This window comes from Plantactinospora sp. B6F1 (assembly GCF_040120695.1).
Classification (GTDB): Bacteria; Actinomycetota; Actinomycetes; order Mycobacteriales; family Micromonosporaceae; genus Plantactinospora.
The window spans coordinates 1-56,889 of sequence record NZ_JBEEAC010000014.1; the positions used below are offsets into that span (position 1 = coordinate 1).

Here is a 56,889-nt window from a genome sequence, read left to right on the forward strand (position 1 = left end):
CCCGGGGGGGGGCCCCCACGCCGCGAAGAACGTGGTCAGGAACGAGCCAACCACCCGGGCACGGTCAGCCCCGACTCGTAGGCGAGGATCACCAACTGGGCCCGGTCCCGGACCCCGGTCTTCGTCAGAATCCGGCTGACATGCGTCTTGGCGGTGGCCGGGCTCAACACCAGCCGCGCCGCGATCTCGTCATTGGACAACCCGGCGGCGACCAGCGCCAACACCTCCCGCTCCCGCTCGGTGAGCGCCCGCAACCGCGGCCCCGGATCCGGATGCCGCACCCGAGCCGCGAACTCGGCGATCAGCCGGCGAGTGATCGACGGCGCGATCAGCGCGTCACCACGCGCCACCACCCGCACCCCGTGGATCAACTCCGCCGGCTCGGTGTCCTTGACCAGGAACCCGCTCGCGCCCGCCCGCAACGCACCGTAGACATAATCGTCCAGATCGAACGTGGTCAAGATGATCACCCGGACATCGGAACTCGCGACGATCTCCCCGGTCGCCGCCAGGCCGTCCAACCCGGGCATCCGGATGTCCATGAGTACGACATCCGGCCGCAACCGCCGGGCCAGCCGCACCGCCTCGGCACCCTCGGCGGCCTCACCGACCACCTCGAAGCCGTCCTCGCCCTCCAAAATGGACCTGAACCCGGCCCGGACCAGCGTCTGGTCGTCGGCGAGCAGCAACCGGATCACTCCGCGCCCCCCGACTCGCCCCGCCCGACCGACCCCGACCCGGGAACAGCCGGCACGCCCGACCGCAACCCCGCCGACACCGGACCCGACCGCGACGGCAGCCGGGCACAGACCCGGAACCCACCCCCCGGCCCGGGACCCGCGGTCAGCGAACCACCCAACGCCCGGGCCCGCTCACCCATCCCGAGAATCCCGTTACCCGGCACCCCCGGCACACCGCAACCGTCGTCCTCGACCTCCACCACCACACACCCACCATCGGACCGCACCCGCACCACCGCCACCCTCGCCCCCGCATGCCGGGTCACATTGGTGAGCGCCTCCTGAACGATCCGGTACGCCGCCAGATCGACCTCCGCAGGCAACACCCCGATCCCCGCCACCTCCGTACGGACCTCCACCCCGGACCGCCCGGCCGTCAACACCAGATCACCGAGGCGACCCAGCCCCGGCCCACCCTCCTGCCGCAGCACCCCCAACGCCGTACGCAACTCACCCAACATCTCCTTGCTCGCCTGCTTGACCGCGACCAGCGCCTCCGCGGACCGGACCGGATCCGGACGATGCAACGCCGCACTCGCCTGCACATTGATCAGCGAAAGATGGTGACCGAGCACGTCATGCAACTCCCGAGCGATCCGCAATCGCTCCTCGGTCGCCCGCCGCCGCGCCTCCTCCTCCCTACCCTGCTCCGCGGCCAGCACCCGGGCCCGCGCCTCCGCCAGATAGGCCCGACGATTCCGGGTGACACCGACGATCACCGCAACGAGCCAACCGGCGTGCAACAGCGTCGCCCCGTTCCCGCCACCGGCCGCCCGGCCGGAACCGTCCGCGACCGCGAAGGCGACCACCGAGGCCAGACCGAGGCCGATCGCCACCGCGAGATAACCCTCGTCGACAACGGTGTAGAGGGCCACGACGAACACCAGCATGATCGGACCGGGCCGGTGCAGCAACAACCCGTACCCGCCGACCGCGCACAACGCCAGCACACCCACCGGCACCGGATGCCGGCGACGGACGTACAGCGCAGCGGAGGAGACCAGCACCGCCAGCAGCGCCACCCACTCGGCGGGAGTGTCGACACCGGCGGACTGCACCACCAGACCGACCAACCCGACCACGGCGACGACCAACACCAGAACCGCATCCGCCGCCCGGCCGCGCCATCGCCACCTCGGCATACGCCACCTCGGCATGCGAGAAGCCTAGCCCTCGGCCCGGTTACCTCGCGTCTCGCACCTGGTACGCCCCGCCTCCAGCCCTCAGCGCCGCACCCCGCTAACCGGACCTACCCGACAACAGCCGGCCCAGCGACCGGTTCGTCCGGTTCGCCCGCACCGCCGCCCGCTCCTGATCGGCGGTGACCTCGATGTAGCCCTGACTCGTCGCCAGACTCGCGTGCCCCAGCAGCCGCATGATCTCCGGAGCGCTCGCCCCGTCCTCGGCCAACCGGGTCGCGAAGGTGTGCCGCAGCGCGTGCAGCCGCGCCCCCGCCGGCACCCGGTCGGTGATCCCGGCCCGCCGATAGCAGGACTCCACCAGATACTGCAGACCACCCCGACGCAGCGGCGCACCCTCCCGGTCGACCAGCAGTGCCGAGTCCGGCCCGACGGTCCGGGAGCCGAACCGGCGACGCCGGCTCTCCAGATAGTCCGCGATCACCCGGTCGAGCTCCGGCTCCACCGGAATCAACCGGGAGCGGCTGCCCTTCCCGGTCACCTCGACCCGGCGCTCACCGTCGCGACCGACCAGCGACCCCGTGCGCAACGCCAGCAACTCGGCCAGGCGCAGCCCCGCGCAGAGCGCCAGGGCCAGCACCGCGAGGTCCCGCTCCGGCCACGGATCACGCTGACGCCGGTCCGATTCGACGACCCCGGTGAGCAGTTGCTCCGGCGTGCGGTCGCCGCGCAGCGGCTTCGGCGGGGAAGGGGGCACCCTGGGCTTGTCCACGGCGGGCATCGGGTTGCCGGTCACCACCTGCTCGGCGACGAGGAAGTCGAAGAATCCGTTCCAGGTGGACCAGGCTCGGTAGATCGAGGCGGCGGCCCGAGGAGCGGCGAACCGGGCGAAGGCCGCTCGCAGTGATCGGGTGGTCAGGGCACGAATCGGCAGCGCCGACAGGGGGAGGGGAGTGGTCGGGTCGTCGGCGACCAACCGGGCGACCGCCAGCAGATCTCGCCGGTACGCCGCCAGCGTGTGCGGGGAGGGCTTGCGGGTGGCACGAGAGGTCAGGAACTGCTCGATCAGGGGGAGTAGCAGAAAGTCCTCTTTGTCCTGCATAACGAATATTATGCATGATTGGAGTGATTTGGTCAACGAAGAGATCTTGGAGTCGGCGGTCGGGCGGCGGGTCTCGGCCACGAACGGGGAGAGGGGTCGACCGGGGCCGGGCCGGATCGGCCCCTGGGGACGTCATCGGGAGGTCTTCGTCGCCGCTGTGGAACCGCGACCGGGGCGCCGGGTGCGTGCCGGCGGCCGTCCGCCTGTTCGTCGCGGCCGGCGGTGTCAGGTCGGGTTGGGTGCCGGGTCGACGGTGGAAGTCTCCGCGCCCCGGAGGGCGTCGGTCCTGCCGACCGATGAGGGGCCGAAGGTCGACTACTTGACATAATGTACATTATCGACCTGCGCTGAGGCGGGCCGAAAGCCGAGCCCGATCCTGTTGGCCGCGAGAAATACCCGCATGCGCCCCGGCGGGCCGTGCCGGCCAGCATCCTCGCTGCCAAGCGGCGACAGCACACTGCGCCCCCCCCGGCCGGGCCCGACCGGCACCGCGCCCAGCCCGATGCGTGGTCCCGGCTCACCGCCGAAGCATCCCGGCTCCTCCCCCTGCGAGATCGATACGGTGGCCGAGTCCACCCGGATACGGCCGAAGCCATCGACGATGAACTTTTTAGAAGGATTGTGCTGGTCAGCGGCCGACGTAGGCGGCGAGGTGCTGGCCGGTGAGGGTGGAGCGGCCGGCCACGAGATCGGCAGGGGTGCCCTGGTAGACGACCCGTCCGCCGTCGTGCCCGGCGCCGGGCCCGAGATCGATGATCCAGTCGGCGTGCGCCATCACCGCCTGGTGGTGCTCGACGACGATGACCGACTTGCCGGAGTCGACGAGCCGGTCGAGCAGGCCGAGCAGTTGCTCGACGTCGGCGAGGTGCAGGCCGGCGGTTGGCTCGTCGAGGACGTATATGCCGCCCTTCTCCGCCATGTGGGTGGCCAGCTTGAGCCGCTGCCGCTCGCCGCCGGAGAGCGTGGTGAGCGGCTGGCCGAGGCTGAGGTAGCCGAGTCCGACGTCGGCGAGCCGGCGCAGGATGGCGTGCGCGGCCGGGGTGCGGGCCTCGCCGGTGTCGAAGAACTCCTCGGCCTCGGTCACCGGCATCGCGAGTACCTCGCTGATGTCGCGGCCACCGAGGTGGTACTCCAGTACGGAGGCCTCGAACCGCTTGCCTTCGCACTCCTCGCAGGTGGTGGCGACGCTGGCCATCAGCGCCAGGTCGGTGTAGATGACGCCGGCGCCGTTGCAGTTGGGGCAGGCGCCTTCGGAGTTGGCGCTGAACAGGGCGGGCTTCACCCCGTTGGCCTTCGCGAACGCCTTGCGGATCGGGTCGAGCAGTCCGGTGTAGGTCGCCGGGTTGCTTCGTCGGGAGCCGCGGATCGCGGCCTGGTCGATGGAGACGACGCCGGCTTTGGCGGGGATGGATCCGTGTACGAGGCTGCTCTTGCCGGAGCCGGCGACGCCGGTGACGACGACCAGTACCCCGAGTGGGATGTCGACGTCGACCTCGCGCAGGTTGTTCGCGGCCGCACCGCGGATCGGAAGTTTTCCGGTGGGCTTGCGTACCGTCTTCTTGAGGTCGGCCCGGTCGTCGAGATGGCGGCCGGTGACGGTGCCGCTGGTCCGCAGTCCTTCGACGGTGCCCTCGAAGCAGACGGTGCCGCCGGCGGTGCCGGCGCCGGGGCCGAGGTCGACGACGTGGTCGGCGATGGCGATCGTCTCGGGTTTGTGTTCCACGACGAGTACGGTGTTGCCCTTGTCGCGCAGCCGTAGCAGCAGTTCGTTCATCCGCTGGATGTCGTGTGGGTGCAGGCCGATGGTGGGCTCGTCGAAGACGTAGGTGACGTCGGTGAGTGAGGAGCCGAGGTGGCGGATCATCTTGGTGCGCTGGGCCTCGCCGCCGGACAGGGTGCCGGACGGACGGTCGAGCGAGAGGTAGCCGAGGCCGATCTCCACGAACGATTCGAGGGTCTGCTGGAGTGCGGTGAGCAGCGGTGCGACCGACGGTTCGTCGAGGTCGCGTACCCATTCGGCCAGGTCGCTGATCTGCATCGCGCATGCCTCGGCGATGTTGACGCCCTTGACCCGGGACGAGCGGGCGGCTTCGCTCAGCCGGCTGCCGCCGCATTCGGGGCAGGTGGTGAAGGTGACGGCCCGGTCGACGAAGGCGCGGATGTGCGGCTGCATCGCCTCCCGGTCCTTGGAGAGGAACGATTTCTGGATTTTGGGGATCAGTCCCTCGTAGGTGAGGTTGGCGCCCTCGACCTTGACCTTGGTCGGCTCCCGGTAGAGGAAGTCGCGCATCTCCTGCTTGGTGAAGTCGCGGATCGGCTTGTTGGGGTCGAGGAAGCCGGACTCGGCGTAGGTGCGCACGGTCCACCAGCTGTCCGACTTCCAGCCGGGGATGGTGAAGGCGCCCTCGGCGATCGACTTCGAGTCGTCGTAGAGCTGGGTGAGGTCGATGTCGGAGACCTTGCCGCGGCCCTCGCAGCGCGGGCACATGCCGCCGGTGCGGGTGAAGGTCTGTTTGGTGGTTTTGCCGGCGACCGTGATCGCGCCGCTGGCGCGGACCGAGGCGACGTTGAAGGCGAACGCGCTGGGTGGGCCGATGTGTGGTTCGCCGAGCCGGCTGAAGAGGATCCGGAGCATGGCGTTGGCGTCGGTGGCGGTGCCGACCGTGGAGCGGGGGTCGGCGCCCATCCGTTCCTGGTCGACGATGATCGCGGTCGTGAGCCCTTCGAGTACGTCGACCTCGGGCCGTGCCTGTGTCGGCATGAAGCCCTGGACGAAGGCGCTGTACGTCTCGTTGATCATGCGCTGCGACTCGGCGGCGATGGTGCTGAAGACCAGGGAACTCTTGCCGGAGCCGGAGACGCCGGTAAATACTGTCAACCGGCGCTTCGGGATCTCGACGCTGACGTCCTTGAGGTTGTTCTCCCGGGCGCCGTGCACGCGGATCAGGTCGTGGCTGTCGGCCGCGTGTGGCGTTGGCGTTTGGGTGTCCGTCCTCTTGGCCATGCTGCGGTGTCTCTCCTTGTCAGGCGGTCCGCGTCCGCGGGCGCCGTGGGCGTTGCTGGCGTGATCACGATGCCGGGGCCGGTGACGGTCTCGCCGATGGTCGGCGGGTCGGTGGCGTCGGTGCCGGTTGTGGTCTGGTGTGGCGCTTGTGGTCTGGTGTGCCGGTTGGGCGTCAGCGGCGCTGGTTGATGCGGATCAGGTTCCCGGTGGGGTCGCGGAAGGCGCAGTCGCGGACGCCGTAGGGCTGGTCGGTCGGCTCCTGGACGACGTCGGCGCCGCTGGCCTGCAGCCGGTCGAAGAGGCCGTCGAGGTCGTCGGTGGCGAGGGTGATGGCGGTGTAGGTGCCCTTGGCGATCAGTTCGAGGATGGTGCGGCGCTCGTCGTCGGTGATGCCGGGGTCGACGGCGGGCGGGTGCAGGACGATGGAGGTTTCCGGCTGTTTGGCGGGGCCGACGGTGATCCACCGCATTCCGGCGTATCCGACGTCGTTGCGGACCTCGAAGCCCAGGGTGTCGCGGTAGAAGGCCAGGGCGGCGTCCGGGTCGGTGTGCGGGAGGAAGGCCGCGTGAATGTTGATGTCCATGGCCGTCACGCTAGTTGCGGCTCTCGGGGCCGTGCTTCTCGATTCCTGATCGGTCTGGTGACCTGTTTTGCCAGGCACGGGGGCATCTCCCCGGTCGCGTCGGCGGTCTGGGCCCGGTAGGTGCTCGGTGGTACGCCGACGAGTTCGGTGAAGCGGGTGCTGAAGGTGCCCAGTGACGAGCAGCCGACCGCGAAACAGACTTCGGTGACGGTGAGGTCGCCACGGCGTAGTAGCGCCATGGCGCGTTCGATGCGCCGGGTCATCAGGTAGGCGTACGGTGACTCTCCGTAGGCAAGCCGGAACTGTCGGCTGAGGTGTCCGGCGGACATGCTCACACCGCGGGCGAGCGCCTCGACGTCCAGCGGCTGGGCGTACTCCCGGTCGATCCGGTCCCGGACGCGACGCAGCCGAACGAGGTCGCGCAGGTGCTGCGTCTCGGCTGGTGTGCTGTTCACCAGCCGAATCGTGCCATAGCGTGCCGAAGTTTGCCCAGTCGAGGGCTGCCTGCGGCGTCGCTGCGGCGGCGTTGCCGGGTCGGGTCACAGGCCGCCGGCGACCCGGAGTACCGCACCGGTGGTGTAGGAGGCGCCGTCGCCGAGGAGCCAGACGATCGCGGCGGCGATCTCGTCGGCTCGGCCGGCGCGGCCGAGCGGGATCCGGCTGGCGACCCGCTGTGCCCGGTCGGGTACCCCGGAGATGGTGTGGATGTCGGTGTCGATGGTGCCGGGTGCGACGGTGTTGACCCGGATCCCCCGGGGGGCGAGTTCTTTGGCCAGGCCGACGGTGAGGGCGTCGGTGGCGGCCTTGGCGGCGGCGTAGTGCACGTATTCGCCGGGGCTGCCGAGGGTGGCCGCTGCCGAGGAGACGTTGACGATGGCTCCGCCGGAGGGGAACCGGCGGGCGGCCTGTTGGGCGCAGAGGATGTAGCCGATGAGGTTGACGTCGACGACGCGGCGCAGGTCGGTGAGGGTTAGGTCTTGCAATGGGCCGACCGGGCTGGTGACTCCGGCGTTGTTGACCAGGCCGGTGGGCTCGCCGAGTTGCCGGGCCGCGTCGAAGAGTCGTACCACCTGGTCGGGATCGGTGGTGTCGGCGCGGACGGCGAGGCCCCGGCGTCCGGCGGCGGTGACGTCGCGGAGTACGGCGTCGGCGGCTTCGGCGTCGCGGCGGTAGCAGAAGACGACGTCGTGTCCGGCGGTGGCGAGGTGTCGTACGGTCGCGGCGCCGATTCCGCGGCTGCCGCCGGTCACCACCGTCAGTGGAGTCATCGGTTGTCCCCCGTTGTCACTGTCCGCTCGGCTCTCGGCGTCCGCTCGGTAGTCGGTTTGCCGGCCGCCGGATCCGGTACCTGGCGATCCTGCCAGGTGTCGGCGCGGCGGGGCCGGTAGGGATCGGGCCGCTGCGTCGTTGATCTCGGACCGGTGTGTCCGTCTCGACGTTGTCGGGCCGGCCTGGTAGTAAGTCATGAATCAAACAGGTGTACGGAAGAGGGATCCGATGGCTGCCGCGCGTACCGCCGAACAGGGGTTGTCCACCGAGGAGTTACAGCAGATCAGGGACGCGTTGGCGGGTGGCCGCAAGCCGAGGGTGCTGTTCACCGAGGCGGCGGGGCAGGTTGCCGGTCAGCTGGGCCAGGTGGTGGAGTTGACCGATCCGGAGGTGTCCGAGGAGTGGGTGGTGGTCCGGTTCGGCCGGGACGAGTTGCCCTTCTCCCCCAGCGATCTGGCCATCGCCCCGAAGGGTGCGACGCGACGGGCGGCGGCCAGGGCGGAGCCGGAGCCCGAGCCGGTCGCCGAACCAGAGTTCAAGATTGTCAGGGAGCCGGTTCCGGTGGCCCGCGAGGAGGCAGCAGTGACCGCAGTGGACACTCCCCCGTCCCGTCCGGCGGACGGGGAGGGCGAGGCGAAGCCGGCCCGTCGGGCGACGAAGGCGGCTAAGCCGAAGGGTCCGGCCGGATTGACGGTCACCCTGACGTACGCGGAGGGCGAGTGGACACTGGCGGCGACGCAGGGAGCGAAGTCGTTGGCGAAGCCGTACGTGATCAAGCCGGCCGAGGCGTTGAAGATGGTGGCGTTGATCGATGTGCCAGGTGTGCACGAGGCGGTGGAGCAGATCATGGCGGTGGAACGGCGGGAGGCCGAGCAGCAGGCGGAGAAGTTGCGGGCCGAGCTGGCGGAGATCGAGGCGCGGTTGGCGGAGCTGCGCGACGCGAGCTGAGCGGCGCACCGGGGTACGGGTTGGGCATCGTTGGTCGCGGCGGGCCGGGCGGGTTGGTACGCTCGGCCCGGACCGTGACTGGCGTGCTGGGATGGGGTCAACCATCGGGAAGCGGTCCCGTCGAGTGACGTGTGCCGTGCGCCTGGGCCGATTTTCGCTGCCCAGGAGGTTTCGATGGCCCACCAGGTGTATCCGCTCGGCACGAGGTCCACAGAGTCCGTCGCGTTCGGCGCGGCATTGGACGTGGTGCGTGCGGTCGAGCCCCGGATTGCCGACGCGATCGGCGCGGAGCTGGCCGACCAGCGCGAGTCGTTGAAGTTGATCGCGGCGGAGAACTACGCGTCCACGGCGGTGCTGCTGGCGATGGGCAACTGGCTCAGCGACAAGTACGCGGAGGGCACGGTCGGCCGCCGGTTCTACGCCGGTTGTCGCAACGTCGACACGGTGGAGTCGATCGCGGCGGAGCATGCCCGGGAGTTGTTCGGTGCGGCCCACGCGTATGTGCAGCCGCATTCGGGGATCGACGCGAACCTGGTGGCGTTCTGGGCGGTGCTGGCGGACCGGGTGGAGTCGCCGGTGTTGCGGCGGGCCGGGGTGCGGCACGTGAACGATCTGACCGACCAGGACTGGGCGGTGTTGCGGCGGGAGCTGGGTGACCAGCGGATGCTGGGCATGTCGTTGGACGCGGGTGGGCATCTGACGCACGGTTTCCGGCCGAACATCTCCGGCAAGATGTTCGACCAGCGTAGTTACGGCACCGATCCGGAGACGGGGCTGCTCGACTACGACGAGGTGCGGCGGATCGCCCGGGAGTTCCGGCCGCTGATTCTGATGGCCGGCTATTCGGCGTACCCGCGCCGGGTGAACTTCAGGCTGATGCGGGAGATCGCCGACGAGGTCGGTGCGACGCTGCTGGTCGACATGGCGCACTTCGCCGGGCTGGTGGCCGGGAAGGTGTTCGCCGGTGACTTCGACCCGGTGCCGTACGCGCACCTGGTGACCACGACGACGCACAAGTCGTTGCGGGGGCCGCGCGGCGGGATGGTGTTGTGTGCGCCGGAGTTGGCCGACCAGGTGGATCGGGGTTGTCCGATGGTGCTCGGTGGCCCGTTGCCGCACGTGATGGCCGGGAAGGCGGTCGCGTTGGCGGAGGCGCGGCGGCCGGAGTTCGCGGCGTACGCGGGCCGGGTGGTGGAGAACGCGGTCGCGTTGGCGGAGGGACTACTGCGGCGGGGCGCCCGACTGGTGACCGGGGGTACGGACAACCATCTGCTGCTGGTGGACGTGTCGGGGTACGGGCTGACGGGGCGGCAGGCCGAGGCGGCGCTGTTGGATGCCGGCATCGTGACGAACCGGAACTCGGTGCCCCGGGACCCGAACGGCGCCTGGTACACCTCCGGGGTCCGGCTCGGCACGCCGGCGTTGACCACCCGGGGGCTCGGGGTGGCGGAGATGGACGAGATCGCCGGGCTGCTGCACACGGTGTTGTCGGCGACCCGGTCGGGGGTCGGGCCGGACGGTGTCCCGAGCAGGGCGCGGTACGTGCTGGACGGGGCGGTGGCGGAGCGGGTGGCCGGGCAGGCGGCCGACCTGCTGGCGGACTATCCGCTGTATCCGCTGGTCGATCTGGGCTGACTCGTCACGAGCGGTCCCGGAAAGCCGCCGTTCGCGTTCCCTGGGATCGGGGTGCGTGCCTGGGATCGTCCGCGGGTCTGGGATCGGGGTGCGGTCTGGGATCGAGGGCCTCCGGCTTTCCCGGGGCCGGGGATCTTCCGGGCCGGATGCGGTTCGGGGTGGATCGCATCCGGCCCGGTCGGCGGCTACTCCGCGTAGGGCTGGTCCTCGCCCTCCGCGCTGTACCCGAGGCTCCAGATGTAGCCGTCCGGGTCGGCGAAGGTGCCGCCGTATCCGCCCCAGGGCAGCCGGCCGGCCGGCTTGAGGACGGTGGCGCCCGCCTTCTCGGCCTCCGCCATGACTTCGTCGATCCGGGTCTCGGTGCGGACCACGTAGGTGAGGACGACTCCGCTGAAGCCGCTGCCTTCCGGGCTCGTACCCACATGCTGGGCCAGGCCGTCGCGGCTGTAGAAGCCGACGGGCGAGCCGCCGTCGGGTGCGAAGAAGATCACGTCGCCGTAGTCCTGCGCGATCTTCCAGCCGAGACCCTCGGTGTAGAACCGCTTGGACCGCTCCATGTCCCGGACGGCGAGCAGGATCGTGCTCACGTGCGCTTTCATGTCTTGTCCCCTTTCTTGTGTTTCGGTTGACCATCCGGGAGCCACGCTACGAGCGGGTTCGGGGACCGCGCTTCTTGAATCCTGATCAGCCGGCGGTGGTGGTCCCGGCGTAGGCGAGGCGTTCGCGTGCCTCGGCGAGGTCCTCGTCGGTCGGGTCGTCGTCCTGGGTGAGGTTCCGCCGCCAGTAGCCGGTGAAATCGATCGCCTGTTTCGGCAGGCCCCGGTCGTCGACGAGGTGCCGGCGCAGGGCGCGTACGGTGCCGGCCTCGCCGGCCAGCCAGGCGAGGACGGAGCCGGCCGGGAAGGTCGCGGACCGTACGGCGTCGAGGAGGCGGCGCCCGTGTGCGGTGGGCGGGTTGTCGCGGTGCAGCCAGTGCAGGGTGAGGTCGGCCGGGGTGTCGAGGTGCTGCTCCTCGGCCCGGTCGGGGATCTCGACGAAGGCGTGTGCCCGGGTGCCGGCGGGCAGCGCCTCGACGATGGTGCCGAGCGCCGGCAGCGCCGACTCGTCGGCGGCGAGCAGCAGCCAGTCGGTGGTGCCGAGCGGGAGGGGACGGGCGAAGACCGGGGATGGGCCGAACATGCCGAGGGTGTCGCCGGGGGTGGCGGAGGCGGCCCACCGGGTCGCGGGGCCGGCGTTGTCGTGCAGGGCGAAGTCGATGTCGATCAGGTTGCCGTGCGGGTGGTGTGCCCGGATGGTGTAGCTGCGGGTCCAGGGGCGGACGGGTGCGGGAAGGTCGGCGAAGCCGGCGTACCACCGCCACAGGTCGGGGTCGGGGTCGGGAAGCCGGGGGCGGTCTTGTCCGGGTCTCGGGAAGTAGAGCTTCACCTGCTGGTCGGGTCCGTCGAACTCGCCGGTGCGGTGCGGTGCGGGCCGGGCGGTCGGCGGTCACCGGGGGATGTTGGCGACGCCGATCCGCTTGCGGAACACCCAGTAGGTCCAGCCCTGGTAGGCGAGGACGACGGGGGTGAAGAAGGCGGCCACCCAGGTCATCACCTTCAGGGTGTAGGGGCTGGAGGCGGCGTTGGCGACGGTGAGGGTGCCGGCCGGGTCGGTGGTCGACGGCAGCACGGTCGGGAAGAGTGCGGAGAACAGGGTGGCGACGGTCAGCCCGATCGCGGCGGCGGTGCCGAGGAAGGCCCAGCCCTCCCGGCGTACCCGGGTGGCGGCCAGCATGCCGGCCAGGGCGAGCGCGGCGGCCACGGCGAGGCCGACGGCGGCCGGGGTGTGCCGGATGGAGAGGCTGACGGCCAGGAACGCGGCGGTGAGCGCGGCGGTGGCCGTGCCGGCCCGGACGGCGAGCCGGCCGGCCCGGGTCCGGATCTCGCCGGTGGTCTTGAGGGCGAGGAAGACGGCGCCGTGCGTGACGAACAGCGCCGTCGTGGTCGCCCCACCGAGCAGGGCGTACGGGTTGAGCAGGTCGAGCGGTCCGCCGGTGTAGTCGCCCCGGGCGTCCAGCGGTACGCCGCGCAGCAGGTTGCCGAGGACGACTCCCCACAGCATGGCGGGGATCAGGGAGCCGAGGAAGATGGCGAGATCCCACCGGGCCCGCCAGCCGGCCTCGGAACGCTTGTGCCGGTACTCGAAGGCGACGCCGCGGAAGATCAGGGCGAGCAGGACGAGCAGCATCGGCAGGTAGAAGCCGGAGAAGAGGCTGGCGTACCAGGCGGGGAAGGCGGCGAAGAGGGCACCGGCGGCGGTGATCAGCCAGACCTCGTTGCCGTCCCAGACCGGCCCGATGGTGTTGATCAGTACCCGGCGTTCCCGGTCGTCGCGGCCGAGGACGGGCAGCAGGATGCCGACGCCGAAGTCGAAGCCCTCCAGGATGAAGTAGCCGGTGAAGAGGACGGCGATGAGCAGGAACCAGAAGGTGGGCAGGTCCACGGCGGACTCCGGTCGGGTCGGTGGGTCAGTAGGCGAAGGCGAGGGGGCGGTTCTCGTCGTCGGTGTCGGTGTCGGGGTCCGGCGGTGCTGCGGTGTCCGGCAGGCCGGCGCGGGCGTACCGGATCAGCAGCCGGACCTCGACGACGGCGAGGGTGGCGTAGACCAGGGTGAAGGCGGTGAACGAGGTGAGTACCTCGGGCAGCGAGACGCTGCGGGAGACGCCGTCGCGGGTGAGCATCTCGCCGAAGACGACCCACGGCTGCCGGCCCATCTCGGTGAAGATCCAACCGAAGCAGTTCGCGGCGAGCGGCAGGACCGGCATGACCAGGCCGGCCCGGACCAGCCAGCGGGAGTTCGGGGTACGGCCACGACGCTGTGCCCAGAGCACGATCGCGGCGATCGCGGCGGCGGCCAACCCGAAACCGATCATGAACCGGAAGCTCCAGTAGGTGACCGGGATGATCGGGGTGTAGCTGCCGGGGCCGTACTGGGCGGCGTACTGGGCCTGGAGGTCGTTGATGCCCTGGACCTGGCCGTTCGGGTCGCCGGTGCCGAGTACGGAGAGCAGGTACGGGATCTTGATGGCGAACAGTTCCCGGCTGCCGTCCAGGCTGCCGATGGTCAGGACGGAGAACGAGGCGGGCTGCTCGGTGGTGTAGAGCGCCTCGGCGGCGGCCATCTTCATCGGCTGCACCTGAGTCATGATTTTGCCTTGGAGGTCGCCGCTGATCACGACGGCGACCGCGGCGGCGAGGGTGACCCAGGCGCCGAACCGGGCGGCGAACCGGAACGCGGCCCGGTTCTCCCCCGCCGTGTCGTCCTGCCCTTCGACGGCCCGGGTTCCGGCCGTGCCGGTCTCGTCGGGCGTGCCGGCCCGGTCGGCCGTGCCGGGCGTGCCGGCCCGGTCGGCCGTGCCGGGCGTGCCGGCCCGGTCGGCCGTGCCGGGCGTGCCGGTCTTGTCGGCCGATCCTGCGGTCGGGCGCAGGTGCCAGAGGGCGATCGAGACCATCAGTGCCCCGGCGACCAGGAAGCAGCCGGCGAGGGTGTGCGGGAAGGTGACCAGGGTGACCTTGTTGGTGAGTACGGCGACGATGTCGGTGAGTTCGGCGCGGCCGGTGTCGGGGTTGATCCGGTAGCCGACCGGGTTCTGCATCCAGGAGTTCGCCGCCAGGATGAAGTACGCGCTCAGCGTGGAGCCGATCGCGACGGCCCAGATGGTGGCGAGGTGGATCCGGCGGGGCAGCCGGTCCCAGCCGAAGATCCACAGGCCGAGGAAGGTGGATTCGAGGAAGAAGGCCAGCAGCGCCTCGAGTGCCAGCGGGGCGCCGAAGACGTCGCCGACGAAGCGGGAGTAGTCGCTCCAGTTCATCCCGAACTGGAACTCCTGCACGATGCCGGTGACCACGCCCATCGCGAAGTTGATCAGGAAGAGCTTGCCGTAGAACTTCGTCAGCCGCAGGTAGCGCAGTTGTCCCGTACGGTGCCAGCGGGTCTGCAGGATCGCCACGAGGACCGACAGCCCGATGGTCAGCGGTACGAAGAGGAAGTGGTAGACGGTGGTGACACCGAACTGCCACCGGGCGACGTCGAGCGCGTCCACGGTTGACCCCCAGCCATTTACTACCGAACGTAGTAAATACTACTGGCCGTCGTAGACGGTGGCACTGGGAGGTCGATCACGTCCATTCGGCGGGCGGCGACCTCGGGCCGGACAGCCTCCCGGCGTGCGCGACAGCCCCTGCCCGGGGCCTGTCCGGTGGCCGGCGCGTGCGACGATCGACCGCTGATGGAGACCACCACCACTACCCCGTGGCGCGCCCCCCGCTTCTGGCTCTTCCTCCAGGTACTCGCCCGGGGCGTGGTCGGGCTGCTCGCCCGGCTGCGGGTCACCGGCGACGTGCCGGACGAGTTGCGGCACGGCCCGCTGATCCTGGCCGCCAACCACATCAACCCGTTCGATCCGGTCGTGCTGACCGCCGCCTGCCGGGTACGCCGGATCGCGCCCCGGATCATGGCCACCGGCGGGGTGTTCCGGGCCCCTATCGTCGGCTCCGCGATGCGGGCCAGCGGGCACATCCGGGTCGACCGGCGCACCCCGACCGTCGGCCTCGCCCTGGAGCACGCGGCGGCGGCCGTCGCCCGGGGCTCGGTGGTGCTGGTCTATCCCGAGGGACGGATGGGGCTCGACCCGGGAATGTGGCCCGAACGGGGCAAGACCGGCACCGCCCGGCTTGCCTTCGCCAGCGGCGCCACCGTCGTTCCGGTCGCCCAGTGGGGCGCACACGAGGTGCTGCCGTACAGCGCACCGGCCGGGATGCTCAGGGCGGTCGGCCGGGCGATGCTCCGCCGGCCGGTGATCCGAGTGCACTTCGGCCCACCCGTCGACCTGGCCGGGATCGACCCGGCCGGTCCCGGCGCCGCCGCCCGGGCCACCGACGCGATCGTCGACGCCCTCACCGTCGCGCTGGTGCCGCTGCGCCCCGACGAACCTGACCGGCCCCGCTACGTCGACCCGACCCGGCCCACCGAGACCCGCCGCCAACACCGCCGCCGCCACCCCGACCGGCCGGCCAGCACCTGAACTCCCCCGCCGCGTCGATCCCGAAAGTGCCGGGCGCCGGTCAGTCGGAGCGGCGTTGCCGCAGGTAGGCGAGGACGGCCTCCCGGGTGGTCCGCACACCGAGCGCCTCGCGGGCCTGAGCGATCCGCCGGTTCGCGGTACGCAGCGACAGGAACTCCGCGGCCGCCGCGGCGGCGATGGTCTCGCCGTCGGCGAGCCGCTCCAGCAGTGCCCGCTGTTCCGGGATCAGGTGGCTCACCACCGACTCGGCCTCGGGCACCGCCGCCTCGTCCGGATCCCGGTGTACCGGGCCGAGCCGGCCCAGGTCGTCGACGAGTGCCCGGCCGACCTCACCGGCCGGGTCGACGATCGCCACCACCCCGGCGCCGCGGGCGGCGGCCAGCACCGCCAGCCGTACCGTCTCGGCGTCCGGTACCCGGCCGAACAGCACCAGCCGGGCGTCGGCCAGGTCCCAGCCGGGTTCGGTGACCGCGAACCCCTCCCGGGTGGTCCAGCCGTCCCGGGCGAGTCGGCGCAGCACCGTGGTCGCGTCGGTCGCCGACGGCACGACGTAGCGCGGCGGGTCTGTCATCGCTGCACCTCCAGCACCTGTCACAGCCCCTCCAGGGCGAGGGCCGCGGCCTCGGTACGGGTGCGGGCGCCGAGCTTGCGCATCCCGGACCGGACGTGGGTCTCCACCGTCTCGGCGGATATACCCAGTCGGCCGGCGATGCGTCGGGTCGGTTCGCCGGACGCGACCAGGCGGAGCACCTCACGCTCCCGGTCGGTGAGGTCGCCGTCGGAACGGGAGCCCCGGACGTCGCGGCGTACGGCGTGCCGGCGCAGCGCCCGGCGGATCCGGCCGAGGAGTACGACCAGGCCGGCCCGTTCGGCACGGTCCTCGGCGGTCAGCAGCACCGGAACGCTCCGCGCCGGGTCCGGCTCGTGCAAACCGGCGGCGAGTAGGCAGCGCACCTCCTCGCGGACCGCGAGGTCCCGCCAGCCGTCGGCGGCCACCGTGAAGCCGGTCGGGTCGCCGCCCGGGCTGTCCCAGGCGGCGAGGGTCTGCCACACCGGCACCGGCCCGGCGGGAACGGTGGTCACCGCCCCGTCGGACAGCCCCGAACCGGCTTCGGCCGTCGCGCCGTCGTAGGCGGCCCAGCGGGCGGTGATCTGCCGCAGCCCGTCGATCAGCGGCGGGCCGCCGCAGGATGCTCCGGCGGCCCGGTCCGGCTGGCCGTCGAGCCAGGCCGCCTCCCGGCTCACCCAGTCGAGCAGCGCGTCGACGCCGGCCGAACCGCCGGTGGTGACGGCCGCCAGTCGGGACCGGGCCGGCCCGAGCAGCCCACCGTCGGCCTCGACCAGGCTGGCGGCGGCGACCGCGTAGCCCCGGGCCGGGGCCGGCAGGGTCCGGTCGGTGAGGTCGCCCGCCCGGCGCAGCGCCTCGTCGACGTCGAGGACCCCACCGGAATCGAGGGCGGCGCCGGCGTCGCTGGCCCCATCGGAATCGAAGGCGGCGCCGGCGTCGAGGGCGGGCGGTCCGCCACGCAGCGCCGCGCACCACAGCCGGGCAGCCAGGAACCGGGTCTGCCAGCTGTAGGCGAGGTCGGCCCCGCAGGCCTGCTCCGCCGCCTCGGCGGCCTGCCCGGCCTCGTCGAGGCGGCCGTCGGCGAGCAGCGTCTCGACCAGCAGCCAGGCACTCCACCGGGCGGACAGCGGATCACCGGCCGCGCCCGCCTCCGCCGCTGCCGAGGCCAGCGCCGACTCCCAGCCCCGGGCCCGGTTCGCGGCGCCTACCGCCGCCAGCGCGGCCCGCAGCCCCGGGTGTGCCGGTTCCGGGCCGTGCAGGTGGGCGATCCGGGCCGCGGTCCGGATCGCCTCGGCCGGGTCGGTGCCGAGCTGGGCGAGGAGCACGATCCGGTCCCGGGCGGCGAGCTGCTCGCCGGTGGCCGAGTCCGGGACCCGGGCCACCGCCGACCGGGCGCCGGCCAGGTCGCCGAGCTGGACCAGCGCCTCGGCCCGCAGCAGGTCCGGGTCGACGCCGAGCGGTGTGCCGGTGGTCAACACCCGGGCCGCCGCCCGGGGCCGGCCGCAGGCCAGCGCCGCCCGGGCGGCGTCGACCCGGACCGCCGGCTCCGGCTCGACGCCGGGCAGCGCGCAGGCGAGCAGCAGCAGATCGGCCCGGGCACCGGCGGTGCCGGCGCCGGCCGCCACCTCCAGTGCCCGCCGGTACGCGGCCGCGCTGTCACCGGCCGCCGCCAGGTGCCGGACCGCCTCCTGCGGTGGTACCAGCTCGGCGAGGCGCCGGTGCAGCGCCTGCCGGCCGGTCTCGTCGAGCAGCCCGGCGGCGACCTCTGCGACGTACGGGGACACCGGGGCGACCAGCGCGGTGCCGCCCTGCTCGACGGTCACCAGACCGGCGGCGTGCAGTTCGTCGACTCCGGCACCGAGCACGCCTACCGGTGCCGGGCGGCCGAGCAGCCCGAGGGCGGCCATCGTGGTCCGTGCCGGCCGGGTCAGGTCGGCCAGCGCCGCCGCCACGGCGTAGCCGACCTGCTCCGGGTCGCGGTCTGCCGGCTCCGGGCGCCGCTCGGTGGCGCCGCCGGGTCGGGGTGCTCCGGCCGGCCCCCGTGCGGCTGCCTGGCGGGCCAGGGTCACCACCGCCAGCGGCACCCCACCGGAGCGCCGGACCAGGTCGGCGACGGACGACGGGCCCAGCCCCGGCGCGATCCGCCTGGCCAGGGCGGTCGCCGACTCCACGGCCAGCGGCGGCACCGGGAGCCAGCCCGCCGCGACGGCCCGCAGCGCCGCCACCGCCGGCGCCGGAAGCCGATGCGGCGTACGCAGCGCGACCGCGACCCGGCAGTGCGCGGCCAACGGCACCAGGGCGGCGAGGGTGGCCGGATCGACCCACTGGAGATCGTCGAGGAGCAGCAGGCCGCCGCGTACCCGGGACCGGACGGCCTCGGCGAGCAGGGCGGGATCGTGCCCCGGCAGCCGGACCCGGACCGCCCGGGCCAGTGCGAACGCCGGTTCGCCGGGCAGGCAGGCCAGACCACCCCCGGCGAAGACCGGTCCCCGGAAGGTGGCGCCGAGCCGGTGCAGGGCGGTGCTGCGTCCGCCGCCGGGACCGCTGTGCAACACGACCAGGCCGGGGGTGGCGAGCAGTCCGGAGCCGACCGCGACCACGTCCGGCGCCGGATCGCCGACCGCGACGCCGTGCGGGGCCGGATCGCCGGATCGCCCGTCGTCCGGCCGGAACTGGTCGGGCAGATCACCGACCGACGCGTGCCGCACTGTCCTCCCCCGCCCGGGTCGACGCCGCGCCACCGCTGGAAGACGGTGGCACGAACATGGGATCCTGCGCCGGCAGGATATTCGTAGTGTGATGTCCGGCAGGGGCAGCCCGCCCTCGCCGCCGTGTCGGAAGGACAGCAGACGAGATGATCGTGCTCCACCACCGGGTTCCCGCCATTGTCGCCGACCGCACCGCCGGCTGACGAGCGATGGGAGCAGGTCCGCTCAGCGCCCGGGTCGCCGCCCTCTGTGACGAGGTCGGTCCCCGACTCGGTGCCGCTACCGGAACCCAGGTGTCGGGGGTACGCCGCCGGCTCGACGAGCCGCTGCGGGTGGCGATCGCCGGCCGACTCAAGGCCGGCAAGTCGACGCTGGTCAACGCGTTGATCGGTCGACGGGTGGCGCCGACCGAGGTCGGCGAGTGCACCCGGATCGTCACCCAGTTCCGCTACGGCACCGCCGACCGGGTCGACGTGGTCCGCCGGGACGGCAGTCGGCTCAGCCTGCCGCTGGACGACACCGGCATGATCCCGCAGCGGCTCGGCGTACCGCGTGCCGAGATCTCCTACGTCGACGTCACGCTGACCAGCGACCACCTGCGCGACCTGACCGTGCTGGACACCCCCGGACTCGCCTCGACGAACACCTCGGTCAGCGCCGGCGCCCGCCGGTTGCTCTTCGAGGCCGCGACCGCCCCGTTCGACGACAACATCGACGACGACTCGGCCGGCGCGATCGCCGGAGCCGAGGCGATCGTCTACGTCTTCACCCAGTCGGTCCGGGACGACGACCTGGCGGCGCTGGAGGCGTTCCGGTCGGTCTCGGCCCGGCTGGCCAGCAACCCGATCAATTCGCTCGGCCTGTTCAACAAGGTCGACAAGCTGGTCGGAGGTGCGGCCGACCCGTGGCCGGTGGCCGGTCCACTCGCCGCCGACCAGACCGGTGTGCTGCGCCGGGTGGTCTCCGAGGTGGTGCCGGTCGTCGGGCTGCTGGCCGAGACGACCGAGGCCGGACGGCTGACCGCCGCCGACTGTGAGGCGCTGCGCACGCTGGCCCGGCTGCCGGCCGGCGAGCGGGCGGTGCTGCTCGCCTCGGTCGACCTGTTCGCCTCCCGGGACTGCCCGGTCCCCCGCGAGCAGCGGGAGCGGCTGCTGCGGCTGCTCGACCTGTACGGCATCGGCTTCGCCATCGCCCAGTTCGCCGCCCAGCCGCAGCTGGCCAGCGGTGACCTGGTCCGGCTGCTCTTCGCCGCCTCCGGGTTCCCCCGGCTGCGCAACACCCTCGACCACGCCTTCCGGTGGCGTACCGATGCGATCAAGGCCGGCTGGGGGCTGTCCAGCCTGGAGAGGCTGGCCAGCCACGCCCCCCGGCCCGAGGACCGGGAACTGCTCCGGGACGCGATCGAACAGGTGCTGCAACAGCCGGAGTACCACCGGCTGCGGCTGCTGGAGGTGGCCCAGTTGGTCAGCTCCGGCTCGGTGGAACTGCCCGAGCCGATGGAGCAGGAACTGACCCGGCTGGCGCTCTCCACCGACCCGCAGTGGATCCTGAGCCTGCCGGCCGCCGCCCCGGAGCAGTTGGCCCGGGCCGCGCTGGAGGCCGCCACCCGGTGGCGGGTGTACGCGGTCGCCGGGGCGAGCCCGGCGCAGTCCCGGGTGGCACAGGTGGCGCACCGCGGCTTCTTCCTGCTCTCCCAGCGGGTACGCGCCGAGGGGAGCCTGCGGTGACCGCCGGCCGTACCGCCGCCGGGGCGGGTGCCGCACCGGCCCAGCGCGGCGGTGACCCGGAGGCGGCGCTCGGGGCGGCGCTGACCGGGGCGGTCGACGGCGGGCTGGCGTACCTGCGCAAGGTCGCCCCGGACGCGGCCGGCGAGGTCGACACGCTGCGCCGCCAGGTGGTGACCCGCCCCTCGATCGTGGTGGTCGGCGAGACGAAACGCGGGAAGAGTTCCCTGGTCAACGCCCTGGTCGGGGTGCCGGAGCTGTCGCCGGTGGACGTCGCGGTCGCCACCTGCTGTTACCTGGAGTTCGTGCCGGGGGCCCAGGCCGGTGCCCGGGCCTTCCTGCCGGGGCGGTCCGAGCCGCTGCCGCTGCGCGTGGCCGAGCTGCGGGACTGGGCCACCCCGCTGGGTCGGTTGCCGGACGACCAGCGCCCGCCCCGGCACATCGAGGTGACCCATCCGGCGCCGCTGTTGCAGTACCTGAGCCTGGTCGACACCCCGGGCACCGGCGGGCTGGACCCGGCGCACGCCGAGATCGCCCTGGACGCGGCGGCCAGGGCCACCGCCCTGCTCTTCGTGGTCGACGCCGCCGCTCCGTTCGCCCAGCCGGAACTCGATTTTCTGATCGAGGCGAGCAAGCGGGTCAACCTGGTGGTCTTCGCGCTGACCAAGACCGACGCGTACCCGGGCTGGCGGACGATCCTGGCCGACAACCGGGCGCAGTTGCAGGCCCACGCCCCCCGGTTCGGCGGCGCGTCGTGGTTTCCGGTCTCGGCTCGGCTGGCGGAGCTGGCCCGGACCATGCCGGCGGAGGCGGCTGGCGAGCTGCTCAAGGAGTCCCGGATCGCGCAGTTGCAGCACGCGCTGATCGGGGTGGCGGGCCGGGGCCACCTGCTGCGGCAGGCGAACCTGCTGCGCACGGTCCGTAGTGAACTGGTCCGGTACGACCTTGAGCTCGGTGACCGGCTGCGGGCGATCGACCCCGATCCGGCGGACCTGCACCGGATCAAGCAGGACCGGGCGGCGCTGGCGGCGCGGAAGCGTACCGAGTCGCGGCAGTGGTCGCTGGCGTTGAGCACCGAGACGCAGCGGGCCCGGGTCGAGGCGACCGGGCTGCTCCGGGGATACGTCGGCACCCTCCAGGAGGAGTTCCTGAACCGGATCGACAATGCCCGCAGCGAGGAGCTCAGGGGGCTGCCACAGCAGGTCGACGAGGCGTTGCACGCGCTGTCGGTGCGGCTGTCGGACGATCTGGAGGTGCGGTTCCGGCAGGTCGGCGAGCGGGTCCTCGCCGAGGTGTTCCAGCCGGAGGAGTTGCGTTTCGTGCTCGGGCGGCTCAACGCCACCCTGCGGCACGCGCTGGCCAGCAAGCCGCGCCGGTCCGGCGGCGGCCCGGACAACATGATGATCGCGATGTCGGCCGGGTCGATGGCGTTCCTGGCCGGCCGGGGTGCGATGGCCGGTGCCTCGGCGCTCGGCGCGGGTGCGCTGGTCGGCGGCAGCCTGCTGATCCCCTTCGCCGGGCTCGGCCTGGGGCTGGCCGCCGGTGGCTTCATCCTGTACCGGCGCCGGGTGCACACCGACCGGCAACAGGCCCGGACGTGGCTGCGGGAGGTGGTCACCGACGCCCGGGCGGCGCTCTCCGACGAGATCACCAACCGGTTCACCGACCTGCAGTACGCGCTGACCCTCGCCCTCGACGACGCGATCGAGCGCCGGCTGCGGCAGCTCGACGAGCGGATCGCCGAGATCGACGCGGCGGCGGCCGAGGACACCGCCGTCCGCGCCCGGCGCCGGGCCGCCACCAAGGCGGAGCGGGAGACGGTCCGGGCCCGGGTCAAGCAGGTCGACGAGGTGCTGATCCGAGCCCGGGTGTTGACACCGGCGGCCCCGGCCACCGAGGCACGGGGGGCGAGGACATGACCGACTACTGGGGCGGCTGGTCCGCCGACGAGCCGGAGTTCGGCGGCCCGGAGGGCGAGGACTTCGGCGACCTGACCCCGGATCCACCCGACGACGACCGCGGCTTCCCGGCCGAGGGGTTCGGTGGCGAACCCGATCCCGGTGACCCGACCGGGACGCCGGCCGACCCGCCGATGCCACTGGGCTACGACGACCTACCGACCGACGACCCGCCGACCGAGGCTCCGCCGACCGACGACCAGCCGACCGACGACCCGTACGCCGAGGCGGACCCGTACCCGGCGGCGGAGCCGGGGTCCGGGGCGAACGGCTGGGCGGAGGTGCCCGCCGAGGTCGGCTTCGGCGGCGCGGACCCGCCGCTCGGCGCCGACCCGGACCTCGACCCGTACGCCGACACCGGGCCGGCCTGGTGGGAGGCGACCGAGTTGCCGGATCTCGGCGCGCCGCCGGAGCCGGTCGACGGTTTTCCGTGGGCCGATCCCGCACTGCTCGGCCAGCCGGTCGACACGGTACCGCCGCCGCTGTCCGGAGCGGACGCCGCGACCGTCGCCCCGGACGAGTTGGCCGGGTACGCCGGCGAGGAACTGCCGGCCGACGGCGACCCGTGGGCGGCGCTGACCGCCTCCGAGGACCCGGCGACGAGTACGCTTGCCCGGTTCTGGTTGCCGGAGGAGCGCTGACGGAACACCGGGCCTTCCGCGCTGCTGCGGGCTTCGGCGCGTTCCTCCGACGCCGGCACGGAAGTGGCAACTGGCCGAACCTTTCAGGCCCCAGACGGAAGTGAGCAGCAGATGGCGGAGACGACGAGCGGCGACACCGGCGCCACGGCCCAGATCGGGGTGACCGGGCTGGCGGTGATGGGCCGCAACCTGGCCCGGAACCTGGCCCGGCACGGTCACCGGGTGGCGGTGCACAACCGGTCGCCGGAGCGGACCCGGAGCCTGGTCGCCGAGCACGGGGACGAGGGGACGTTCGTGCCGAGCGAGTCGCTCGCCGACTTCGTCGCCTCCCTCGAACGGCCCCGCGCCGTCATCGTGATGGTGAAGGCGGGCCGGCCCACCGACGACGTCATCGACGAACTGATCCCGTTGCTGGAACCGGACGACATCGTCATCGACTGTGGCAACGCGCACTTCGTCGACACCCGGCGCCGGGAGGAGACGCTGCGCGAGCACGGGCTGCACTTCGTCGGCACCGGTGTCTCCGGCGGCGAGGAGGGTGCGTTGCTCGGGCCGAGCATCATGCCCGGCGGCTCGGTCGAGGCGTACCGCAAACTCGGGCCGATCTTCGAGTCGATCGCCGCCCAGGTCGACGGGGTGCCGTGCTGCGCACACATCGGACCGGACGGCGCCGGGCACTTCGTGAAGATGGTGCACAACGGCATCGAGTACGCCGACATGCAGCTCATCGCCGAGGCGTACGACCTGCTCCGGGAGCGGCTGGGTGCGACACCGGCCGAGATCGGAAAGATCTTCGCCGGCTGGAACGAGGGCGACCTGGAGTCGTTCCTGATCGAGATCACCGCCGACGTACTCGGGCACGTCGACGCCCGCACCGGCAAGGCGTTCGTCGACATCGTCCTCGATCAGGCCGAGCAGAAGGGCACCGGCCGGTGGACGGTGCAGAGCGCGCTGGACCTGGGCGTGCCGATCACCGGGATCGCCGAGGCGACCTTCGCCCGCTCGCTGTCCGGGCACGGCGACCAGCGGGCCGCCGCGGCCCGGGCGTACGCCGACGCGGGCGGTGCGGCGCCGACCGGTGAGGTGGAGCGGGACGCGTTCATCGAGGACGTCCGCAAGGCGCTGTACGCATCGAAGATCGTCGCGTACGCGCAGGGCTTCGACCAGATCCGCGCCGGCAGCCAGGAGTACGGCTGGGACATCGACCCGGCGGCGCTGGCCACCATCTGGCGGGGCGGCTGCATCATCCGGGCCCGCTTCCTCAACCGGATCCGGGAGGCGTACGACGCCGACCCGCAGCTGCCGACGCTGCTGGTGGCGCCCTACTTCGTGCAGGGGGTCGCGGAGAGCGTCGCCAGTTGGCGGCGGGTGGTCAGCTACGCCGCGCAGGCCGGGGTGCCGGCGCCCGCCTTCGGCTCCTCGCTGTCCTACTACGACGGACTGCGCCGGCACCGGCTGCCGGCCGCGCTGATCCAGGGCCTGCGGGACAACTTCGGTGCACACACTTACCAGCGGGTGGACAGCGAGGGCAGCTTCCACACCCGGTGGGCGGGTGACCGCGCCGAGTCGCCGGCCTGACCTGCGGTACGCGGCGGCGGTCCGTCCCCGGCCCGGGGACGGATCGCCGCCGCCGGCACGGGGGGCCGGAGCGACCGACGCCGGTCAGCCGGGCCCGGCGCTGACGACCGCGACGAGCACGCCGAGCGCGGCGAGCACCAGCAGGGCCAGCGTTCCGGTCCAGACCAGCCCGGTCGTGCCGGTCCAGAACCGGCCGGCCGGGACGACGCCGGGTGGTCCCACCCCGGGCTGACCTGGCTGGGCCGGAGCCGGCTGACCTGGCTGGGCCGGAGCCGGCTGTAGCGGCGCCACACTCCGGTTCGGAGCCGGTCCGCCGACGGCCGCTGCGGGCGGTCCGGGCGGCGCCGCATCGGTTCGCGACAGTACCCGAGCGCGCCCCGCCGACGGCACCTGGGCGGGCCCGGCGGGCAGGTCGTCGAGCCGGAGGGCTCCCTCGGCGACCACCGTCTCAGGCTGCTCCAGGGTGGTCGGTGCGACGCCCAGCTCGACGTGGATCAGCCGGGCGGCCAGCGGAATCCGGCTGGAGCCGCCGACCAGGAAGATGCCGATCAGGTCGGCCGGGTCCAGCCGGGCGGCGGCAACGGTCCGAGCCAGGCAGGTGACCGTCTGCTGGAGCTGCCGGCGGATGAGCGACTCCAGCTCGTCCCGGGTCAGGTGCGCCCGCAGGTCCAGCGCCGGCAGGTGCAGTTCGGCGCTGGCGGCCCGGGACAGCAGTTCCTTGGCCGCCCGGACGTCGTCGTAGAGGAGCTCCCGGGCCCGGCGGTGGCCCGGGTCGGCCGGACTCAGCAGGCCGTGCCACAGCTCGGTCCGGCCGCCTGAGTAGCCCCGACCGAGGTGTTCGACCAGGGCGTGGTCGAAGTCCAGCCCGCCCAGGTCGGTCAGGCCGGACTCGGCCAGCACGTCGAAGCCGGCCCCGGTGCGGCGGACCACGGCGGCGTCGAAGGTGCCGCCGCCCAGGTCGTAGACGGCCAACGCCCGGCCGGGCGGCGCCGCCCGGCCGGGTACCGCCGAGTAGTAGGCGGCCGCCGCGACCGGCTCGGCGACCAGCCGGGGTGGCGGCAACCCCGCCGTGCGAGCGGCGGCGACCAGCACCCTCCGACGGCGCTCGCCCCACCGGGCCGGATGGGTGAGCCGGAGCTCGTCCACCCCGCCGAGCTGCCGGTACGCCTCGGTCGAGACCCGGCGCAGCACCGCGCCGACCAACTCGACGACCGGCACCTCCCGGTCGCCGAGCAGCACCGCCCCGTCGTCGATGCGCCGTTTCGGTGCCGGCTCGAACCGGGCCGGGTCGAGCCGGGCCGCCCGGGACGCGTCGCGCCCGGTCAGCGGCGTACCACCGGGGTCGAGACAGACCGCCGACGGCAGCAGCGGCGTGCCGTCGAAGATCAGTGGCCGGGCCGGGCCGTCGGCGCCCCGCACCATCGCCACGGTGTTGGAGGTGCCGAAGTCGATGGCGAGCAGCCGCATGCCGAGCAACCTATCGAAAACCGGGCCCGGCATACTCGCAGCGTGATCCGGGACTTCGCCTATCTCGACGCGCCGACACCGCTGGCGTTCGCGCACCGTGGCGGCGCCGCGCGTGGCGACGAGAACACCACCGAGGCGTTCGCCCGGGCGGTGCGGCTCGGCTACCGGTACGTCGAGACCGACGTGCAGGCCACCGCCGACGAGGTGCCGGTGGTCTTCCACGACGCGACCCTGCACCGGATGACCGGGGAACCCGGCCGGGTCGCCGGGCTGCGCTGGGCGGACCTGCGGACGATCCGGGTCGGCGGGGCTGAGGCGGTGCCCCGGCTCGACGACGTGCTCGGCGCCTGGCCACAGATCCGGTTCAACGTCGACGTGAAGGCCGACGGCGCGGTCGGGCCCACCGTGCGTACGGTCGACCGGACCGGGGCTGGTGACCGGGTGCTGCTCGCCTCGTTCAGCGACGTCCGGCTGGCCCGGCTGCGGACGCTGGCCGGGCCGAAGATCGCCACCTCGCTCGGGCTGCGCGGGGTGGCCCGGCTGCGGCTCGCCTCGCTGGCCAACCGCCGCCTGGTGCTGCCGCCGACGGTGGTCGCCGCCCAGGTACCGGTCCGCTACCGCGGGATCAAGGTGGTCGATCGGCGGTTCGTCGACTACGTGCACCGGCTCGGCCTCCAGGTGCACGTCTGGACCATCGACGATCTCACCGAGATGAACGAGTTACTCGACCTCGGTGTGGATGGCATCATGACCGATCACGTCGACGTGCTGCGCGAGGCGTACCAGAGCCGTGGCCACTGGCCGTCCGATCGGTAGGTCGGTCGGACCAGGCCGCCCGCCCCCGATACCGAAGGACCGATATGGCCGAGACCATCCCCACGGCGGCGCCGGACGCGCCATTGAGCACCCGGCAGGAGCGGGTCGGCTGGTACTTCTACGACTGGGCGAACTCGGCCTTCAACACGACGGTGATCACCGTCTTCCTCGGCCCGTACCTGACCTCGATCGCGAAGGCGGCGGCCGGCTGCGCCTCGGACGACCCGTGCCGGGGTGAACGGATCAGCCTGCTCGGCATCGGCATCGCGCCCGGCTCGCTCTTCCCGTACATGGTGTCGCTGTCGGTGTTCCTGACCGTCTTCGTACTGCCGCTGGTCGGCGCCGTCGCCGACCGGTCGCCGCGCAAGAAGGAGATGCTGGCGCTCTTCGCCTACATCGGCTCGGCGGCCACCGTCGGGCTGCTGTTCCTGACCGGCGACCGCTATCTGCTCGGCGCCGGCCTGTTCCTGGTCGCCAACATCTCCTACGGGGCGAGCATCGTCGTCTACTACTCGTTCCTGCCGCAGATAGCCGGGCCGGAGGAACGCGACAGCGTCTCCAGCATCGGCTGGGCGATCGGCTACATCGGCGGCGGCCTGCTGCTGGCGATCAACGTCGCGGCGGTGCTGTTCAAGGACTCGCTCGGGATGGACACCGGCGAGGTCGCCCGGTACAGCATGGTGTCGGCGGGCATCTGGTGGGCGGGGTTCACCACCATCCCGCTGATCCGGCTGCGCAACCGGCCGCCGGTCGCCGGACCGGCGCAGGGACCCGTACTGCTCGACGGGTTCCGCCAGCTCTGGCACACCCTGCGCAGCCTGAAGGCGTACCCGTTGACGTTGTTCTTCCTCGTCGCCTACCTGGTCTACAACGACGGCATCCAGACGGTGATCTCACTGTCGGCGGTGTACGGCACCGAGGAGCTCAAACTCCCCGACGACGTACTGGTGCCGACCATCCTGATGGTGCAGTTCCTCGCCTTCTTCGGTGCGCTCGGCATGGGGGCACTGGCGAAGCGGATCGGCGCCTGGAAGACGATCCTGGTCAGCCTGGTGCTCTGGACGGTGGTGCTGGCGGTCGCGTACCGGCTGCCGGCCCACCAGACGGTGCCGTTCGTGTTGCTAGGCGGCGGGATCGGCATCGTGCTCGGCGGCAGCCAGGCGCTGAGCCGGTCGCTGTTCAGCCAGTTGATCCCGAAGGGCAGGGAGGCCGAGTACTTCGGGCTCTACGAGATCTCGGACAAGGGGACGAGCTGGCTCGGGCCGCTGCTGTTCGGGCTGGCGTACGGGATGACCGAGAGCTACCGGGTGGCGATCATCTCGCTGCTGGCGTTCTTCGTGATCGGGTTCGTGCTGCTGGCCGCGGTGCCGATCCGGCGGGCGATCGTCGCCGCCGGCAACACCCCGCCGGAACGGCTCTGACCGGCCCTCACCGGCTCCGTTCTCCGGGACAGGGCACCTGTCGGTAGATCGGTCGCCCCGAATGCCCTTCGACGCCGGGCCCGACCGGGACCCTTCACCTGTTAGCGCTCACATGCTGTGACTCGGACGCCAGCTGGGCGCGGTGCTGTACCGGCGGTCAACACCAATCTCAACACCGGTGCCGACCCGCTCCGATGGCTAACAACAGTCAGGTCCTTGAATGTCTGGCGGGTGTCCCCGTACCATCCGGACAAGTTGTTAGCGCTCACTTGACCCTCACCTCGCCCACGTCGAGGGCCAGTCCCCCGGTCCGCCGCCCCGCATCACCACCCAGGAGATCCTCATGCCATCCCCGCCCCTGAGCCGCCGTCACCTGTTGCGGGCCGCCGCCGGCGGCGCGCTGCTCTCCGCCGCCGGCACCACCTTCCTCGGTGACCGCGCCGCCGCCGCGGTACTGCCCCCGGCCCGCCCGGATCTCGGCGTCTCGGCGTACCCGTTCGATCCGGGTCAGGTACGGCTCACCGCCGGCCGGTTCATGGACAACCAGAACCGCACGTTGAACTACCTGCGATTCGTCGACGTGGACCGGTTGCTCTACAACTTCCGGGCCAACCACCGGCTGTCGACCAACGGGGCCGCGTCGAACGGTGGCTGGGACGCGCCGACGTTTCCGTTCCGCACCCACATGCAGGGGCACTTCCTGACCGCCTGGGCCCAGGCGTACGCGGTGCTCGGCGACACCACCTGCCGGGACAAGGCGAACCACATGGTCGCCGAGCTGGCCAGGTGTCAGGCGAACAACGGGGCCGCCGGATTCTCCACCGGCTACCTGTCCGGCTTCCCGGAGTCCGACTTCACCGCCGTCGAACAACGCACCCTGAACAACGGCAACGTGCCCTACTACTGCGTCGACAAGACCCTGGCGGGTCTGCTGGACGTGTGGCGGTACACCGGCAACACCCAGGCGCGTACCGTGTTGCTGGCCCTCGCCGGCTGGGTGGACACCCGTACCGCGCGGCTGAGCGGCAGCCAGATGCAGGCGATGCTCGGCACCGAGTTCGGCGGGATGAACGCCGTGCTGACCGACATCTACCAGCAGACCGGCGACAGCCGCTGGCTGACCACCGCACGACGGTTCGACCACGCCGCGGTCTTCGACCCGCTCGCGGCCAACCAGGACCGGCTCAACGGCCTGCACGCGAACACCCAGGTACCCAAGTGGGTGGGCGCCGCCCGCGAGTACAAGGCCACCGGCACCACCCGCTACCGCGACATCGCCCGCAACGCGTGGAACATCACCGTCAACGCGCACACGTACGCGATCGGCGGCAACAGTCAGGCGGAGCACTTCCGCCCGCCCAACGCCATCGCGGGCTACCTCGGCAACGACACCTGCGAGCACTGCAACACCTACAACATGCTGAAGCTGACCCGGGAGCTCTGGTTGACCGAACCGGACCGGGTCGCCTACTTCGACTACTACGAGCGGGCGCTGCTCAACCACCTGGTCGGCGCGCAGAACCCGGCCGACAGCCACGGCCACATCACGTACTTCACACCGTTGCGCCCCGGGGGCCGCCGGGGTGTGGGACCGGCGTGGGGCGGCGGCACCTGGAGTACCGACTACAACTCGTTCTGGTGCTGCCAGGGCACCGGGATCGAGACGAACACGAAGTTGATGGACTCCATCTACTTCCACAACGGCGACACCCTGACGGTGAACCTGTTCGTGCCCTCGGTGCTGGACTGGTCGCAGCGAGGCATCACGGTCACCCAGAGCACCAACTATCCGGTGAGCGACACCACCACCCTGACCCTGGCCGGGACGATGAGCGGCTCGTGGGGCATCCGGTTCCGGATCCCGGCCTGGACCACCGGCGCGACGGTCAGCGTCAACGGCCAGCCGCAGAACGTGGCGACGACGCCGGGCAGCTACGCCACCGTCACCCGCACCTGGTCCGCCGGCGACACCGTCACCGTCCGGCTGCCCATGCGGGTGATCATGCAGGCCGCCAACGACAACGGCGACGTCCAGGCGATCACCTACGGCCCGGCGGTGCTCTGCGGCAACTACGGCAACTCCACGCTCGGCTCGCTGCCGTCGTTGACCGTTTCGTCGATCACCCGGACCAGCACCAGCTCGCTGGCCTTCACCGCGACCGCGAACGGCTCGACGGTCAACCTCGCCCCGTTCCACGACGCGCACGGCTTCAACTACACCGTCTACTGGAACACCGGCTCGGGTGGCGGCACCGGCTCCACCTACAAGCTGACCAACGCCGCCACCGGCCTGGTCCTCGGGGTGCGGGACATGTCCACCGCCGACGGCGGCCTGGCCGTGATGTGGGGCGACACCGGCACCGCCGACCACCGCTGGGTCATGGTGCCCGACGGCAACGCGGTACGGTTCCGCAACGTCAACAGCGGCAAGGTCCTCGGTGTGCAGGACATGTCGACCGCGGACAACGCCCGCGTCCTGCAGTGGGCGGACAACGGCACCGCCGACCACCGCTGGACACTGATCGACAACGGCGACGGCACCTACCGGATCCGCAACGTCCACAGCGGCAAACTCCTCGGCGTCCTCGACGGCTCCACCGCCTGGGGCGCGCAGGCCGTCCAGGACTCCGACAACGGCAGCGCCGACAACCGCTGGCGCCTGGTGGGCGTCAGCTGACCCGGCACGCCGGCGGAGGCGGCCCGGGTCAGCACGGTTACCGGCCGCCCTGCCGCGCGATCTGGCCTAGGGTTGTGCCCGGGGCGGATGCGTGGCAGGAGGCGCGGTATGGAGCCGATCGAGGTGGCGGCCGGTACGGCGCTGGTCGGCGCGATGGCCGGCGCCGGCTGGCCGGCGGCCCGGGCCGAGCTGGTCGCGTTCTGGCGGCGGATCCGGCCGGCGGAGGCGGACGACGTGGCCGCCGACCTGACCGAGGTACGCGCCGAGGTGCTCGCCGCCCGGCACGCCGCCGACCCCGCCCTGGAGCGGGCCCTCGCCGACACCTGGCAACGCCGGCTGCGGGAGCTGGTGCAGGACGACCGGAGTCTCGCCGCGGAGCTGCGGACCCTCGTCGACCAGCATCTCGTGCCGGCGTTGTCCGCCGGGCAGCGTCCCCGGGCCGCCGGCACCCGGCAACCGGACGGGAGCACCGAGCCGGGCTGATGGCACCGTGGTCGACGACACGGCGGGTCGAACCGGAAACTCCTGGTGGCCTAGGCTCCCGGACCGTGAGCGACGACAACCGTACCCGCCCGACCGTGCCCGCCGACGACGGATCCGCGCTCGCCCAGGCGTGCTTCGCGGCCGGCGACGGAAGGTTGCGGCATGGCGCCGCCCTCAAGTTCTTCTGGGGCCCGATGGACTGCGGCAAGTCGACCATGGCCCTGCAGATGAACTACAACCATGCCCGGCAGGGGCGCCGCGGGCTGGTACTGACCAGGATCGACCGTTCGCTCGGCCCGCAGATCACCACCCGGATCGGCCTGGCCCACGAGGCCATCGAGGTCACCGAGGACCTGGACCTCCGCGAGCTGGTCAGGGCCCGGTGGGCCGAGGGCGACCGGCTCGACTACCTGATCTGCGACGAGGCGTGCTTCTACACGGTCCGGCACATCGAACAGATGGCCGAACTGGTCGACCGCTACGACGTGGACGTCTTCGCGTTCGGTCTGGCCAGCGACTTCCGGTCCTGCCTGTTTCCGGCGGCACAGCGGCTGTTCGAACTCGCCGACGAGGTGACCCGGATCCAGGTCGAGGTGTTGTGCTGGTGCGGGCGCCCGGGGCAGCTCAACGCCCGGGTGGTCGACGGCGCCGTGGCCCGGGAGGGCGAGCAGGTGGTCATCGGGGACACCGTCGACGCGGCCGAGGTGCGTTACCAGGTGCTCTGCCGACGACACTTCCGCTCCGGCGACCTGGGCGGCAGCCGCTGACCGGCGATCATCCCGGTGCGGTTCCGGCGGCCCACGGTCGCCCCGTCCCGCCCCGGAGCACGGTCGCCCGGCAGTACCCCGGCCCATGCAGGATTCAGAACGGGTCGCCGCAGATCCGCCACTGGTCACCATCCTTGACCATCGGCATCTCCCGCCGATCCACGGCACCGGACCGGCGGGTCAGTGTCGCCGTCGCGGTCGCCCGGAGCTGACCTCGGTCGCTGGCGACCGTGACGTCGTCGATGGCGTACCGGCTGATCGTCGGCGGCACGGAGAGCCGCCGCTCGAACTCCTCACGGCTCCACCGCTCCCGGGTGTCCCCGCAGAGCCGGTCGTAGGCGCCGCCCGCGTCACCGCTGGTCACATCCTGCAGGAACGCCTCGGCGGCGTCCTGGGCCGCGCCGGAGGACTGCCGCACGTGCTGGTAGTTCCAGGCCCCGAGGCCGGCGGCACCCACACAGCAGACGAAGAGTCCGGCGGCGACCACCGACAGCACACCCCGGAACCGGCGAGGTCGCCGGGCCGCACGCCCGTCGGGCAGCTCGTAGCCCATGCCACCGACGGTAGAGAGCCGCCACGGCCGGTGGGTGCCGAACCGGCCGGGTTCCGGCACCGACCGGACCCCGGACAGCCGTTACCGGCGATGCACCGCCCATGATCGGTCGGGCGGTGCCGCCGAGGGCCCGCCGTGGTCTACGGTCGGGACCATCCCCGCCAGCTCTCGCCGGCCCACCGGCCGGCCCTCGCCCCCGAGGACGACGACGATGCAGCGCTACCTGCAGGCGGTTCCGGTACCCGCCGATCCGTACTCCAGCGACCGGCTGCTGCGGTCCTGGCTGGACCGCCAGCTCGGCCCGGACGGGCACGCCGCCGCCGTGGACCGACTCACCGCGCTCGCCACCGATGTCACCGGGCCACTGCGGGCCGCGCACGCCGACGCCGAGGCGCACCCGCCGACCCTGGTCCGCTACGGACCCTGGGGTGCCAGGATCGACCGGATCGAGACCTCCGCCGGCTGGCAGGCCCAGCGCGCGGCCGCCGCCCGACACGCGGTGGTCGCGCTGCCCTACCTGGCGCAGGCCCGGAGCACCTGGGGGGCGGCGGCCCGGGTCGTCCAGCACGCGCTGCTGCACCTGTACGGCCCGGAGTCGGCGACCTTCTCCTGCCCGGTGGCGATGAGCGACGGCGCCGCGGCGCTACTCACCCGCCCCGAGGTCGACCCGGCGGTCCGAGACGCGTGGCTGCCCCGACTGACCGCGACCGACCCGGCGGAGGCGGTCAGCAGCGGCCAGTGGATGACCGAGTCGCAGGGTGGCTCCGACCTGGCCCGGTCGACCACCACCGGTCGGCCCGCCGCCGACGGCTCCTGGCGGCTCACCGGCGAGAAGTGGTTCTGCTCGGCCGCCGACGCGGAGCTGGCGGTCGCGCTGGCCCGCCCGGAGGGCGCCGGCCGGGGTAGCCGGGTGCTGGTGCCGTTCCTGGTCCCGCGCTACGCCGCCGACTCGCCACTGGCCGGGCCGGACGCCGACCGGGACGCACCGGCGCCGGGGATCACGGTGCGCCGGCTCAAGGACAAGCTCGGCACCCGGGCGCTGCCGACCGCCGAGATCGGGCTGCACGACGCGTACGCCTGGCCGCTCGGCGACCCCTCCGGGCCGGGGCTGAACCGGGCGATGACCCTGGTCGTGGTGACCCGGTTGCACAACGCGGCGGCGGCCGCGGCCGGTATGCGCCGAGGACTCGGCTACGCCCTGGCATACGCCGAGGCACGCCAGGTGGCCGGCGGACGCCTGATCACCTCACCCCTGCACCGGGCCACCCTCGGCACCCTGGCGGTGGACGCGGCCGGGGCGTTCATGCTGGCCGGGCACGCGTTCGCGCTGCTCGGCCGGGTCGAGGTGGGATCCGATCCGGCCGCCGCGGCCGAGCTGCGGATCGTGGCGCCGCTGGCCAAGCTCGCCACCGGGCGGCTGGCGGTCAGCTCGGCCAGCGAGTACGTCGAGTGCTTCGGCGGCGCCGGGTACGTCGAGGACACCGGGGTACCTCGGCTGCTGCGGGACGCCCAGGTGCTGCCGATCTGGGAGGGCACCACCAACGTGCTGGCGCTGGACGTGCTCCGGGCCGTCCTCCGGGAGGACGCGGGTACACCGCTGCTGGCCCGGCTGGACGCCGCCACCGACCTGGGCCGACGGCTGCACCCGGCGCTGGCCGACGCGCTCGCCGCCGCGACGGCGGAGCTGCGGGACTCGATCGCCGAGGTGACCCCGGAGGCGGTCGCGGTGCTGGCCGGCGCGCGCGGGCTGGCGCTGCGGATGGCGCACGCACTGGCCACCGCTCTGCTGGTGGAGCAGGCGGCCGGCGGCGACGAGACGGCGGAGGTGGCCGCCCGGCTCTGGGCGCGGCGCTGGCTGCGCGGCGCGGACATCGCCGCGGAGGCACACCACGAACTGGACCTGCTCTGCTCAACCAGCTAAGCCGGCGCGGTCGGAGACCTTGGCGCGGTCGAGGGCGCTGGCGCGAGCCACCGCGTACCGTTCGCGGATCGCTGGCATGGCGTCCGCCTCGTACGTCTCCACGTGCCCGGTCGTCCACGACGGCGGCCGCTGCCCGCCCGACAACACCCAGGCCGCTTGGCGGGCAGCGCCGTCGGCGACGTACTCCCCCAGCGGTGGGGCGAGCACGGGGCGGCCGAAGACGGTGGGCGCGATCCGGCGGACCGCCGCCGAGCGGGCGCCGCCGCCGACCAGGATGACCCGGTTGACCATCGTGCCCCGCGCTGTGAGCGCCGCCAGCCCGTCGGCGAGTGCGCACAGCATGCCCTCCACCGCAGCGCGGGCCAGGTGCGCGGGGGTCGAGGTCCGCAGGGTCAGGCCATGCACGGCTCCGGTGGCGTGCGGGCGGTCCGGTGTGCGCTCGCCCTCCAGGTAGGGCACCAGGACCAGCCCGTCGGCACCCGGCGGGGCGGACAGCGCCAGCGCGGACAGTTCCGCGTGGTCCACCCGCAGCATGGCCGCGACCGCGTCCAGCACCCGGGCGGCGTTGAGCGTACAAACCAGTGGGAGAAAGCGGCCGGTCGTGTCGGCGAACCCGGCCACGATCCCGCTCGGGTCGGCGGCCGGCACGTCCGCCACGGTGAACACCGTGCCAGAGGTGCCGATCGACACGACCACGTCGCCCGGGTCGGCGTCGACACCCAGCGCCGCCGCGGCGCTGTCGCCGGCGCCGGGGCCCAGCGGCGCGCCGCTGGGCAGGTGCCCGGCCCGCCCGGTCGGCCCGAGCACCTGCGGCAACAGCACGTCGTCGCGGCCGAACGCCAACCGGAACAGGTCCGGACGGTATTCACCGGTCGCGGCCGACCAGTACCCGGTCCCACTGGCGTCGCTGCGGTCGGTACGCAGCGCAGTTAGCCCTGGTGCGCCTGCTAGTCGCCAGGTCAGCCAGTCGTGCGGCAGGCAGACCGCGGCCGTACGGGCGGCGTTGTCCGGCTCTGCCGAGGCCAGCCAGCGCAGCTTGGTGACGGTGAAACTGGCCACCGGTACCAGGCCGACCGCCTCCGCCCAGGCTCGTCGCCCGGCCTCGCCGCCGCCGAGATCAGAGATCAGGTCTGTGGCGGCGCCGGCCGAGCGGGTGTCGTTCCACAGCAGGGCGTCCCGGACCACCGTGCCGTCGGCGTCCAGGCACACCATGCCCTGCTGCTGCCCGGCGATCGAGGCAGCCGCCACGTCGTCCAGTCCGCCGGCCCGCGCGACCGCGTCGGACAGCGCGGCTGCCCACGCCGCTGGCGGCACGGCGGTGCCGGTGGGGTGCGGTGCGCGACCCTCGCGTGCCAACTTCCCAGTCTCGGCGTCGCGGATGACGACCTTGCACGACTGGGTCGACGAGTCGACCCCGGCGACGAGTGGCACCGGTCCCTCCCGGGTTGTCGGGTACGGAGCAGGTGGTGCGGTTGGTCAGCGGGGAGCGGAGCAGGTGGTCTACGGAGAGCTGGTTCGAGCCGAACGAACCCGACGCCCTCGAACGGGTGGACAATTTGTTTATTGGGTGAATTATTTGCCGCGCCAGGGGCGTTGTCAAGACCGGGACGCAGGGGCGCCGGGTTGGCCGGCGTGGCGCGGGCGTGGCGGCCAGCGGCTCAGCCGTGGCGGCGGGCCCGGGCCGCCCAGATCGCGTACGCCGGGTCCCGGTCCAGGTTGTGCCGGTCCCGGTCGTAGCGACGGGTGGTGCGCGGGTCGGCGTGCCCCATCGCATCCTGCACGTCCTCCAGCGGCACTCCCTCGGCGCGGGCCGAGGTGGCGAAGGCGTGCCGCAGCGAGTGCGGGGAGAGTCGTTCCCAGGCAGGAATGCCGGCCGCCCGGGCCAGCCGCCGGACCAGCCGGAACACGGCGTGCCGGTCGAGCCGGTTGCCGGTGGCGGTCACCAGGAGGGCTCCGGTCAACTGCTCCACCGGTCGCCCCGCCACGAGGGCGCGTGCGGCCAGGTAGGCGTCCACCGCGCACGCCGATCCCGGGGTCAACGCCCGGCGGCGGGCGCGGCCGCCCTTGCCGACGAACCGCACGCTGCGGTGCCCTCGCTCCCGACCGAGGTCGGCCAGGTTCAGCGAGACCAGCTCACCGACCCGCAGCCCGAGGTCGGCGAGGAGAACCAGTACCACCCGGTTGCGCAGCGCGTTGGGGCCGGCGTCGGCCTCGGCCGCGGCGAGCAGCGCGTCGACCTCGTCCGAGGTCAGACCCACCGTGGCGGAGTGGTCCCGGTCGACCCGGGGCCGGTCGGCGCCGGAAACCGGATTGGCCGGCACCGCACCGAGCTTGCCGAGAAACGTGTACCAACTGGACAGCGCGGAGAGCTTCCGGGCCACCGTGGCCGCGGTCAGCGGGCGGTGGCTGCGCGGGTCGACGCTCGCCTCCAGCTCGCGGGCGAACGTGTTGACGTCGAGGAAGGTCGCGTCGAGCGGGTCGAGTTCCCGGCTGGCGCACCAGCCGAGCCAGCCGGCGATGTCCCGCCGGTACGCGGCCCGGGTGTGTTCGGACAACCGGCGGTTACGCAGCCAGGCGTCGGTGAAGTCGGCCGGGGTGGAGACCGGCACCGGTCGGGCCGCCGGCCGGCGAACCAGGGTGGATCGGGACACGTGAGGAAGTTTTTCAGACCATTCGCCCGATCCCCCGCCAGACGCGCCCGACGATCTCCAACTCCCGGCGGCCGGGCGGTCGCGCCGGAGGTGCCCGGGCTGATCGGGGCGATCGCTGGCGCAGCCGGAATCGCTGGCCGGACGGCCGACGCGCGCCGGTCCGGTTCGACCGGACGGGCGCGCGTCGCGCGGCGGCGGGTGGCGGAGATTAGGAGTTGATCTGGCGGGGAGTGGCGCCGGAGACGGCGACCTCGACCCGGCGCGGCTTGGCCCGCTCGGCCACCGGGATGCGCAGGGTCAGCACCCCGGCCTCGTAACCCGCCTCGAGCTTGTCCGTGTCGAGCGTGTCGCCGAGGAAGAGCTGGCGGGTGAAGACCCCCATCGGCCGTTCCGCGGCGACGAGCTCCACCTTGTCGCCGGTCGGCCGGCGCCGTTCGGCCCGGACGGTGAGCACGTTGCGCTCCACGGTGCACTCGATGCTCTCCGAATCGACGCCGGGCAGGTCGAACGCGGCGTAGAAGTAGTCGCCGTCGCGGTAGGCGTCCAGATGCATGACCGCCGGTCGGCTGCTGGTGCCGAAGAAGTGCTCGGCGATCCGGTCGATCTCACGAAACGGGTCGGTACGCATCAACATCGTCGGTCCTCCTCGGTTCTCCTGGGTCGAAGGTCGGGTTGAGTCGAGGTGACTCAACTTCTCTTCCTTGTTACCGCGCGATGGCTCCGGCGTCAACCCCGGCTCTGCCGGTCAGCTCAGTCGCTTCTCGAACCAGTGGTCGGCGTACGGCGCCTCCGAGTAGGCGGGCACCTCCCGGTAGCCGTGCCGGACGTACAGCGCCCTGGCCTCCACCAGGTCGTGCCGGGTGTCCAGCCGCATCGTCGTCGCGCCGCGCGCCGCCGCGGCCTGCTCCACGGCGGCGAGCAGCCGCGCTCCGCCCCCGCGCCGGCGCGCAGCCGCCCGGACGAACACCCGGGTCACCTCGGCGTACGGCAGGGCGTCCAGCCGTACGCCGGCACAACCGGTCGGCTCGTCGTGGTACCAGCCGACCAGGAACAGCCCGGTCGGCGGGCGCAGGTCACCGCTCGGCTCCTCCACCAGCACCTGCTCGATCTCGGCGTCGAGGGCCGGCCGGCGATGGTAGCGGCTGACGATCTCGGCGTAGTAGTCCCTCAGCAGGGCGTCCGCCACCGGGCCGTCGACGGGTTCGGCGCGGACCGTCCAGCCCTGGGCCACATAGCTTTCCACCTGGTCATTCTGGCGTTGCCGTCCACCGGCTTTCCCGCTACCGGTTCCCGCGCCGGCCGAACGGTCGCGCGACGCGGCGCGGGGGCGGCCCGGCCGGGCGGTCACCACTCGAACAGGTCACGCAATGCCTCGCCGATCCGGGCCATGCTCGCGCCGGTCGCCATCCCCACCCGCTCCACCGCCACCGCCGACGGCACCCGGCGCAGCCGGTTCACCACCACGACCCCGGTGACCGGATCCGTCTCGGCCAGCGGCACCACGAACGGCGGCAGTTCACCACTGCCGCGCTGCCGGACGATCGGGGCACAGTACGGGGACGCGGAGGGCCGGTCGTTGTGCCCCTCGCCGGAGAGCACGATGACCCGGTGCCTGGCCTGCTGGGTACGGTCGCCGACGGTCCAGATCTCGCCCCGCTTCACGCGGCACGGGGTCCGGCGAGCGTGTCCGGGTTCAGGCTGAGCACGACCTTGCCTGCCATATCGGCGATGGTACGCCCGGCGGCATCGGCGGAGACGCCCGCACGCGTGTGTCGGGGTCAGCGGCCCGGCCCGACCAGCCCCAACTCGTACGCGATGATCACGAGCTGTACCCGGTCCCGGGCGCCGAGTTTGGCCAGCAGCCGGGCCACGTGCGACTTGGTGGTCGCCATCGTGATGAACAGCTCCTCGGCGATCTCACCGTTCGAACGGCCCTGCCCGACCAGGGTCAGCACCTCACGCTCCCGCTCGGTGATGCCGGCGACCGGGCGTACCGGACGGGCAACCGCCGGGGCGGCCTCGACGAAGCCGGCGATCAGCCGGCGGGTCACGCTTGGCGCGATCAGGGCGTCACCCGCGGCGACCACCCGGATCGCCCCGAGGATGTCGTCCACTGCCATGTCCTTGACCAGGAAACCGCTGGCACCGGCCCGGAGTGCGCCGTAGACGTGCTCGTCCTCGTCGAAGGTGGTCAGCACCAGCACCCGGGTCGCTCCGTTACCGGCCACGATCCGCCGGGTCGCCTCGATGCCGTCCATGCCCGGCATCCGGATGTCCATCACCACCACGTCGGGCCGGATCTCCCGGGCCAGCTGGACCGCCTCCGCGCCCGTACCCGCCTCCCCCACCACCGACAGGTCGGGGGTGTCGGCGACGAGTACCCGCAGCCCGGAACGGACCAGGGGCTGGTCGTCGACGAGTACCACCCGAACACTCATCGCGGTACCGCCGGGGTGGGAACGGTCTCCGGCAGCGGCAACCGGGCCGCCACCCGGAAACCGCCGCCGGGCACCGGTCCGGCCTCGAAGTCGCCGTGCAGCAGGCCGACCCGCTCCCGCATCCCGGTGATCCCGAACCCGGTGGCCGCGACCGGGCCGCCGCGCCCCTCGTCGACGACCTCGACGCACAGGTCGTCGGCCCGGTAGTCGAGAATCACCCGGCACCGTGCCGTACGGGCGTGCCGGACGACATTGGTCACCGCCTCCTGCACGATCCGGTACGCGGACAGCTCGATGTCGGCGGGCAGCGGACGCGGCCCACCCCGCCGGCACAGCTCGACCCGGACGCCGGCCTCCGAAGTCGCCCGGAGCAGCCCGTCGAGGTCGGCGAGCCCGGGCGCCGGATCCCGGGGCGCCGGGTCGGACGAGTCCCCCTGACGCAGCCCGCCGAGCACCCGGCGCAGGCCGGCGAGGGTCTCCCGGCTGGTCGTCTCGATCACCCGCAGCGCGGCGCCGGCCTCGGCCGGCTGGGTCTGGATCACCCGGCTGCCCACCCCGGCCTGGATCGCGATGACGCCGATGCTGTGCGCCACCATGTCGTGCAGCTCACGGGCGATCCGCAGCCGTTCGGCGGTGACCGCCTGGGCGGTGGCCTGCGACCGCAGCGCCTCGGCGTACCGGCGCCGGGCCCGTACCGAGTTGCCGATCATCCAGGTGGCCAGCATCGCCAGGGCGGGGATCTCCGGCTGGTAGACGGCGTTGTCGCCAGGGTCGAGGTAGCCGATGGCGATCTCCGCGCAGAGCGTCAGCGCGGCGACCGGCACCGACAGCCGCCGGGACCTGGTCGCCGCGACGAACCCGACGGCCAGGTTGATCGCCAACAGCTGCAGGTACCTCAGGTCGACGAGGTAGTCCTGATCCCAGGATCTGATCGTGGCCGTCATCGTCGCCGACGCGATCAGCATCAGCGCCAGGCCGGCGAGCGGGCCGCGTCGCAGCAGGACGGCGGGCAGTGCCATCACCAGGGCCGGCAGCGCGTACCGGGGGATCGTCTCCAGCATGCTCTGGTGGTAACGGCCGGGGCCGTCCGGGACGATCGCCACGGTAAGGGCCAGTGCCATCGGGAACGCGGCGAGTGCGCACCAGATCACGGCCGTGCGCGCCGCCGCCGGCAGGCGGTACCGCAGCGGTGGCCGGAGCAGGTGCAGGGTGGCGTCCACCCGGCGAGACTAGCCACCGACCGGCCGGCACGGCATCGGTCCACGGACGTAATCCCGCAGGCTGGCGCCGTATCGGCCGGGTCCGCCACCCGTGAACACCGGCGGGGGTCGACCTCCTCCGGACGTGCCGACCGGCGGGCGCCGGTCGTCGGGAGGTGCTCCGAGTCGACGAGGTCGGCCCGGACGACCGTCCCGTGCCCACCAACCGGCGGTACGCAGCGGCAACGACCCGACACGTCACCACGGCCCCGGCCGCCGCCCGGTCGGTGATCTCGTTCATGATGGCGTCGTCGTCCACCAGGGTGCGGTAGACCCGACCGCGGCCGTAGCGTACGGAGTGCGGGATGGCCGAACAGAGGCTCGGGGAGGCGGGGGCATGCGTCGCGGGCGCGGAACAGGACCGGTCATCGTGCCGGAGACGCGGAACTGGCGCATCGCCCGAGCGGGCCGTTCTCGGCCCGCTCGGCGGCCGGCGGCGGTACAGATGATCATGGACGGCGACCGAGCCCTTCCGGCACGGCATGAACGCCGGTGACCCGGCACAGGATCGCCGATGGCTGAGGAAGGCCATCGAGCTGTCCCGGTTGTCACCACCCTCGCTGACCCACTACGCGGTCGGTGCCATCATCGTCGACCGGCGCGGCGACGTGTTGGCCACCGGCTACACGGGCGAGACCGACCCGCATCACCACGCGGAGGAGGCCGCCCTGACCAAACTCGCCGACCGCGTAGTCCCGGATCTGTCCCAGGCAACCCTCTACACCTCGATGGAGCCGTGCACCGTCCGCAGGTCACGGCCGGATCCCTGCACCGACCTGCTGCTCGATGCCGGCATCGCGCGGGTGGTGCTGGCGCTGCGGGAACCGCTGCTCTTCGCCGACTGCGACGGCGTGGAGACCCTCCGCGGCGGCGGGGTCGAGATCGTCGAGATCGGCGAACTGGGTCAGCTCGTGGTCACGATGAACGCGCACCTGCTCGGACCGGTCGCCGGTCCACGCAACGGTTGACGAGCGCCTTCCACGGGATACGACGGCCCCCACTGCCCCGCCGGTCCCGTCCTGCTAGCGACGGCGGCGGGCCCGAGCCGCCCAGATGACGTACGCGGGGTCGCGGTCGAGGTTGTGCCGGTCTCGGTCGTAGCGGCGGGTCGTGCGCGGGTCCGCGTGCCCCATCGCGTCCTGCACGTCCTCCAACGACACCCCTTCGGCCCGGGCGGTGGTGGCGAACGCGTGCCGCAGCGAGTGCGGCGACAGCCTCGCCCAGGCGTGTATCCCCGCGGCCCGGGCGAGTCGGCGGACCAGCCGGAACACCGCGTTGCGGTCCAGCCGGGCACCGGTCGCGGTGACCAGCAGCGGACCGGTCAACTCCGGCACGCTCAGCCCCTGGGCGGCGGCCCTGGCGGCCAGATAGGCATCCACCGCGTACGCGGTGCCGGGGGTGAGGGCGCGGCGGCGGACCTTGCCGCCCTTGCCGACGAAGCGGATGCTGCGATGCCCACGCTCGGTGCCCAGGTCGGTCAGGTCCAGCGAGATCAGTTCGCCGACCCGCAGACCCAGGTCGGCCAAGAGGGCGATGGTGGCGCGATTGCGGACGGCGGTCGGCCCGGTGTCGGCCTCGGCCGCCCTCAGCAGCGCATCGACCTCGTCGGGGGTCAACCCGACGGTGGCGGAGTGGTCCCGGTCGACTCGCGGGCGGTCGGCGGCGGCCACCGGATTGGCTTCGACGGCGTGCAGCTTGACCAGGAAGTCGTACCAGCTGGACAGCGCGGAGAGGCGGCGGGCGACGGTGGCCGGGCTGAGCGGGCGGCCACTGCGGAGCGCCAGCGTCGCCTCCAGCTCACGGGCGTACGCGTTGACGTCGAGGAACGTCGCCCGCAGCGGATCGAGGTGGTGCTCTCCGCACCAGCGCAGCCAGCCGGCGACATCTCGCCGGTACGCCTCGCGGGTGTGCGTGGACAGCCGCCGGTTGTCCAGCCAGGCCTCGGTGAAGTCGGCGGGCCCGGCGGCCGTCAGTGCCGGAGTGCTCGACCTGCGGGGCACGGCTTCGGAAGGCGGCATTCGACTTCTTCCTCGGGTGCCCGACGCCGTACGAGTCGAAAAGCGTACGTGAGGAAAGGCATCGCGGCCGGGACGACACGCCGCACGGGTGGCGGGTGTCGTTGACCGACCGTCCCCGGCGGGTGTCACCGCCGACCGCCAGGACAACCGGAGCGGCCCCGCTATCCTCTCGACGTGCTCTCCCGGATCAGCGGACTGTCCCGCCATTTCACCGAGGAAACACTCCGGACGTACCTGTTGGACCGCTCGGCACGCGTGGCGGACGGCTGCCTGATCGTACGCGGCTACGGAAGCCGGCGAGGCGTGCACCAGAAGGTCGCCGGTCGGGCATGGGCACACATCGCCGCATATGTCGTCTTCGTCGGCGACTACGATCCCGAGCTGGAGGTCGACCAGGTCTGCGCCGTGCCGGACTGCATCGAGCCGACCCACCTGCGTCAGGTCAGCCGTGCCGAGAACTGTCGTAGTCGCAGGCAGCAGCCTCGGTGCCGCAATGGACACGATCGCGAGATCGATGCCCGCACCGGTCGCTATCGCAAGGTCTGCCGACGGTGCAACAGTGACGCGCAGAAGCGCTGGCGCGAACGGCAGGCACGCCAGGTCGCCGAGGGACGCGCCAGCTACGGCCGCGCAACGGATTGACGCCGACGCCGAAACCTCCGTCCCGTACCCGGGCCGGGCACTGGAAAATCAACGATGGCAACTATCTGCCTATACCATGTCGACGCAGTGTTGCGCGTTGAGTGTTGCTGCAAGCAGCGAGGCGGGAGCGGCCGGAGGCTGGCGATGGAGTTGCGGATGCTGGGGCAGGTGCAGATCCGGGTAGCTGCTCGCGTGGTACCGGTCGGGCCGCCGCAGCAGTGCGCGGTGCTGGCGGCCCTGGCCATCGACGCGGGCCGACCGGTCTCCGTCGACGTCCTGGTCGACCGGGTATGGGGCCCGGCCGCACCGCCGCGCGCACGCCGGACGCTGCACACCTATGTCACCCGGATCCGGCGCCTGCTGGAGCACTCCGACACCACCGACAACCGGCCTGTGCGACCAGTGCGCCGCACCGCCGCAGGATACGTCCTCGACATCGACCGTCTCCGGGTGGACCTGCATCGGTTTCGTGACCTGGTAAGGCGGGCGGGTGAGTCGCACTGCTCCGGGGACCGACGGGCCGCGATGTTGCGCGAGGCCCTGGATCTCTGGCACGGCGAGCCACTCACCGGCCTGAGTGGGCGATGGGTGGAGCGGACCCGCGAGAGGTGCCGGCAGCAGCATCTCGACGCGGTGCTGGCCTGGGCCCAGGCCGAACTACAGATCGGCAACCCGATCGTCGTCGTCGGCCCGCTGACCGACCTGCTCGACGAGTACCCGCTGGTCGAGCCGTTGGCCGGCGCCCTGATGCGGGCCCTGCACGCCACCGGTCGCGACGCGGAAGCCGTGGACCGGTACGCCACCACCCGCCAGCGGCTGGCCGACGAGCTCGGCGTCGAGCCCGGGGCCACACTGCGGGCCCTGCACGTGGCGATCCTGCGCGGGGAGCTCGACCGGGCCGCACCCGCGCCACCCACGGCGCCAACCCGGCACGTGCCGGCGCAACTGCCGCCTGACGTGTACGGGTTCGCCGGCCGCGGCGGTGAGCTGGATCAGCTCGACACCATCCTGGACCGGGCCGCCGAACAGCCCACCGCAGTGGTCATCTCGGCGCTGTCCGGCACCGCCGGGGTGGGCAAGACCGCGCTGGCGGTGCACTGGGCGCATCGGGTGGCCGACCGGTTCGGCGACGGACAGTTGTACGTGAACCTGCGCGGGTTCGGCCCGGGCGGCTCGGTGATGAACCCGGCCGAGGCGGTGCGCGGGTTCCTCGACGCGTTCGCGGTACCGCCGCAGCAGGTCCCGGCCGGGGTGGACGCCCAGATCGGCCTCTACCGCAGCCTGCTGGCCGGCCGGCGGGTACTGGTCGTGCTGGACAATGCCCGGGACGCCGACCAGGTCCGCCCGCTGCTACCCGGCGCACCGGGCTGCCTGGTGGTGGTGACCAGCCGGAACCAGCTGCCCGGCCTGGTCGCCACCGAAGGTGCCCGTCCCATCGCGCTGGACCTACTCCCGGTCGACGAGGCACGACAACTGCTGTCCCGCCGTCTCGGACCGGCCCGGGTGGCGGGCGAACTGCCGGCCGTCGACGAGATCATCACCCGGTGCGCGCGGCTGCCGCTGGCGCTGGCGATCGTGGCGGCCCGGGCAGCCATCGATCCGAGCCTGCCGCTGGCAACGTTGGCCGGTGAACTGCGCGACACCCGGGGCAGCCTGGACGCGTTCGCCGGCGCCGATGCGGCGATCGACGCCCGGTCCGTGTTCTCCTCGTCGTACCGGGCGCTCAGCCCCGGCGCGTCGAGGCTGTTCCGGTTACTCGGGGTACACCCCGGCCCGGACATCGGCCTTCCCGCCGCCGCAAGCCTCGACGGCACCCCACCCGCGCAGGTGGGACCGCTGCTCGCCGAACTCACCCGCGCCCACCTCGTCGCCAAGCAGGCCCAGGGCCGGTACGTTCTGCACGACCTGCTGCGTGCCTACGCCGCCGAACTCGCCCATGCCCTCGACGACGAGGACGACCGGAACGCGGCGGTGCGGCGGGTGCTCGACCATTACCTGCAGACCGCGCACCGCGCCGCCCGGCTGCTGGACCCGCACCGCGACCTGATCACCCTGGCCGACGTCCATCCCGGGACGACGCCCGAGGAACTCGGCGACGAAGCTCGGGCGACAGAGTGGTTCACCGTCGAGCACGCCGTCCTGCTCGAGGTCGTCCGGCTGGCCGTCCGGGTCGGGTTCGGCACCCACACCTGGCAGCTGACCTGGACCCTCACCGACTTCTTCGACCGGGGCGGGCACTGGCAGGACCAGATCACCGCCCATACCGCCGCGCTGGCTGCGGCGCGACGGCTGGCCGACCGCACCGGTCAGGCGTACGCCCATCGGGGTCTGGCCCGCGCCTATGCCCGGCAGGGGCGGGAGGACGACGCGTACACCCACTATCGGGAGGCGCTCGCGCTCTTCTGCGAGTTGGGCGACCACACCGGCCAGGCGTACACACACCGTGGTCTGGCCTGGGTGTGCGAGCAGAAGGGGCGCTGCGGGGAGGCACTGCGCCACGCCCAACAGGCACTCGAGCTGTACCGGATCGCCGGCCACCGGGGCGGGCAGGCCAGGGCGCTGAACTCCGTCGGCTGGTTCCACACCCTGCTCGGCGACCACCGGCAGGCGCTGACTCACTGCCAGCAGGCCATCGTCCTGCATCGGGAGATCGGGGACCGTCCCGGCGAGGCCGACACCTGGGACAGCCTCGGCTACGCCCATCACCAGCTCGGCGACCACCACCAGGCCGCGGTCTGCTACGAGCACGCCCTCGAGCTGATCCGCGGCTTCGGCGACCGCTACTCCGAGGCCGCGGTCCTCAACCATCTCGGCGACACCCGCCGGGCGGCGGGTGACATCGGCGAGTCCCAGCGAATCTGGCAGCGCACCCTGGAGATCCTCGATCAGCTCGGACACCCCGAGGCCGAGCAGGTCCGCGCCAAGCTGGCCGGCTGACGATCCAGCCCACGCCCGCGGCCGTCGACAATCCGTTGAGAACTCGACCCACAGCCCCGCCGGATGCTGAGGCGGCAACCGCAGAGGTTGCCAGCCACGCCCTTCACAACGGGAGTGGCATGTCAGTCGCGGCAGAGGAGGGCCTGTGAAGCCAGTAAAGAGACTGTCGGGTGTCCTGATCGGTGTGCTCGCCACGGTCGCCCTGCTCCTCGGGGTGTCCGTGGCGCCCGCCCAGGCGTCGCCGACGGTCGGCAACATCGGGCTGGGTTCGTCCAACACGTCCGGGGTGCGATGCGTCCAGGCCGGCCTGAACTACGTCGGTGGCCAGGGCCTGACTGTCGATGGCCGCTTCGGGCAGGCGACCAAGGGCGCCGTCGAGAACTTCCAGCGCTTCTTCGGCCTGGGCGTCGACGGCATTGTCGGCAAGGCCACCGGCACGGCACTCATCGACATGGTCAACTACAAGGCCGGCTACCCCATGTGGCCGCACGGCGGCGGCTGCTGGTCGGTCATCCCGACCTACGCCTGATCGACGAAGAGGCCGGGGCGTTCGAGGCTGCGGGCATCCGTGAAGGGTGTTGGGGGATCTGTTGTCATCGCAGGTCTCCCGCATCCTTCGCAGAAGTTGATGGCTGGTCGACCGGGTTGGTGCTGGGCAGCGTGCCTGGCTCCTTGGGTTCGCTGGAATCGGCGGTTCGGCTGCTGGATTCCCCGAGCGTGGAGCCGTCGCCGAAGGTCCAGTGGGGGTACTGCCTGATGAGGTGCGCGTTGTGGGTTTCCCAGTCCGCGCCGGTGAGGCGGTTGGGCGGGGTGAGGCGGACATCGCCGTCGTCGTTGACCGAGTAGCCCCAGGAGAACCGGCCAGTGGTGCCACAAGTCGCTCGAATCGGCGAACAGGTCGAACGGGTCCATCTCGAACTCGCGGCCTTGTGAGGCGTTGCCGGGATAGCGGACCAGTTGCACCCATCCCAGCAGCGCCCAGTAGCCATGGCCGGTGGAGTGGACTGTGGCTGTGCAGACGGGAAGGCCGCGATCGCGGGTCGTCTTGCCGAGTGCGGTGGGGTCATCTTGGGTACGCAGGAGACGGATACGCGCCCGCTGGTTTCGCCGTAGCGGAAGTCGATGTCCATGCACAGGGAACGGCTTGCCAGTTCACCAGTCCGCCTCCGGAACTGGCGGGTTGTTTCTTAGATGCGCAACGCCGGCTGACTGCCCAACCGGGTCGCGCAGAAACTGGGGGGCGACCAGCGTGCAGCTTGGTCGCCCCGGCCCGGTCGGTTGACGACCGGCCTATTACGCGTCCACGACGTTCCAGTAGGACCACACCGCTGGCGGCCCGCAGACGGCGCGAAGGCTGTACGCCCCCGGAGCCGGCAGCACCGGGCTGTACCCACGGATCAGCGGGTCGGTGCATTCCAGGTAGATCTGGATCGCACCGGTGTAGACGTAGCAGTAGAAGTCGATGGAGTAGCCCGGCGGGTAGTACCCGTAGTAGCAGTTGAACTGCGAAACGGCGGCGGTCTTGGCGGAGGTGGGCATCTGCGTCATCCGGGACAGGTCGGGCTTGCCCTTCTGGACGGTGAACATCCCCGGGGCCACCGGGTGGCCCTTGCCCACGGCCAGGTCGCCGGCCGGTGCCGGTGCGGGCGCCGGTGCCGCAGAGGCCGGTGTCGCGATGACGGCGCACGCTGCCAACGTGACCAGCGCGGCTACCACCAGCCGCAGTGTTGTTGCGATGCCGGACCTCGATCCGGCGGACGGTCGACTCATGTGGCCAGCTCCTCGGTCGGGTTCCGATGGGGCGACTCCGCCATCGGGAGAATCCGAATATGGCGCCCGGCACTGGACAGAATCTGGAGCGCGACTGGACGACGGGACAGCGAGCCTCCAGACCGTCACTTCCCCCGACCACGCTGGTCGACAAGGTCGAAGTGCGCTGTCCAGTTCATCGGCCGGGTGTCGAGGCGGGACGGCGCGTCGAACAGCGTTGGTGTGATGCCATACCAGCAGTACGGCGCCGGCGAATCGGCGAACAGGTCGAACGGGTCCATCTCGAACTCGCGCCCCGCAGGGTCTTCCTGAAGGAGAACGTGCTGACCGGGCTGGTCTTAACGGCGCTCATCTGGTTGATGATCAGGTGCGGGTTGGCGGTGTTGGGCAGTTGATGGTGGTCGCCGACCTGGGCCAGAGAGTGCACGGCGGTGGCGTTGCCGTGCAGCCGACCGGTCGCCCTGGCCTCGGCGCGGGCCTGGCACCAGCACAGCCGGCAGTACTTCTTGCGCAGCGGCTGCTCACGGCGGCAGCCGCTGCATGGGCCCGTGGCCGCGTGGTGGCACAGGGAACGGCTTGCCAGTTCACCAGCCCGCCTCAGGAACTGGCGGGTTGTTTCTTATCTGTGCCACAGGAACCCGGACTACACCAGCGCAGTTCCTTACGCCAAAGAACTGTCATTATGGTGCATCCCTCGCTGTGGCGCTCCGGCAGCCCACGCCAGTCCACTCGGGGCTATTATCAGATTATCGCGTAATAGTAATTCGATAATCTGGTGCGAGCGCTACCGGGGATGTTGGTAAGAACCGCGACACCAGGGGCCAAAAAGATGATGTAGGCATCTGCCGGTGGACCAGCGTGGCGCTCGACCCAGACGAACTCGGATGGCTGCGCGAAGCCCTCGCGCCCAACGCCGAGGACTCTGCGGACGATGAGAACGAGGAGGATGAGGACCTGGAGCCGTTGCGTTAACTCACCGAGCCGGCCCGGCCGGGCGGCGCGATGTCCGGCCATCTTGGCCGGGCCGATAGCGTCTCTGGCCGTGGATGCGCGAACCGAAGAACTTCGCGAGGCGCAGAGCAATTGTCAAGACCTGTGGATTGGTAACTATGTAGCGAGAGACGCCTCGTCGGGGGTGTATCGGGGGGAGGCGCTCGTCCGACCGGTGGAGCGATGCCGAGCCCCTGCCGGTTCATCGTGTGGCCGTGGCGGGGCGGGCCGAGGGAGGGCCTGTCGGCGGCGGGTGACATCACGTTCTTGCAGGATCTTCATGCAGTAGGGGTCCGGAAAGCCTCTCAGATGGCCCGGCCCAAGGTCACGGTGCGGAATCCGGGTGCGAAGTCACCGAAGGACTGTTGCCAGGACTCGCCGGGCCAGTAGTACGTCACACGGCCCTCGATGGGCTGGTAGCGGGCTGTGTAGAGCGTTCTCGACCCCTGCTCGTCGACGGATCGATAAAGCGGCGGCCTCAGCATCGCCGCCACATCCGCGCCCGCGGCGCGGATGGCTCGCAGCCGCTCCTGCGTCCGCATGGCCCGTTCCTGCTCGTCGGTCACCGGCAGGTGCTGGTGATTGGCGGCGCAGGCGTCCGGTGCCACCGTCGGTGACATATCCGGCCCCACGAACACCGTCACCGCCTGGGTGGGATCGACAAGGGTGAGGTTCTGGGGGACGGCGACCGGTAGAAATCGCAGCCTGTCCACCGCCTCATCGACGGTGTCGCACGTTTCCAGCAGGTAGCGCACGAGGATGAGAATGGCGAAGCCGCGTCCGTAGACGGAACGTCCACCCCAGGTGAGCGAGACCGCGAGACCGGCGTCGTTCATCCCGTCCAGCAAGCCCCACAGCATGTCCTGCATCCCGATCACGGGGCGCAGGAAGCAGGAGGAGACGATGGTCCCTTCGCACTGATCGGGCCGTAGGTCATAGTTGCGCAGCAGAGTGCCGTTCCTGCCGATCTGGGTGCACGCCTGGGAGAACGGCCGCAGTGCGGCGTGTGTGAGGAAGACTTCTGCCTCGGGCCGGTTGAGTTGGCCGGCCAGGCGGTCCAGAACCGGGACCAGGTCCGGCATGTGCGCACGGAACAGCGCCCGAACACGATCCGCGCCCTCCGGAGTCCGGCCCTCCTCGGTCAGCAGACCCTCCATCTCCTGCCACAAACCCCGGGCGTAGCCGGCCCACCGCCCGTCGCCGCCGTCGCCGACCTCGATCGCCTGAAAGGTCTTGTGCTCTTGCCGCACGGCTGCCACTCCCCCTGTGAGAATCGACCGAGGTGAGGGCAACCTAGCCAATTGCGGGGTGAATCACCAGGTGGCCACCATCGGTGACGGCCAGGCGCTGGAACTGTCGGAGTGGAGTTCGACTCGTACTGGTTGTCAACCCGGCAGATGCTGGACTTGGCGGCAGGTGCCGGCGACCAGGTGTTCCAGGGCAGCCGTCCGCCCGAGGACTCGGAGGCATGCCCGCAGGGCTACCTGCTGCTCCGCAAGGCTTGAGCGCTGTCCTGCCGATCGCCCAGGACCGGGCAGGGTCAGGTGGTCACGCAGGCGGGGCCGTTGAGCAGGATGATTCGGCCTCGCCGGTCGGGTGTCATACGGCAGCGCCGAGCAGGTCCCATCGGTTACCGGAGATGTCGAGAAAAACCGCGACCCGGCCGTAGGGTTCGGTACGCGGCGGCCGGACGAACGTGACGCCGGCGTCGGTCATCCGCTGATAGGCGGCGTCGAAGTCGTCAACACGCAGGAAGAACCCGACCCGGCCTGCCGCCTGATTGCCGATCGCGGCACGCTGGTGTTCTCCGTCGGCGCGGGCCAGCAGGATCCCGGTCTGCGCGCCAGGGGGCCGGACGACCACCCACCGCTTGGGTCGTCCGTCGTTGGTCAACGACGGAGAATCCTCGACGAGTTCGAAGCCGAGAGTGTCAGTGAAGAACGCGATCGCCGGGTCGTACTCCTCGACGATCAGCGCTACCAGGTCGATCTGCACCAGGGCAGCGTAGGGGCGGCGCCTAGCCGAGCCGCCGGTATGTCCATCTCCGGCGCGCGCACCGCCTACAGCCACCGCGACGTCGCCCAGTTAGCCGACGCCACCCGCACCAAGCCCCGCGAGTGGCGAGCCCTCGATCCCGAGGACGGGCAGGCAACGGCATGAGCACGGCCTCACGGGCCTGGATTCCGTGTGTTGGCGCCCCTCCAAATGCGATGTCGTGAGCGTGTAGATGATGTGCCCCGTAAACCTCCGGCCGCCGACTCGTTCCGCGACTACGTGTACGCGCGTGGCCCGGCGCTGTCGCGTGCGGCGCTGCTGCTAACCGGCGACCCGCATCTGGCCCAGGACCTGGTCCAGCAGACCCTCATCGGGGTGGCCTCACGGTGGGAGCGGATCCTGGCCGGTGGTGACCCGGACGCCTACGTACGGCAAGCCCTCTACCACCAGCACATCTTGTGGTGGCGGCGGTGGCGGCGGGAGCCGGTACCGGTCGAGCTGCTGCCCGAGCCGGCCGGGTTCGACCCACACGGATCGCTGGTGACCACGATCGTGGTACGCCAGGCACTGGGACGGCTCGCCCCGAAGCAGCGGGCGGTGCTGGTGTTGCGCTACTTCGATGACCTTACCGAGGCGCAGACCGCTGCAGTGCTCGGGATCAGCGTCGGCACCGTCAAGAGCCAGGTCCGCGACGCGCTCGCCCGGCTGCGCGTCGTCGCTGCCGATCTCGTCGACCCGCAGGAGGTACCCCGATGACGACCCGGTTGACGCAGGCGCTGCTCGACGCGGCGGAGGACGCTCCCCCGGTACCGCCCCCGGACACGTTGTGGCGACGCGGACGCCTCCGCCGGCGACGGCGCCGCAGCGGCGCCGTTCTGGCCTGCCTGCTGCTGGTCACGGCCCTGGCCTTGATGCCGGTACGGTCCCGGACCACTCCCGAGAGCAGCCGGACGGACCAGGAGGTGTTGCCCGCATCGGTCGCCGAACCGTACCTGTGGCAGCAGACCCTGGCCGGAAGCCCGAACGGTCCGGTCAAGCTCACCTTCAGCACCGGCCACAGCCTGAACCTGGAAACCGCGCTGGTCCTGATCGGACGCGATGACACATATCGGCTGGACTACCTGTCGCCGGGGGAGGAAGCCGACACCCTCTCCCCGGACGGCCTGTGGCTACTCGGCCAGAACCTACGCGACCTCACCACCGGCGAGACACGAAAACTGGATCGCAAGCTCAGCGGCCGCTGGCCGGCGGTATGGGCTCCCGACAGCCGCACCGCGGTAGGCGACATCGGTGGCGACGGCGGCGTCTCCTACGACTCGCACGGTCAACCGCTCGACATCCCAGACGACGAGATCGTCCTCGTCGACGTCGCCAGCGGCGCCACACACAAAATCGCTACCGCGGTGGACGGGGCGCCATGGCAGGCGGCGTTCTCATCGGACGGCAGCAAACTCGCCTTCCACACCTCCCTGCCGGGCCAGAGCAACGGGTTGACCATCATCGACACCCGCACCATGAACCCGCTGAACACCGTGACCCTCACCGAACGGCAGCGGCTCGCCGGACCGGCCGCGTGGACACCCGACGACTCCCAGATCCTCCTCGCCGCCGGTGAGGTCTGCGCCTGGGCAGAGTACTGCGCCAACCAGACCTGGCACCTCCAACGCCTTAACCTCGCCACCAGCACGATCGCCGACGAGACCGTACGCAGCCGGCCCGGCGATCCCAAAGCGATCGCCTGGCGCGACGGCCAACCCATCGTCCAGCAAGCCCACGGCAACCGTACATGCGACACCATCACACTCACCGAGACAGGCGCCCAGCCCCTGCCCCTCACCGTCGCCGGACGCGGCTGCGCCGACTACGCCCGCGATCTGCTCCAAGCAGCCACCCTCGGCGGCCCCGGCATCACACCCTCACCATGGCAGGCCCAACGGTGGACGTACATACCGGTAGCCGCACTGCTCGCCGGGCTCGCCCTGATCGGCAGGTGGATCAGACGCCGCAGCCGTACCTCGAAACCAGCAGCCGCAGCGACACCCACCCAACCCAGAGCCCGACCTGTCGCCGTAACCACTACCGCGCCGTTGACGCGGGCCCGGGCCGCTCCCGGAGACACTCCCGACATCGTCAGTTCCGCGTGCTGGTCGACTGCAATGGACGCTAGGGTGACGTCGGGATCCGGTGGGTGGTGGTCGAGCCCAGCCGAGTACGCCGTGCCGAGTCCGGAACGCGAGGGCACCTGCGGACGCAGATCGCGCACCGATCAGGTTTCCGCGTCGTACCCGTCTGTACGTGTGAGATCGACTCACGAGAGGCTGGCACGATGCGGAAACTGATCTTCGGCATGAGCCTGAGCCTGGACGGCTACATCGCCGCGCCCGGCGGCGACCTCGGCTGGAGCGTACCGAGCGACGAGCTGTTCCAGTGGTGGTCCGACCGGGTGGGCGCGACCGGCCTGGCGCTGTACGGGCGCAAACTGTGGGAGACGATGAGCTCCCACTGGCCGACCGCCGACCAGCAGCCCGGCGCCACACCGGCGGAGATCGAGTACGCCCGCCGCTGGCGGGACATGCCGAAGGTGCTGTTCTCCTCGACGACCAGCACGGTCGACTGGAACACCCGCCTGGTCACCGGCGACGCGGTCACCGAGATCACCCGGCTCAAGGCCGAAGGCGGCAGCCCGATGGACATCGGCGGCGCCACCCTCGCCGCAGCGGCCATGCGGGCCGGGCTGATCGACGAGTACGTGCTGGTCACCGCACCGGCCTTGCTGGGCGGCGGCACGCCGTTCTTTACCGCCCTGGACAGTTGGGTGAACCTGAACCTGGTGGAGACGCGGACCTTTCCCGGCGGCGTGGTACTGACCCGATACGAGACGAGGCGATGAGCACGGGACAGATGCTCGGGCCATGACGCCGGGTCGACATCCTTTCTGGCGTGCCCACCGCGACCCCGGTCTGATTACAGTGTCGGGGACAGGCCCAGCCATGGTTTGTCGCGGGCGTCGAATCCGGTGAGCTCGGCGACCTTCCCCTCGGCGACGCGCAGGACCGCGATGGCAAACAGCCGGTACTCCGGGTCGTCGGGGGCGCGGAGGTACAGCGCGGCGGCAGGCATCCGGTTGACCGTCGTGGTGATACCGCGCCAGTCGTCGTAGCCACGCTGGAAGAGCCCACTGGAGACCCAGCCGTCCACCGCGTCCTTGGCCGTCATGATCAAGGTGCCCGGCTCGGGCAGCATCGCGAAGCGCAGGTCGTCGCGGAGCAGGGACACCAGCCGGTCGAGGTCGTTGCGCTCATGGGCGTCGATATACGACCTCACCGCGCCGCGCTCGTCATTCGACAGCTCGTGGGTGGCGGGGCTCCGCCAGTCGAGGCGACGGTCGGGCAACTGCTCGCGCATCGTCACACGGGCCCGCTGCACTGCGCTGGTCACCGATGCGACGGTCAGCTCGAGTGCCTCGGCGGCTTTCGACGCCGGCCAGCCGAGGACGTCGCGCAGGATGAACACCGCCCGCTGCCGCGGCGGCAGGTGCTGGACGGCGACGATGAACGCCAGCTCGATCGTCTCCCGCGCCACCACCGATTCCTGCGGGTCCTCGGGGAGCATCCGGTCGGGGTACGGCTGCAGGTACCGCACCTCGGAGCCGGGGTCCGGCAGCCCGGACGGTACGGGTGTGCGGTCGTTGCGCTTCTCCAGGAAGTCGAGGCAGGCGTTCGTCGCGATCCGGTACAGCCAGGTCCGCAGGGCCGCGTGGCCCTTGAACGACTCCCGCTTGTTCCACGCTCGTAGGAGCGTCTCCTGCGTCATGTCCTGGGCGTCCTCGTAGTTCGCGAGCATCCGGTAGCAGTGCACCTGCAGCTCACGCCGGTGGCGCTCGGTGAGGAGCGCGAACCGCGTGCTGTCCCCCGCGCGGACCGCCGCGACGAACGTGGCCTCGTCGGCGCCCAGCCGGCTGGCGTCGGTCATGTCATCAATCCTTCCACCGGTGCGAGAGGGCTAACGAAACTGACGACGTGGCGGAGGATTTCTGATCGGTGAGGCCACTCACACCAGGCCGTTCGCCAGGCCGGATGGGTCGGGTCGATCCAGGGGACGTGCTGCGCGTGGTGCCAGGCGCGGGTACCGCTCCGGCACCACGCGCAGGACGGTACCGCGAGCAACTACGCGCTCACCCTGGTGGGTAGTGCGGACAGGTCGCAGCCGACGACGGCGTCCGAGTGGGGTACGTGGGCGAGGTCGAGTTCGGCGAGCCCGAGTCGCCCGTACGCATGGTGCAGCGCCGCCACCACGGCGCCCAACGCACCGGAGAGGTCCCCAAGCTCCGCGCTGTGCACGGCCACCGCGGCAACGGGCACGATCTCCCGCAACCGGCCGCCCAGCCGGCCGAGGCCGGGCTTGAGCGCATGGGAGATGCCACCACCGAGGACGATCACCTCGGGCTCGTAGGCGACCACCGCGGCGGTGAGGATGACCAGCAGCGCCTGCTCGACGTACTGCTTGACCGGCACCAGGCGGGAGTCGGTGGAGTGGAACACATCGGCCGGGTTGTCGAACGGTAGGCCGAGGTCGCGTGCCCGGGCAAGGATGCCGGGCCCGCTGATGATCTGTTCGAGCGAGGCTCCGAGCGGGCCGGCCGGCAGGTGCCCGAACTCGCCGACCAGACCGCTGCGGCCGCGGAACAGTCGCCGGTCGATGGCGACGCCAGCACCGAGGCCGGCCCCGATGGTGAACATCACCGCGGTCTGCGCGTCGCGGGCGGCGCCGAAGCGCAGCTCGCCGAGGAGCGCGTAGTTGGAGTCGTTGTCCACCACGAGTCCGGTTGCCAGCCGCCGTTCCAGCAGCCGGAGGAACTCCGGATCCTCCACCTGGGGAAGGTTCGGCGCGTTGGACACCGCGCGATCGTGCTGGCGGACGGCGCCCGGCAGCCCCACCGCCACGCAGTCGAGCCGGTCCCGGTTGTCGCCGACGGTCTGCAGGACCAGGTCGGCGAGCCAGTTGGCCAGCCGGGGGGCGTCGTAGTCGGTCGGAGCGGGGACGGTCCGGCTCACCAGCGGCGTGGCGGCGAGGTCGGCCACGACCAGCCGGACGTTGGACCCGCCGACGTCAACCCCGCAGACCACGCCGCGTCCGGCGGCGATCGCCACCCGGGTCGCCCGCCGACCCCGGGCGGTGGTCGGAGCGCCGTCGGTCTCGATCAGCAGCCCCTCGTCGAGCAGTTGTTCGACGATGCGCGAGACGGTGGCGGGGGAAAGGTCGGTCTGCTGGCCGATGGCCGTGCGGGTCACCGGGCCGTGCGTCAGGACGTGGGCCAGTACGGTCGACCGGTTTGCGAGCCGGGGTGCTCGGGCTTCCACGTCCACCTCTCCACCGATTTATTTTCCGCCCGAATGCTAAGACCCGCCCCGCGGAAGAGCAACAC

The 56,889-nt window shown here is 71.9% G+C and carries 50 protein-coding genes, 1 pseudogene and 1 riboswitch; of the genes and pseudogenes, 21 read left to right on the top strand and 30 right to left on the bottom strand.

The features are described from left to right. Window positions 1-35 precede the first annotated feature (35 nt). The 7 genes from ABNF97_RS18750 to ABNF97_RS18780 form a co-directional block, all read right to left on the bottom strand. Window positions 36-698, bottom strand: coding sequence for a response regulator (locus ABNF97_RS18750; protein WP_130462974.1), 663 nt, complete (start codon window positions 696-698; stop codon window positions 36-38). After that, window positions 695-1,897, bottom strand: coding sequence for a sensor histidine kinase (locus ABNF97_RS18755; RefSeq protein WP_349339271.1), 1,203 nt, complete (start codon window positions 1,895-1,897; stop codon window positions 695-697). The genes ABNF97_RS18750 and ABNF97_RS18755 overlap by 4 nt, the downstream gene beginning before the upstream one ends. Window positions 1,898-1,979: 82 nt before the next feature. Continuing rightward, on the bottom strand, window positions 1,980-2,981 hold the full coding sequence (locus ABNF97_RS18760; RefSeq protein ID WP_130462975.1) for a tyrosine-type recombinase/integrase: 1,002 nt from the start codon (window positions 2,979-2,981) through the stop codon (window positions 1,980-1,982). Window positions 2,982-3,609: 628 nt separating this feature from the next. Next, a complete protein-coding gene (locus tag ABNF97_RS18765; protein WP_349339272.1) occupies window positions 3,610-5,985 on the bottom strand; it encodes an ATP-binding cassette domain-containing protein in 2,376 nt (791 codons plus the stop codon). A 172-nt stretch (window positions 5,986-6,157) separates the two neighbouring features. Further along, entirely contained in the window at window positions 6,158-6,568 is a 411-nt protein-coding gene (locus ABNF97_RS18770) for a VOC family protein (RefSeq protein WP_349339273.1), read from the bottom strand. Between the two features lie 5 nt (window positions 6,569-6,573). Further along, complete coding sequence (locus tag ABNF97_RS18775; RefSeq protein ID WP_130462978.1) at window positions 6,574-7,023, bottom strand: helix-turn-helix domain-containing protein; 450 nt, start codon at window positions 7,021-7,023, stop codon at window positions 6,574-6,576. Window positions 7,024-7,107: 84 nt separating this feature from the next. Beyond that, entirely contained in the window at window positions 7,108-7,836 is a 729-nt protein-coding gene (locus ABNF97_RS18780) for an SDR family oxidoreductase (protein WP_130462979.1), read from the bottom strand. Between the two features lie 229 nt (window positions 7,837-8,065). Here ABNF97_RS18780 and ABNF97_RS18785 point away from each other — a divergent pair, with 229 nt between their 5' ends. Together ABNF97_RS18785 and ABNF97_RS18790 are read left to right on the top strand one after the other, a co-directional pair. Continuing rightward, a complete protein-coding gene (locus ABNF97_RS18785; protein WP_130462980.1) occupies window positions 8,066-8,785 on the top strand; it encodes a hypothetical protein in 720 nt (239 codons plus the stop codon). A gap of 64 nt (window positions 8,786-8,849) precedes the next feature. Further along, window positions 8,850-8,940: riboswitch (ZMP/ZTP riboswitch) on the top strand. A 19-nt stretch (window positions 8,941-8,959) separates the two neighbouring features. After that, entirely contained in the window at window positions 8,960-10,420 is a 1,461-nt protein-coding gene (locus tag ABNF97_RS18790; RefSeq protein ID WP_130462981.1) for a glycine hydroxymethyltransferase, read from the top strand. Window positions 10,421-10,605: 185 nt separating this feature from the next. Here the strand turns inward: ABNF97_RS18790 and ABNF97_RS18795 are convergent, their stop codons facing one another. The 5 genes and pseudogenes from ABNF97_RS18795 to ABNF97_RS34240 form a co-directional block, all read right to left on the bottom strand. Continuing rightward, window positions 10,606-11,019 carry a VOC family protein gene (locus tag ABNF97_RS18795; RefSeq protein WP_130462982.1) on the bottom strand — a complete coding sequence of 138 codons (414 nt, stop codon included), beginning with the start codon at window positions 11,017-11,019 and terminating at the stop codon, window positions 10,606-10,608. A gap of 85 nt (window positions 11,020-11,104) precedes the next feature. Beyond that, window positions 11,105-11,599, bottom strand: coding sequence for a siderophore-interacting protein (locus tag ABNF97_RS18800; RefSeq protein ID WP_349339355.1), 495 nt, complete (start codon window positions 11,597-11,599; stop codon window positions 11,105-11,107). Then, window positions 11,597-11,851: pseudogene (locus ABNF97_RS18805) on the bottom strand (siderophore-interacting protein); the annotation flags it as partial. The gene ABNF97_RS18800 and the pseudogene ABNF97_RS18805, both read right to left, overlap by 3 nt. Before the next feature lie 54 nt (window positions 11,852-11,905). Further along, window positions 11,906-12,901, bottom strand: coding sequence for a cytochrome d ubiquinol oxidase subunit II (gene cydB / locus ABNF97_RS18810; protein ID WP_130462983.1), 996 nt, complete (start codon window positions 12,899-12,901; stop codon window positions 11,906-11,908). A 25-nt stretch (window positions 12,902-12,926) separates the two neighbouring features. Beyond that, complete coding sequence (locus tag ABNF97_RS34240) at window positions 12,927-14,501, bottom strand: cytochrome ubiquinol oxidase subunit I (RefSeq protein ID WP_502930516.1); 1,575 nt, start codon at window positions 14,499-14,501, stop codon at window positions 12,927-12,929. Window positions 14,502-14,687: 186 nt separating this feature from the next. Between ABNF97_RS34240 and ABNF97_RS18825 the strand changes: the two genes are divergently transcribed. After that, window positions 14,688-15,482, top strand: a complete 795-nt coding sequence (locus tag ABNF97_RS18825; protein ID WP_349339274.1) for a lysophospholipid acyltransferase family protein — start codon at window positions 14,688-14,690, stop codon at window positions 15,480-15,482. A gap of 40 nt (window positions 15,483-15,522) precedes the next feature. Here the strand turns inward: ABNF97_RS18825 and ABNF97_RS18830 are convergent, their stop codons facing one another. After that, on the bottom strand, window positions 15,523-16,053 hold the full coding sequence (locus ABNF97_RS18830; protein ID WP_130462986.1) for a LuxR family transcriptional regulator: 531 nt from the start codon (window positions 16,051-16,053) through the stop codon (window positions 15,523-15,525). Window positions 16,054-16,073: 20 nt separating this feature from the next. Continuing rightward, entirely contained in the window at window positions 16,074-18,758 is a 2,685-nt protein-coding gene (locus ABNF97_RS18835) for a helix-turn-helix transcriptional regulator (protein ID WP_349339275.1), read from the bottom strand. Between the two features lie 209 nt (window positions 18,759-18,967). On the opposite strand from ABNF97_RS18835, the gene ABNF97_RS18840 reads away from it, so the two are divergent. The 4 genes from ABNF97_RS18840 to gnd all read left to right on the top strand — a co-directional run bounded on the left by ABNF97_RS18840 (window position 18,968) and on the right by gnd (window position 24,659). Beyond that, window positions 18,968-20,485, top strand: a complete 1,518-nt coding sequence (locus ABNF97_RS18840) for a dynamin family protein (RefSeq protein WP_130462987.1) — start codon at window positions 18,968-18,970, stop codon at window positions 20,483-20,485. Further along, window positions 20,482-22,401 carry a dynamin family protein gene (locus ABNF97_RS18845; RefSeq protein ID WP_349339276.1) on the top strand — a complete coding sequence of 640 codons (1,920 nt, stop codon included), beginning with the start codon at window positions 20,482-20,484 and terminating at the stop codon, window positions 22,399-22,401. Before ABNF97_RS18840 ends, ABNF97_RS18845 begins: the two co-directional genes overlap by 4 nt. Further along, complete coding sequence (locus ABNF97_RS18850; RefSeq protein WP_349339277.1) at window positions 22,398-23,081, top strand: hypothetical protein; 684 nt, start codon at window positions 22,398-22,400, stop codon at window positions 23,079-23,081. The genes ABNF97_RS18845 and ABNF97_RS18850 overlap by 4 nt, the downstream gene beginning before the upstream one ends. 111 nt (window positions 23,082-23,192) lie before the next feature. Continuing rightward, window positions 23,193-24,659, top strand: coding sequence for an NADP-dependent phosphogluconate dehydrogenase (gene gnd, locus ABNF97_RS18855; protein WP_349339278.1), 1,467 nt, complete (start codon window positions 23,193-23,195; stop codon window positions 24,657-24,659). Window positions 24,660-24,743: 84 nt separating this feature from the next. On the opposite strand, the gene ABNF97_RS18860 is transcribed toward gnd, so the two are convergent. Next, window positions 24,744-26,126: an Hsp70 family protein gene (locus ABNF97_RS18860; RefSeq protein ID WP_349339279.1), complete on the bottom strand. Its 1,383-nt coding sequence runs from the start codon at window positions 26,124-26,126 to the stop codon at window positions 24,744-24,746. 42 nt (window positions 26,127-26,168) lie between these two features. Here ABNF97_RS18860 and ABNF97_RS18865 point away from each other — a divergent pair, with 42 nt between their 5' ends. From ABNF97_RS18865 to ABNF97_RS18885, 5 genes are all read left to right on the top strand, one after another. Then, on the top strand, window positions 26,169-26,942 hold the full coding sequence (locus ABNF97_RS18865) for a glycerophosphodiester phosphodiesterase family protein (protein WP_349339280.1): 774 nt from the start codon (window positions 26,169-26,171) through the stop codon (window positions 26,940-26,942). Window positions 26,943-26,986: 44 nt separating this feature from the next. Further along, window positions 26,987-28,363, top strand: a complete 1,377-nt coding sequence (locus ABNF97_RS18870; RefSeq protein WP_130462993.1) for an MFS transporter — start codon at window positions 26,987-26,989, stop codon at window positions 28,361-28,363. Window positions 28,364-28,706: 343 nt separating this feature from the next. Next, window positions 28,707-31,040, top strand: coding sequence for a beta-L-arabinofuranosidase domain-containing protein (locus ABNF97_RS18875; protein WP_349339281.1), 2,334 nt, complete (start codon window positions 28,707-28,709; stop codon window positions 31,038-31,040). 108 nt (window positions 31,041-31,148) lie between these two features. Continuing rightward, window positions 31,149-31,523 (top strand): hypothetical protein, encoded by a 375-nt coding sequence (locus ABNF97_RS18880; protein WP_130462995.1) that lies wholly within the window; start codon window positions 31,149-31,151, stop codon window positions 31,521-31,523. 95 nt (window positions 31,524-31,618) lie between these two features. Further along, window positions 31,619-32,290, top strand: coding sequence for a thymidine kinase (locus ABNF97_RS18885; protein ID WP_486484948.1), 672 nt, complete (start codon window positions 31,619-31,621; stop codon window positions 32,288-32,290). Between the two features lie 94 nt (window positions 32,291-32,384). On the opposite strand, the gene ABNF97_RS18890 is transcribed toward ABNF97_RS18885, so the two are convergent. Continuing rightward, the gene (locus ABNF97_RS18890) at window positions 32,385-32,843 is read right to left on the bottom strand and encodes an Rv0361 family membrane protein (RefSeq protein ID WP_130462997.1); all 459 of its coding nucleotides are present in this window, start codon (window positions 32,841-32,843) and stop codon (window positions 32,385-32,387) included. Window positions 32,844-33,054: 211 nt separating this feature from the next. Here ABNF97_RS18890 and ABNF97_RS18895 point away from each other — a divergent pair, with 211 nt between their 5' ends. Continuing rightward, window positions 33,055-34,764: an acyl-CoA dehydrogenase family protein gene (locus ABNF97_RS18895; RefSeq protein WP_130462998.1), complete on the top strand. Its 1,710-nt coding sequence runs from the start codon at window positions 33,055-33,057 to the stop codon at window positions 34,762-34,764. Here ABNF97_RS18895 and ABNF97_RS18900 read toward each other — a convergent pair. The 7 genes from ABNF97_RS18900 to ABNF97_RS18930 form a co-directional block, all read right to left on the bottom strand. Beyond that, a complete protein-coding gene (locus tag ABNF97_RS18900) occupies window positions 34,753-36,195 on the bottom strand; it encodes a xylulokinase (protein ID WP_349339282.1) in 1,443 nt (480 codons plus the stop codon). The genes ABNF97_RS18895 and ABNF97_RS18900 overlap by 12 nt on opposite strands. Before the next feature lie 227 nt (window positions 36,196-36,422). Beyond that, window positions 36,423-37,415: a tyrosine-type recombinase/integrase gene (locus ABNF97_RS18905; protein ID WP_349339283.1), complete on the bottom strand. Its 993-nt coding sequence runs from the start codon at window positions 37,413-37,415 to the stop codon at window positions 36,423-36,425. Between the two features lie 208 nt (window positions 37,416-37,623). Then, on the bottom strand, window positions 37,624-38,049 hold the full coding sequence (locus tag ABNF97_RS18910) for an Hsp20 family protein (protein WP_130463001.1): 426 nt from the start codon (window positions 38,047-38,049) through the stop codon (window positions 37,624-37,626). Between the two features lie 111 nt (window positions 38,050-38,160). Then, on the bottom strand, window positions 38,161-38,658 hold the full coding sequence (locus ABNF97_RS18915) for a GNAT family N-acetyltransferase (RefSeq protein WP_349339284.1): 498 nt from the start codon (window positions 38,656-38,658) through the stop codon (window positions 38,161-38,163). Window positions 38,659-38,759: 101 nt separating this feature from the next. Beyond that, on the bottom strand, window positions 38,760-39,077 hold the full coding sequence (locus ABNF97_RS18920) for a type II toxin-antitoxin system PemK/MazF family toxin (RefSeq protein ID WP_130463002.1): 318 nt from the start codon (window positions 39,075-39,077) through the stop codon (window positions 38,760-38,762). A 116-nt stretch (window positions 39,078-39,193) separates the two neighbouring features. Then, entirely contained in the window at window positions 39,194-39,853 is a 660-nt protein-coding gene (locus ABNF97_RS18925) for a response regulator (protein ID WP_130463003.1), read from the bottom strand. After that, window positions 39,850-41,073: a sensor histidine kinase gene (locus tag ABNF97_RS18930; RefSeq protein ID WP_349339285.1), complete on the bottom strand. Its 1,224-nt coding sequence runs from the start codon at window positions 41,071-41,073 to the stop codon at window positions 39,850-39,852. The genes ABNF97_RS18925 and ABNF97_RS18930 overlap by 4 nt, the downstream gene beginning before the upstream one ends. A gap of 521 nt (window positions 41,074-41,594) precedes the next feature. On the opposite strand from ABNF97_RS18930, the gene ABNF97_RS18935 reads away from it, so the two are divergent. Beyond that, the gene (locus ABNF97_RS18935) at window positions 41,595-42,080 is read left to right on the top strand and encodes a deaminase (protein WP_130463004.1); all 486 of its coding nucleotides are present in this window, start codon (window positions 41,595-41,597) and stop codon (window positions 42,078-42,080) included. Between the two features lie 54 nt (window positions 42,081-42,134). Here the strand turns inward: ABNF97_RS18935 and ABNF97_RS18940 are convergent, their stop codons facing one another. After that, a complete protein-coding gene (locus ABNF97_RS18940) occupies window positions 42,135-43,130 on the bottom strand; it encodes a tyrosine-type recombinase/integrase (RefSeq protein ID WP_349339286.1) in 996 nt (331 codons plus the stop codon). Window positions 43,131-43,304: 174 nt separating this feature from the next. On the opposite strand from ABNF97_RS18940, the gene ABNF97_RS18945 reads away from it, so the two are divergent. From ABNF97_RS18945 to ABNF97_RS18955, 3 genes are all read left to right on the top strand, one after another. Continuing rightward, window positions 43,305-43,772, top strand: a complete 468-nt coding sequence (locus ABNF97_RS18945; protein WP_349339287.1) for an HNH endonuclease — start codon at window positions 43,305-43,307, stop codon at window positions 43,770-43,772. Between the two features lie 156 nt (window positions 43,773-43,928). Next, entirely contained in the window at window positions 43,929-46,709 is a 2,781-nt protein-coding gene (locus ABNF97_RS18950; RefSeq protein WP_349339288.1) for an AfsR/SARP family transcriptional regulator, read from the top strand. Between the two features lie 184 nt (window positions 46,710-46,893). Continuing rightward, window positions 46,894-47,238 carry a peptidoglycan-binding domain-containing protein gene (locus ABNF97_RS18955; protein ID WP_349339289.1) on the top strand — a complete coding sequence of 115 codons (345 nt, stop codon included), beginning with the start codon at window positions 46,894-46,896 and terminating at the stop codon, window positions 47,236-47,238. Between the two features lie 764 nt (window positions 47,239-48,002). On the opposite strand, the gene ABNF97_RS18960 is transcribed toward ABNF97_RS18955, so the two are convergent. From ABNF97_RS18960 to ABNF97_RS18970, 3 genes are all read right to left on the bottom strand, one after another. Beyond that, complete coding sequence (locus tag ABNF97_RS18960) at window positions 48,003-48,479, bottom strand: hypothetical protein (RefSeq protein ID WP_349339290.1); 477 nt, start codon at window positions 48,477-48,479, stop codon at window positions 48,003-48,005. 125 nt (window positions 48,480-48,604) lie between these two features. Further along, window positions 48,605-48,760 (bottom strand): hypothetical protein, encoded by a 156-nt coding sequence (locus ABNF97_RS18965; RefSeq protein WP_165436722.1) that lies wholly within the window; start codon window positions 48,758-48,760, stop codon window positions 48,605-48,607. A gap of 1,014 nt (window positions 48,761-49,774) precedes the next feature. After that, entirely contained in the window at window positions 49,775-50,719 is a 945-nt protein-coding gene (locus ABNF97_RS18970; protein ID WP_349339291.1) for a C45 family autoproteolytic acyltransferase/hydrolase, read from the bottom strand. A gap of 111 nt (window positions 50,720-50,830) precedes the next feature. On the opposite strand from ABNF97_RS18970, the gene ABNF97_RS18975 reads away from it, so the two are divergent. Next, the gene (locus ABNF97_RS18975) at window positions 50,831-50,974 is read left to right on the top strand and encodes a hypothetical protein (RefSeq protein WP_349339292.1); all 144 of its coding nucleotides are present in this window, start codon (window positions 50,831-50,833) and stop codon (window positions 50,972-50,974) included. 94 nt (window positions 50,975-51,068) lie between these two features. Here the strand turns inward: ABNF97_RS18975 and ABNF97_RS18980 are convergent, their stop codons facing one another. Continuing rightward, window positions 51,069-51,467 (bottom strand): VOC family protein, encoded by a 399-nt coding sequence (locus ABNF97_RS18980; RefSeq protein ID WP_349339357.1) that lies wholly within the window; start codon window positions 51,465-51,467, stop codon window positions 51,069-51,071. Window positions 51,468-51,701: 234 nt separating this feature from the next. On the opposite strand from ABNF97_RS18980, the gene ABNF97_RS18985 reads away from it, so the two are divergent. Genes ABNF97_RS18985 through ABNF97_RS18995 form a run of 3 tightly spaced genes read left to right on the top strand, consistent with a single transcriptional unit; the run spans window position 51,702 to window position 54,354 of the window. Next, window positions 51,702-52,220, top strand: coding sequence for a SigE family RNA polymerase sigma factor (locus tag ABNF97_RS18985; RefSeq protein ID WP_349339293.1), 519 nt, complete (start codon window positions 51,702-51,704; stop codon window positions 52,218-52,220). Further along, window positions 52,217-53,803 carry a TolB-like translocation protein gene (locus tag ABNF97_RS18990; RefSeq protein ID WP_349339294.1) on the top strand — a complete coding sequence of 529 codons (1,587 nt, stop codon included), beginning with the start codon at window positions 52,217-52,219 and terminating at the stop codon, window positions 53,801-53,803. The genes ABNF97_RS18985 and ABNF97_RS18990 overlap by 4 nt, the downstream gene beginning before the upstream one ends. Next, complete coding sequence (locus ABNF97_RS18995) at window positions 53,791-54,354, top strand: dihydrofolate reductase family protein (protein WP_349339295.1); 564 nt, start codon at window positions 53,791-53,793, stop codon at window positions 54,352-54,354. The genes ABNF97_RS18990 and ABNF97_RS18995 overlap by 13 nt, the downstream gene beginning before the upstream one ends. A 74-nt stretch (window positions 54,355-54,428) precedes the next feature. Here the strand turns inward: ABNF97_RS18995 and ABNF97_RS19000 are convergent, their stop codons facing one another. Beyond that, the gene (locus ABNF97_RS19000) at window positions 54,429-55,436 is read right to left on the bottom strand and encodes an RNA polymerase subunit sigma-70 (protein ID WP_349339296.1); all 1,008 of its coding nucleotides are present in this window, start codon (window positions 55,434-55,436) and stop codon (window positions 54,429-54,431) included. 194 nt (window positions 55,437-55,630) lie between these two features. After that, entirely contained in the window at window positions 55,631-56,824 is a 1,194-nt protein-coding gene (locus ABNF97_RS19005; protein WP_349339297.1) for an ROK family transcriptional regulator, read from the bottom strand. Window positions 56,825-56,889: the final 65 nt, after the last annotated feature.

Excerpts from the sequence above, each read along its gene's own strand:
- ABNF97_RS18990 (WP_349339294.1), top strand. The coding sequence starts at position 52,217 with ATGACGACCCGGTTGACGCAGGCGCTGCTCGACGCGGCGGAGGACGCT.
- ABNF97_RS18760 (WP_130462975.1), bottom strand. The coding sequence starts at position 2,981 with ATGCAGGACAAAGAGGACTTTCTGCTACTCCCCCTGATCGAGCAGTTC.
- ABNF97_RS18830 (WP_130462986.1), bottom strand. The coding sequence starts at position 16,053 with ATGACAGACCCGCCGCGCTACGTCGTGCCGTCGGCGACCGACGCGACC.
- ABNF97_RS18940 (WP_349339286.1), bottom strand. The coding sequence starts at position 43,130 with ATGCCGCCTTCCGAAGCCGTGCCCCGCAGGTCGAGCACTCCGGCACTG.
- ABNF97_RS18960 (WP_349339290.1), bottom strand. The coding sequence starts at position 48,479 with ATGAGTCGACCGTCCGCCGGATCGAGGTCCGGCATCGCAACAACACTG.
- ABNF97_RS18895 (WP_130462998.1), top strand. The coding sequence starts at position 33,055 with ATGCAGCGCTACCTGCAGGCGGTTCCGGTACCCGCCGATCCGTACTCC.
- ABNF97_RS18880 (WP_130462995.1), top strand. The coding sequence starts at position 31,149 with ATGGAGCCGATCGAGGTGGCGGCCGGTACGGCGCTGGTCGGCGCGATG.
- ABNF97_RS18825 (WP_349339274.1), top strand. The coding sequence starts at position 14,688 with ATGGAGACCACCACCACTACCCCGTGGCGCGCCCCCCGCTTCTGGCTC.
- ABNF97_RS18850 (WP_349339277.1), top strand. The coding sequence starts at position 22,398 with ATGACCGACTACTGGGGCGGCTGGTCCGCCGACGAGCCGGAGTTCGGC.
- ABNF97_RS18795 (WP_130462982.1), bottom strand. The coding sequence starts at position 11,019 with ATGAAAGCGCACGTGAGCACGATCCTGCTCGCCGTCCGGGACATGGAG.
- ABNF97_RS18870 (WP_130462993.1), top strand. The coding sequence starts at position 26,987 with ATGGCCGAGACCATCCCCACGGCGGCGCCGGACGCGCCATTGAGCACC.
- ABNF97_RS18995 (WP_349339295.1), top strand. The coding sequence starts at position 53,791 with ATGCGGAAACTGATCTTCGGCATGAGCCTGAGCCTGGACGGCTACATC.
- ABNF97_RS18785 (WP_130462980.1), top strand. The coding sequence starts at position 8,066 with ATGGCTGCCGCGCGTACCGCCGAACAGGGGTTGTCCACCGAGGAGTTA.
- ABNF97_RS18950 (WP_349339288.1), top strand. The coding sequence starts at position 43,929 with ATGCTGGGGCAGGTGCAGATCCGGGTAGCTGCTCGCGTGGTACCGGTC.
- ABNF97_RS18875 (WP_349339281.1), top strand. The coding sequence starts at position 28,707 with ATGCCATCCCCGCCCCTGAGCCGCCGTCACCTGTTGCGGGCCGCCGCC.
- ABNF97_RS18910 (WP_130463001.1), bottom strand. The coding sequence starts at position 38,049 with ATGTTGATGCGTACCGACCCGTTTCGTGAGATCGACCGGATCGCCGAG.
- ABNF97_RS18890 (WP_130462997.1), bottom strand. The coding sequence starts at position 32,843 with ATGGGCTACGAGCTGCCCGACGGGCGTGCGGCCCGGCGACCTCGCCGG.
- ABNF97_RS18840 (WP_130462987.1), top strand. The coding sequence starts at position 18,968 with ATGGGAGCAGGTCCGCTCAGCGCCCGGGTCGCCGCCCTCTGTGACGAG.
- ABNF97_RS18800 (WP_349339355.1), bottom strand. The coding sequence starts at position 11,599 with ATGTTCGGCCCATCCCCGGTCTTCGCCCGTCCCCTCCCGCTCGGCACC.
- ABNF97_RS18790 (WP_130462981.1), top strand. The coding sequence starts at position 8,960 with ATGGCCCACCAGGTGTATCCGCTCGGCACGAGGTCCACAGAGTCCGTC.
- ABNF97_RS18770 (WP_349339273.1), bottom strand. The coding sequence starts at position 6,568 with ATGGACATCAACATTCACGCGGCCTTCCTCCCGCACACCGACCCGGAC.
- ABNF97_RS18780 (WP_130462979.1), bottom strand. The coding sequence starts at position 7,836 with ATGACTCCACTGACGGTGGTGACCGGCGGCAGCCGCGGAATCGGCGCC.
- gnd (WP_349339278.1), top strand. The coding sequence starts at position 23,193 with ATGGCGGAGACGACGAGCGGCGACACCGGCGCCACGGCCCAGATCGGG.
- ABNF97_RS18860 (WP_349339279.1), bottom strand. The coding sequence starts at position 26,126 with ATGCGGCTGCTCGCCATCGACTTCGGCACCTCCAACACCGTGGCGATG.
- ABNF97_RS19000 (WP_349339296.1), bottom strand. The coding sequence starts at position 55,436 with ATGACCGACGCCAGCCGGCTGGGCGCCGACGAGGCCACGTTCGTCGCG.
- ABNF97_RS18925 (WP_130463003.1), bottom strand. The coding sequence starts at position 39,853 with ATGAGTGTTCGGGTGGTACTCGTCGACGACCAGCCCCTGGTCCGTTCC.
- ABNF97_RS18965 (WP_165436722.1), bottom strand. The coding sequence starts at position 48,760 with ATGGACCCGTTCGACCTGTTCGCCGATTCGCCGGCGCCGTACTGCTGG.
- ABNF97_RS18935 (WP_130463004.1), top strand. The coding sequence starts at position 41,595 with ATGAACGCCGGTGACCCGGCACAGGATCGCCGATGGCTGAGGAAGGCC.
- ABNF97_RS18765 (WP_349339272.1), bottom strand. The coding sequence starts at position 5,985 with ATGGCCAAGAGGACGGACACCCAAACGCCAACGCCACACGCGGCCGAC.
- ABNF97_RS18755 (WP_349339271.1), bottom strand. The coding sequence starts at position 1,897 with ATGCCGAGGTGGCGTATGCCGAGGTGGCGATGGCGCGGCCGGGCGGCG.